We start from the raw sequence: 49,716 nt of genomic DNA, 5'->3' as shown, positions 1-49,716 counted from the left end.
GGCGGGGCGTCAACGTTGGCGCAGGAGTTGCCGAACGACGGGTTCAGCAGGGCGATCACGTTCACGGTGTTGCCGCAGACGTTGACCGGGATGTGGATCGGGACCTGGACGTTGTTGCCCGAGAGCACGCCCGGGGAGCCGGCCACGACGGCCTCGGCCTCGGAGCTGGCGAACGCGCCACCGGCGGAGCCGAGCACCAGGCCGGCCGCGGCGACGGAAAGGACAGCAGCCTTCTTGAAGCTACGCATGGGAAATCCTCCGTTTGAGCGGGCGAGCGGGAATGTCGCCCGAGAATTGGGGGGTGTACCGTGTGGTGTCGCAATAGCGGCCCAAGTCCTGTGCGTCGCCCGTGGCTTGGGCGGTTCCGCGCGGCCGCTTCGTTCACGCCGCCCCCGTCATCAGTTCTCGCACGGTCGAGAACCGGACGCAATCGCGGCGCGCCCAGGAGGGTTCGAATTGCCCCACCTGGAAGTCAGGAGAGCTGACTGGCCGTCAGTCTCAGGCGTTCAGGCAGGAGTTGCCGAAGGCCGGGTTGAGCAGGCCGACCACGTCCACGGTGTTGCCGCACAGGTTGACCGGGATGTGGATCGGGACCTGCACGTTGTTGCCGGAGAGCACACCGGGCGAGCCCGCCACGACGGACTCCGCCGAGGCGCCGCTGGTGTGGCCGTGACCGTGGCCGTGGGCGGCGGCGGCAGCGGCGCCGCTCAGCAGCAGGGCCGCGGTGGCGGCGGTGCCGAGGGTGCCGTAGGCGAGCTTGCGCATGGTGCGAGTCCCATTCCTTGCGGTGGTTCGATGCTTCGGTGTGGAGCCTGTTTCGCCAGGAAGAACGACGCAGCGTCCAGGGGGAAACGGGCGGATCCGAGCGGTGCGGGAGATCACCCGAATGCCGCCACTGCTGCAAGTGGGTGAATGTCGGGAGCAGCGCGCAACCCGTCCGGCCAGGGCTCGTTGGAGTCGACGCACGCCCGTGCGCTTCCATGCTCGTCCGCTGTTGGTACGGCACCTGGAAGAACTGATCTACGAGGAGACTCACATGAGCGTCAAGAAGGTCGCCACCGTCGGCGCCGCTGTTGTCGGCATCGTCGCGGCCGGTGCGGGCACCGCGCTGGCGAGCAGCTCCGCCGAGGGCGTCACCGCGGGTTCCCCCGGTGTCATCTCCGGCAACTCCGTCCAGGTCCCGGTTCACGTTCCGGTCAACCTCTGCGGCAACTCGGTCAACGTGATCGGCGCCCTGAACCCGGCGTTCGGCAACTCCTGCGCGAACGTCGGCTGAATTCAGCCGCGTAGCACCTGAGTTGTACCCGAACAGCGCCTGACGCCCCACGCGTCGGTCGCCTCTCGGTCGATTCCGCCGTACCCGAGCCGCCGTCCCCGCCTCCCCTCCTGAGGCGGTGGGCGGCGGCTCCGCGTCGTTCAACCGCCGTGTGCACGAGGCTTGTTGCGTTACCTGTCAGTACCTAGCATGTGAGCCGGGCTCACCTTTTCCGGGCCTGCACCACGCACCAACTCCGGTCCCCCACCTTCCAGGAGTCACGCGTGCTCAGCTCACCACGCCGTACCGCCCTGCTGGCCGCAGCGGGGCTGCTGGCCACCCTCGCGGCGGGCGTCCCCACCGCCACCGCCGCGCCCGCCGCCCCGGTCGGCGCCAAGCCGGCCGCCATCGTCGCCCTCGGCGACAGCGCCATCTCCGGCGAGGGCGCCGGGACGGACACCAACGACGCCTACACCCCCGGCACCGACACCCCCACCAACTACTGCCACCGGCACGGGAAGTCGGAGATCTTCGTCACCGACATCCCCGGCGTCACCCCGGTCAACCTGGCCTGCTCCGGCGCGCAGACCGGCGACCTGGTCAGCGACCCCGAGCTGGCCAGGATCACCGGCCCCGGCAGCGGGGACTTCGGCGAGGAGAAGCAGGACGTCCAACTCGCCCGCACCGCGGCCCAGTACGACGTCAAGATGGTGGTCGTCACGATCGGCGCCAACGACGACTTCGACTTCAGCGGGATCATGATGAGCTGCCTGGAGCAGTACTTCCCGATCCCCAAGGACAAGGGCTGCCGGGACACCATCGGCAGCGACGCGATCACCGCCCGGGCCGAGCGGGTCAAGCCCAAGGTGGTGGCCGCGCTCACCGGCGTGCGCAACACCATGCGGGCGGCCGGGTACGCCGACTCCGCCTACCAGTTGGTGTACCAGTCCTACTTCACCCCGATCACCCCGGACATCCGGCGCAACGACTACGTCGGCAAGGTGGCCGACGGCTGCCCGGCCTTCCCCGAGGACCTCGCCTGGGGGCACAACTGGGTGGTGCCCACGCTGAGCGACGCGCTGCGCGAGGCGGCCTCCCGGGTGCCGGGCGTGCGCTACCTGGACCAGCGCCGGGTCTCCTACGGTCACGAGGTCTGCGCGGGCTGGACCAGCTCGCCGTACGAGTACACCAACGGCGACGTGATCGACCTCTCCGAGCGGGAGCGCAACGGCTGCGACCACGAGATCGGCATCCCGGGCGTCTGCATGAACATGGTGCGGCAGTCCTACCACCTGCGGGTCGCGGGCTACCGCGGCGAGGGCGTCTGCCTCGGCCAGTTCTACCAACGGCCGGAGCTCACCGAGGCGTTCTGCACCCTCAACCCGCAGAACACCACCTCGATCGTCCCGCTGACACCTGGTCAGCCCTTCCCCGACCGGCCCGAGGCGGGCTCCTGGTACCAGCTCACCAACCTGGCCACCGGGCAGGTGCTGGACATCGCCGGGGGCGGCACCTACGGCGACTCCACCAACGGGCGGGCCGCGATCGGCTACCGGGCGACCGGCGGGCTGAACCAGTCCTTCGTGCTCAACTCCCGCCCCGCGGGCGGCTTCTCGCTGGCCTTCAGCGGCAACGAGTCCATGTGCCTGGACGCCACCGGCGGCTCCACCGCCCCCGGCACCCGGCTGGTCCAGTGGGGCTGCCACGGTGGCGACAACCAGCGCTGGCTGTTCCGCCCCGCCTCCGCCGGGGGCTACGAACTCGCCTCCCCCGCCGACCCGTCCAAGGTGATGGCGCTCTCCACCGCCAAGGACCCCCAGGGCAACCGGGTCGTCGAGCTGGCCACCGCCACCGGCGCCGCCGAGCAGCGCTGGCGGATCACCAAGCTGGGCATCGCGTACCTGCCCTGATGCCCGGTCGTCTCCTCGGTGGGGCCGGGGAGACGGCCCCGAGGTCGGGGCCCGGCCCGTGGGGGGTCGGGCCCCGGCCGTCACACCGCCTCGCCGACCACCCGGGGCAGCCAGTCCGTCAGCTCGGAGAAGTCGTGACCGAGTTCGCGGGCCCGGGAGTTGTCCATCCCGTAGTAGTGCCCGAAGGAGAACGGCGAGGTCTCGGGGAGCTCGGCGAAGCGGGCGGCGGGCAGGCCGTGCCGCTCCAGCAGGGCGCAGAGCTCGAAGACGTCCGCCTCGCCGCCGGAGCAGGCGTTCACCGGGCCGGTGAAGTCCTGCTCCGCCGCCCAGGCCAGGAAGCCGGCGATCTCGCCGTACTCGGCGAAGGTGGCCGGGGCGGCCGGGCGGTGCACGGCGATCTCCTCGCCCGCACGCATCCGCCGCGCGTAGTGCGCCAGCCGTCCGGTGAAGTCGGCCGCGCCGCCGCCCAGGACGTGCGCGGTGCGCACCGCCGCGTACGGCAGCCCGGTCTGCCGGGCCAGCACCGCCTCGGCCCGCCGCTTGCCCTCGGCGTAGCCGTCGCCGACGGGCTCCGCGCCCGGCCAGGCCGCCGCGTCGAACTCCCGCTCCGCCAGCGGCTTCCCGGGCACGCCGTGGACCTGGTCGTAGACCTCGCAGGTGGAGGTCATCAGGTACCGGCCGGCCCGGCCGCCGAACACCCGCAGCGCCGCCTCGGCCTGCTCGGGCCGGTAGAGCACCTGGTCCAGCACCACGTCGAAGGAGGCGCCGCCCAGCGCCGCGGCCAGCCCGGCCTCGTCGTCCCGGTCGGCCAGGACGTGCCGTACCCCCGGCGGGGCCCCGGCCGATCCCCGGTTCACCAGGGTCACCCGGGCGCCGCCGTCCCGGAGCAGCTCCACCACCCGCCGGCCGAAGTACCGGCTCCCGCCGATCACACAGATCTCTCGCATGGACACCTCCAACCCCGCCGGGCCCCGCGGTCTTCCGGGAAGCGCCGTCCGAAAAGCGGTTCACCTGGTGGACAACTCTGCGGGCCCGGTGGCGGATCGAGCAGGATCGGTCACCACCTCGCCCACCGGGAGCCAGTGATGACCAGCCCTGCCCACTCCGAGCGGACGGTCGTCGCCGCCGACCGGATCGCCGCCGTCGCCGAGGAGCACGGCACCCCGGTCTGGATCTACGACGCGGAGACCGTCCGGGGCCAGATCGCCAAGCTCCGGAGCTTCGACACCGTCCGGTACGCGCAGAAGGCCAACTCCAACACCCACCTGCTGCGGCTCATGCGGGAGCAGGGCGTGGCGGTCGACTCGGTCTCGCTGGGCGAACTGGAGCGCGCGCTGCGGGCGGGGTACGAGCCGCACGGCGAGGACGAGCCGGTGGTCTTCACCGCCGACCTGCTGGACCGGGCCACCCTGCGCCGGGTGGTCGAGCTGGGCGTGCCGGTCAACGCGGGCTCCCCGCAGATGCTCGACCAACTGGGCCAGGCCTCCCCGGGCCACCGCGTCTGGATACGGATCAACCCCGGCTTCGGGCACGGCCACAGCCGCAAGACCAACACCGGGGGAGAGCAGAGCAAGCACGGCATCTGGCACGAACACCTGGCCGAGGCGCTGGAGCTGGTGGACCGTCACGGGCTGGACCTGACCGGCTTCCACATGCACATCGGCTCCGGGGTGGACTACGGCCACCTGGAGGCGGTCTGCGAGACCATGGTCAAGCAGGTCCGGCTGGCCGGGCGGGACGTCCGGGCGATCTCGGCCGGCGGCGGGCTCTCGGTGCCGTACACCCCGGGCGAGCCCGAGGTGGACACCGAGCGGTACTTCCGGATCTGGGACGCGGCCCGGCAGGAGCTGGCCGCCGAACTCGGCCACCCCGTCCGGCTGGAGATCGAGCCCGGCCGCTTCCTGGTCGCGAACTCCGGAGTACTGGCGGCCGAGGTACGGGCCCACAAGCCGGTCGGCTCCAACCACTTCGTGCTGGTGGACGCGGGCTTCAACGACCTGATGCGGCCCGCGATGTACGGCAGCGCGCACCGGGTCAGCGTGATCCGGGACGGCGCCCCGCTGACCGCCCCGGCGGTCGACACCGTGCTGGCCGGCCCGCTCTGCGAGTCCGGCGACGTCTTCACCCAGGCACCGGGCGGGGACGTGCTCCCGGTGCCGATGCCCCCGGTGGAGGTCGGCGACCTGGCGGTCTTCCACGACGCCGGGGCGTACGGGGCGAGCATGTCCTCCAACTACAACAGCCGCCCGCTGATCCCCGAGGTGCTGGTGGACGGCGCGGAGACCCGGCTGATCCGCCGCCGCCAGACCGTCGAGGAACTGCTCGCCCTGGAGAGCTGATCCTCCTCCGGATCGGGCGGGGCCCGGGAAATTGGTCACCCCGGGGGCTCTGCGGGTCCGCCGCGCAGGGCCGGGCCGGCGAGAGTGGCTACACCGGGGGCGCGGGGAACTGCGCGGGTCGGAAGGCGGCCCACCGGCAACTGACCCACCGTCAGCCAGTTGCAGGTGCTGCCGTTCCCCTGCGCGCAGTTCCTCGCGCCCCCGGTGTAACCACCTACGCCGAGCGCTGGTTCGCCTGCCGGACCCGCGCAGTTCCTCGCGCCCCCGGTGTAACCACGTACGTCCCCATTTCTTACTCGTGCCGCAGCGCGCTGGGCCGGACCAGCCGGACCACGGAGGGCAGGCCGGCTGCCGTGACCAGCAGCACCGCGGCCGCCGCGCAGCCGGTCAGGGCCAGCATGGAGCCCCAGTCCATCAGGAACTCCACCCCGGCGGTGTACTGGAGCAGCGCGCCCATGCCCAGCCCGGCGAGGGCGGCCAGGGCGAGGCCGAGTGCCATCGGGATGGCGGTCTGCCAGAGCACCGAGGCGGCCAGCACCCGGCGCCGGGTGCCGAAGGCGTACAGCACCCCGAGGATCCGGCGCTGCTCGCGCAGCCGCTCCAACTGGCCGACCAGCAGGCTGACCGCGACCAGCAGCAGGGTCAGCCCGGCTCCGGCGGTGAGCACCCGCTTGACGGCCAGGTAGGTCGGGTCGCGCTCGGCCGCCAGCGGGTGGCCGGTCTCGGCCTGCGGGGAGATCACCATGGCGTCGGTGGTCAGCCGGGCCAGCGGGTCGGCCACCGAGGGGTCCATCGCGACCAGCACGGTCGCGGGCTGGCCGCGCAGGATGCCGGCCGGGGCCGCGCCGGGGGTGAGCAGCAGGGTGCCGCCCGGCTGGTACACGTCGTCCGGGTTGACGCCGACCCTGCTCGGTACGGTCGCGGTGATCGGCGGCACGGTCCACTCGGGGGCCTGTCCGTCCCCGTGGAAGGTCATCGCCCGGACCTTGGCGCCGGGCTCCAGTGCCGATCCGGCCTCCGGGCGGCCGACGCCGGTCGGGCCGGTCAGGAAGGCGTCGCCGTCCTGGCAGGAGGGCAGGGTGGCGAACTCGGCCAGCACCGCGCAGCCGGCCACCCGGACCTCGCCGCCGTCCCACTCGCGGCCGGGCGGGCCGTAGAGCGGGAACTCGGTGAAGCCCGCGGTCCTGGCCACCCCGGTCGAGCGGGCGAGCCGCTCGGCCAGTTCCTGGGAGCGGGCGGCCGCGCCGGGGAAGTCCACGGTGTGCTGGTAGACGAAGTCCCGGTTGGCCGGCTGGCGCGCCGTGAAGGCGCCGCTGACCCCGAAGAACAGGGTCTGCAGGGCGATCGCCCCCGCCACCGTGACCACCACGCCGCTGACCGCGGTGGCCGCCGGGCCGGCGCCCAGCTGGAGCCGGCGGACCGCCAACTGCCAGGAGAGCGGCCCTCCGTGGGCCCGGCGGATGAGCGCCTCGACCAGCCAGGGCAGCAGGGTGCAGACGGCCAGCAGCATCAGCAGCACGCCGAAGGAGACCAGCAACGAGCCGAAGGTGCTCTGCACGGGGTTGAGCAGGCCGTCGCGGTCGAAGTGGCCCGGGCCGGTCGGCCCGGGCAGCATCATCGCCCCGGCGGTCACCAGCAGGCCGAGGGCGGCCAGCGACAGCCGCCACCAGATCCGCCGCCGCTCCCGGCCGGTGCGCCGGACCACGCCCAGCGGGTCCACCGTGACGCGGCGCATCGCGCTGAGCGTCACCAGCACCGCGAGCGCGGGCACCGCCAGGGCGACCGCGAGGGCGATCGCCGGGTGCGGGGAGATGTCCCCGGCGTAGAAGCTGAAGCCCGCCACGGTGACCTCCTCCACCAGCTGACGGCAGCTCAGGAAGAGCAGCAGGCCGAGGGCCAGCCCCAGCACCGAGCCGACCAGTGACTCGCCGGCCGCGAACCAGGCGGTCATCCGCCGGTCCGCCCCGGCCAGCCGGAGCGCGGCCAGCCGGCGGTCCCGGCGCTCGCCGCCGAAGCGGGCGGCGGCGGCCAGGAAGACGCCGACCGGGGCCAGCATCACGATCAGGCCGACCACGTTGAGCAGCACCAGCCGGGAGTCCATCGGCTTGGCCGGGGCGGAGTACCCGTACCGCTCGACCCGCAGGGCGCCGCCGTCCACGGTCAGCGTGTCGGAGCCGAGCGCGAAGGCGTACTGGCCGGGGCCGAGCAGGCCGTCCGGGCCGATGGTGCCGGTCACCGGGTAGGGCAGCCGCTCCCGGAGCAGTTCGCTGCCGGGCTCGGCGAGCAGTCGGCCGAGCGCGGGCGAGACGGCCATCCGGCCCGGCTCCGGGAACGCGGCCAGGCCCGGGGGGAGGGCGGCGCGGGCGCCTTCGCGCTGCACCACCCGGCCCCGGACGGGGGCACCGTCGAAGGTGGTGTCGGCCTCGGCGAGGAGCACGCTGCGGTCGGTGGGGGCGGTGATCCCGTCGTCCCCGAAGGTGTCGTTCTGGACGTACAGCCGCTGGTTCCGGTGCTCGACGATGCCGGGAAAGGAGGCGGTGAAGAAGAGCAGCGCCACGCCGAGGGCGACCCCGGCGGCGGTCAGCAGCAGGCGGCCCCGGCCCTCCCGTCCGCTGCCCAGCGCGAGCCGGGCGCCGAGTGCCAGCTGCGCGCCGGCGCGCAGGCGGCCGGGCCGCTCCGGGGGAGTGGTGGTGCTGTTCACGCGGCGGTCTCCAGGTCGGTGGTGCGGCCGTCCCGGACCACGATCTCGCGGTCGGCGTAGGCGGCCACCCGGGGCTCGTGGGTGACCAGCACCACGGCGGCGCCGGTCTCCTTGGCGGCCGAGGCCAGCAGGGACATCACCCGCTCGCCGTTGAGCGAGTCCAGTGCGCCGGTCGGCTCGTCGGCGAAGACCACCGACGGACGGGTGATCAGCGCCCGTGCCACGCCGACCCGTTGGCCCTGCCCGCCGGAGACCTCGCCGGGCCGCTTGGCGGCCAGCTCGGCGACCTGGAGGCGCTCCAGCCACTCGGCGGCCTCCTGTTCGGCGGCCGCCCGGCGGACGCCGTTCAGCCGCAGCGGCAGGGCGACGTTCTCCAGGCAGCTCAACTCCGGTACCAGCTGGCCGAACTGGAACAGGAAGCCGAACTCGGTGCGGCGCAGCTCGCTCAGCTCGGCGTCGCTGCGGCCGGTCAGCTCGCGGCCCCGGTGGCTGACCGAGCCGGTGTCGGGGCGGGTGATCCCGGCCAGGCAGTGCAGCAGGGTGGACTTGCCGGAGCCCGAGGGGCCCATCACGGCGAGGATCTCGCCGGCCCCGACGGTGACCGAGGCGTCGCTGAGGGCGTGGGTGGGGCCGAAGGCCTTGGCCAGCCCGCGAGCGGAGAGAAGCGTGGCAGGGGAGGTCATGGGGCTGACTATACACACGATGTATACACCTGGTGCATACGGCCTCGCGGACCGGCTCGGAAGGCGTCCGTGCGATGCGTCCGTGCAGGTCAGGCCGGGTAGTGGCCCTCGGGAGGGGTGGCCAGCAACTCGCGGACGGCCTTGGCCTCGGGGGCGCCGAGCCGGTCGAAGAGGGCCAGGGCGGCGTACAGCCGGCCGCGGTCCCCGGTGGCCCGGCCGAGCACGGTCTGGGCCAGGGCCTGGCCGTAGGTGCGGCCGACCTCCTCGGTGATCTCCAGTGCGCGGGCGGCCAGCCCGACCGCCTCCGGGCGGCCCTGGTCGAGGCGGCACTCGGCCAGCCGGGCCAGGGTCAGGCCCTCCCAGTCGCCGGTGCCGTGCGAGCGGAACAGCTCCAGTGCCTCGGTCAGCCGCTCGGCCGCAGCCGCCGGTTCGCCGGCCTGCCGCAGTACGCAGCCGTACTGGTAGAGCACCCGGGCCAGCCCGGCGCCGTCGGCCACCTCCCGGGCGTCCCGGACGGCCCGGTCGGCGTCCGCCACCGCCCGTTCCGGGTCGCCCAGCGCCAGCCGGACCCGGGAGATCGCCGAGAGCACCCGGGCGGCGCTGCCGCGGTCCCCGGTCCGCTCGGCCAACTCCCGTGCCTTCAGCAGGAGTTCGAGGGCCTGCTCGGGCCGGCCGGTGGCCAGTCGGAGCACTCCGAGGGCGTTCGCCGCCAGGTGCCGGCCGACCGTGTCGCGGGCCCGTTCGGCCAGCTCCAGGCTCCGGACCAGCTGACGCTCCGCCACCCCGTAGGCGTCGGTGCCGTAGTGCAGCACCCCGGCCAGGTAGTGCGCCCGGCCCTCGGCGGCGGGCGTGTCCTGCTCCCAGGCCGCCCCGGCCGCCAGTTCGATCAGCCGCTGGAACTCCTGACGGTGGGCCGGCCCCTCGACCAGGCCGTACCAGACCAGCAGCAGGTCCACCGCGGCCCGGGCGCCCGAGGGGAGTTCGCGCAGCGCCCGCTCCACCGTCCCGGCCAGCAGGGCGTGCCGCTCGCGCAGCCAGCGCCGGGCCGCCGCCGCGTCGGCCAGCGGCAGCCCCGGGCCCTCGGTGGGGTGCAGGCCGTGGTGCAGCGCGTGGTCCGGCTCGATCAGCCGGCCGGCGTTCACGGTGGTGGCCAGCAGGTGGTCGAGCAGCCGGGCCAGCGCGGCCTGCCGGTCCTCGACCGGGTCCAGCTGCTCGGACAGCCGCCGGGCGTACTGCCGCAACAGGTCGTGGTAGCGGTAGCTGCCCGAGCCGTACGGCTCCAACAGCCCGGCTTCCACCAGGAGTTCGGCCAGGTCCTCGGTCTCCTCCGGGTCGTGCCCGAGCAGGGCGGCGAGCGCGTCCAGCGGCAGCTCGACCGCCTCGGCGACGGCCGCCAGCCGGAAGGCCCGGGCCGGTCCGGCCGCCAGCTCGGACAGGCCCAGCTCCAGCACCGCCTCCAGGGCGGGGCCGCCGCCGGTCCTCGGCTCGCCCGGCCAGCGGTGCGCCGCCCGCAGCCGCTCCGCCAGCTCGGCCACCGACGGCCCGGTGCCGTCCCGCTCCAGCCGGCCGGCCGCGATCCGCACCGCCAGCGGCAGGCGGCCGCAGAGCTCGGTCAGTTCGCGGGAGGCCCGCGGCTCGGCCGTCACCCGCTGCTGGCCGGCCACCGCCGCCAGCAGCTCCACCGCCTCCCCGGGCGGCAGCGCCGCCAGCTCGAACTGCCGTGCGCCGGGCGGCCGCAGCGACCGCGCCCGGCTGGTGACCAGCACCGCGCAGCCGGCCCCGGCCGGCAGCAGCGGACCGATCTGCCCGGCGCCCCGGGCGTCGTCCAGCACCACCAGCACCCGGCGTCCGGCCAGCAACGACCGGTAGAGCGCCGCCCGTTGGTCCACGTCCTCCGGGATCGAGGCGGGCGGGGTGCCCAGGGTCCGCAGGAAGCCCGCCAGCACCGCCCCGGCATCGGCCGGGGTGGTGCCGGAGCCGTGCAGGTCGGCGTGGAGCTGGCCGTCCGGGAAACGTTCCTGCACCCGGTGCGCCACGTGCACCGCCAGGGCGGTCTTGCCCACCCCGCCCGGACCGGTCACGGTGCAGACCGGCACCGCGCCGTCCGGATCGGGCCGCAGGTGGCCGTCGAGCTCCTCGACGGCTTCCCGGCGCCCCGTGAAGTCGGCCACGTCGGCGGTCAGTTCACGGGGCGTCGGCAGGCCGGGGGCGGCGGCCGGGCGCAGGGCCAGGGGGCGGCGGGGCGGCGCGGGGCGGCCGAGCGGGCCCCGCGGGGCGGGGACGGAGGGCGCGGGACGCGGAGCACCGCCCAGGTGCGCCGCGCCTCCCGGGGGGACCGGCGGGTCGGCCGGCCCGTTCGAGCACTCCGGGCCGGGGACGTCCAGGGTCGGGCGGTCCAGCGGCGGGCGGTCCAGCACCGGGCCGTCCAGGGTCGGGTCGGCCGTCAGGATGCGCCGCTGGAGATCGGCCAGCCGCACCCCCGGCTCCACCCCGAGCTCGGCCCGCAGCAGCCGCCGGGCGTCGGCGAACACCCCGAGCGCCTCGGCCTGCCGTCCGCTCCGGTACAGCGCCAGCATCAACTGCGCCCGGGGCCGCTCGCGCAGCGGGTGGGCCGCCGCCAGGGTCTGCAGCTCGGCCACCGCCTCGGCCGGGCGGCCCGCCGCGAGCAGGCAGTCCAGCACCTCCTCCTGGGCGCGCAGCCGCAGTTCGGTCAGCCGGGTGCGCTGCGCCTCGGCGTACGGGCCGGGCACCCCGGCCAGCGCCGTGCCACTCCACTCCGCCAGCGCCCGGCTCAGCGTCAGTTCGGGCCGCGGCCCGTCCGCGGCGGGGCGGCCACGGGGCGTCGTCGCGCGCCGGGCCCCGGCGGCCTCCGTCAGCAGGCGCTCGAAACGGTGCGCGTCCACCGTCTCCGGCGCCACGGCCAGGACGTGACCGTCGGGCACCGACCGCAGCACGGCACCCGGCGCACTGCCCGCCCGGGACGGCTCCAGGACGGCGCGCAGCCCCCGGACGTACCGGCGCAGCGCCTCCGCCGCGCGCTCGGGCGGGCACTGTCCCCAGAGCGCCTCGACCAGCTCCCCGGGGCCGACGGGCCGGCCCGCCCTCAGCAGCAGGACGGCCAGCACCGCCCGCTGCAGCGGGGGCCCGAGCTCCAGCTCGCGGCCGTCCAGGCGGCCGCGCACCGGGCCCAGCAGCTGGAAGCAGAAGCCCTCGTCCGGGTCCGGCCACTCCGGCCCGGCCGGGCCGTGCCCGGGCACGGCCGGTACCGGTGCCCCCTCGCGCTGCCCGGCCCGGGCGGTGCGCTCCGCCATGTGGTCCCCCCACTGTTCGCTCCGCCCACGTCCTATCCCCGATATCCGGAGCGGGCGGCCCCACGGTACACCGGAGTCCCGGCGTTGATCGTTTGATGATCGGCGGTCAGCGGAACGGCCCGGTCCGAAACCCCGACCGGGAGGGAACCCGCGTCACGGGCCGGCCCCGGCCCCCGCCCACCACGACGGAGTCCGGGGCCGGCCCGGCCCGCAGGACCGCGGACCACCGTCCAGGTCCGGCCGGTGGCCGCCCGCCGCACACCGATGCCCCCGAGGAGGAGAAGCGCCGACGGAGCCGATTCCGTCACACCTCCACCGACTGACGGATCGTCACCTCCCGTCCCGTGCGCCGGGGTCGGCGCGGAGTAGCTGACGGAGTCGCCGGCCGCCCCTGTCGGCGCGTGCTCCGGCGTCGGCAGGCTGGGCCGGACCACGCAGGAACCGACGGGGAGCCGGGACATGGTGCAGAAGAACGTACGACGAGGACTGGTGGGCTGTCTGGCGGCGGCCGCCCTGCTGGCGACCACGGCCGTGCTGCCGGCCGGGGCGGCGGGCGGAGCGGTGGGCGGCGCGAGCGAGGACCAGGCCGCGGCCACCGGCTACCTGAAGTTCCGGGACACCTTCCAGGGCGGCTTCAAGTCCGAGGGCCCGGACGCCAAGTGGAAGCTGTTCGCCACCGGCGACCTGCCGAACGGCGACGGCGTCCCCACCACCTCCGCCCAGGGCCTGACGGTCGCGCCGAGCGGCCGCAACCCGCTCACCGGCAAGCCCGCCTTCACCTACACCACCGGCCAGGAGCACACCGGCGGCGCCGGCACCGCCGACCACGTCAAGTGGTACGCCTACGCCAACAACACCGCCTCCACCGGCTACCCCGGCTTCGACGCGGTGCCGGGCCAGAAGCTCACCTGCGGCTCCCGGATGGCCGCCCGCACCTACGGCAACGAGCAGCACCCGTTCGGCGCGGCGGTCACCGACCCGCAGAGCGACCTGCGGCTGTCCGCCGGAGCGGTCTCGATGGTGGACTTCGAGTCGCTGATGGTCTTCGACTTCTTCGTCACCAACAGCAAGCTGTACGCCTTCTACGAGCGCCTCCCGCAGCCCGGCCGCAGCTACGCCGCGTTCTCCTACGCGGTGCCGGTGGCCGACCGGTGGCCGGGCCAGAAGCACGACCTGTCGATCTCCTACGACCGCGCCGCGGGCACCGTCTCCTACCGGGCCGACGGCCGCGAGGTGTACCGGGCCTCCGACCTCGGCCTCCGCCCGGCCGACCGGAGCAACCTGGTGCTCGACCTCGGCGGCACCGAGGAGAGGGTCACGCCGCGCCAGCTCTCCTGCGGCATCGCGATGTTCGCCATCCTGGACGGCGGCAGCGCCACCGGACCGGGCCTGGTCCGGCTGACCGACCGGCCGGACACCTACTACGCCCCGTCCGCCGGCGCGCCGACCCCGCAGACCTTCGTGGACGAGCAGAGCCTGCCGGGCAGCCGCCTCTGGGGCCAGGGCGCCCGCCTGGACGTCGAACGGGTCACCGTCACCTCGTTCTGAGACGGCCCGTCGCGGGCCCGCGACCGGTTCCGGCCACCGCCGGGGCCGGTCGCGTCCGTTCCGGGACCGCCGACGCTCCGTCAGGTCAGGCCAGGTCAGGTCAGGACGGCCCGGGTCGGGTCAGGGCCAGACGAGGCAGTACAGCTGGTGGCCGGCGTCGTGCAGGCGGTTCGCGAAGTCCTGCCACTCGTGCAGCATCGTGTAGATGACGAAGGCGTCCCGGGGGCCGCGGCGGTCGGGCACGGTGGACCAGATGAAGGCGGCGGCGCCGAGTTCGGTCTCGTCGGCCTTGCGCAGCGGCTCGACCACGGTGTGCGGGAGCTGGACCACGGCGTAGTCGGGGTGCAGGACGACCAGCTCCAGCGGCGGGACCTGGTGGAGCGGCACGCCCTGGATGCCGGTGAGGACCATCGCGGACATGGTCTCGGGCTTGATCTTGGTGGAGAGGTGCCCGTTGGGCGATCCACTGGTCTCCATCAGGTCGCCGAGGCGGCCGAGCGAGCCCAGCTCGCCGGCGTCCAGGCCGAGGCCACCGGGGCCGAGGGCGGTGGGGACTCTGGCGGCGGTGGCCCGGTCGGGTGCTCCGAAGTACTTGTAGGTGACTCCCACGCTGCCTTCACCCCGCTTTCCCCTGCCCGAACCCGTACCCCCACCAGCAGCACCGGCCCGCCAGGCACGCCGACGGGAGCCACCCGCGGCCTCCTCGTGGCCGTCCTGCGCCTCGGACACTCGGACCATCCTCACCGGAATTCGCCGGAATCGACAGACCCCCGCACGCTCGGTGTCCCTCCGAACGTGCCAACTACCCGCTCCACGCCGCCGTACACGGTTCGCCGGTCAGTTTCCGACGTGCGTGTGCAGCGGCGGACGGACCGTCAGGTGCGGGGCGGTACGGACAACCGTACCGACGACACTACAGACCGTACAGTCCGGTTCGGTCACACCCCGACACATCCCCGATCATCGTTCCAGATGATCGGGTCCGACATGCGGAGGTCCAGGACACGATTTGAGACCATGTCCGGGTGACCAACCCGAAGAGCTACCCCTACGAGGCCCCGCAGAGCCAGTCGCTGTTCGACCGCGCGTCGGTCGTGACCCCCGGCGGCGTCAACTCCCCGGTGCGCGCGTTCCGCGCCGTCGGCGGCACCCCGCGGTTCATGGTGTCCGGCACCGGCCCCTACCTGACCGACGCGGACGGCCGCGAGTACGTGGACCTGGTCTGCTCCTGGGGGCCGATGATCCTCGGCCACGCCCACCCGGCGGTGATCGAGGCGGTGCAGCGGGCGGTGGCCCTCGGCACCTCCTTCGGCACCCCGGGGCAGGGCGAGGTCGAGCTGGCCGAGGAGATCGTCGACCGGATCGCCCCGGTCGAGCAGGTCCGGCTGGTGTCCAGCGGCACCGAGGCGACCATGTCGGCGATCCGGCTGGCGCGCGGCTTCACGGGCCGGGCCAAGGTGGTGAAGTTCGCGGGCTGCTACCACGGTCACGTGGACGCGCTGCTGGCCGCGGCCGGTTCCGGCGTCGCCACCTTCGGCCTGCCCGACACCCCCGGGGTGACGGGGGCCCAGGCCGGCGACACCATCGTGCTGCCGTACAACGACCTGGCGGCGGTCCGGGCGGCCTTCGAGCAGCACCCGGGCCAGATCGCCTGCGTGATCACCGAGGCCTCCCCGGGCAACATGGGCGTGGTGCCCCCGCTGCCGGGCTTCAATAAGGGCCTCTCCGAGCTCTGCACGGCCAACGGCGCGCTCTTCATCTCCGACGAGGTGATGACCGGCTTCCGCACCTCCAAGGCCGGCTGGTACGGCGTCGAGGCGGCCCACGAGGGCTGGGCGCCGGACCTGCTGACCTTCGGCAAGGTGATGGGCGGCGGCTTCCCGGCCGCGGCCTTCGGCGGCCGCGCCGACGTGATGGCCCACCTGGCCCCGGCCGGCCCGGTCTACCAGGCGGGCACCCTCTCCGGGAACCCGATCGCCACCGCGGCCGGTCTGGCCCAGCTGCGGCACTGCACCGACGAGGTGTACGCCAAGGTCGACGCGGTCTCCGCGGAGATCTCCGGACTGGTCTCCGCGGCGCTGGCCAAGGAGGGCGTGGCGCACCGCCTGCAGACCGCGAGCAACATGTTCTCGGTCTTCTTCACCGACGAGACGGTCACCAACTACGACGAGGCGAAGCGTCAGGAGTCCTTCCGCTTCACCGCGTTCTTCCAGTCGATGCTGTCGCAGGGGGTCTACCTCCCGCCGTCGGCCTTCGAGTCCTGGTTCGTCTCGGCCGCGCACGACGAGCGCGCCGTGGAACTGATCGCCGCCGCCCTGCCCGCCGCCGCCCGCGCGGCGGCCGAGGCGCAGGCCTGACCCGGGGGAGCCCGAAGAAGTGAGCAGCAAGGACATCACCGTCGTCCACCTGATGCGCCACGGTGAGGTGCACAACCCGGAGGGCATCCTCTACGGACGCCTGCCGGACTACCACCTCTCCGAGCTCGGCCGGCAGATGGCCGACCGGGTGGCCGAGGACCTGGCGGGCCGTGACATCACGTACGTGGTGGCCTCCCCGCTGGAGCGCGCCCAGGAGACCGCCGAGCCGATCGCCAAGTCGCACGGGCTGACCGTCGCGACGGACGAGCAGCTGATCGAGGCGGACAACATCTTCCAGGGCAAGACCTTCGGGGTCGGTGACGGCTCGTTGAAGAACCCCTCGCACTGGAAGTACCTGACCAACCCGTTCCGCCCGTCCTGGGGCGAGCCGTACCTCGAGCAGGCGGTGCGCATGATGGGCGCCCTCGCCAAGGCCCGGGACGCGGCGCGCGGCCACGAGGCGGTCTGCGTCAGCCACCAGCTGCCGATCTGGATCGCCCGGTCCTTCGCCGAGCGCCGCCGGCTCTGGCACGACCCGCGCCGCCGGCAGTGCTCGCTGGCCTCGCTGACCAGCTTCACCTACGAGGGCGACAAGATCGTCTCGATCGGCTACCGGGAGCCGGCCCGCGACCTGCTGCCGGCCCACCTGATCGGCAAGGGCAAGAAGGGCGACGCCCCCGTCGGCAAGAGCTTCGGCGCCTGACGGGACGTCAACACCGCTTTGTCCGTTTTAAGCGGATCATAAGCACGATCGCCGCAGGTCAAGGGGGGTCCCACGGACAACGTAGGACCCCCCTAAAACGGACCCAAGTGCCATGCGAAACTTTTCACATGTCTGGGACGACCCGCCGCTTCCTCCGCCCCGCCGCCGCCCTCGCGGCCGCCGCCGCCCTGGCCCTCACCGGCTGCACGGCGGACTCCGCCAGCTCCGACGGCCAGACCGGCTTCGTCACCGGCAAGGGCGGTCTCGACACCGCCAAGGCCGGCTCGCGGCAGGCGGCCCCGGAGATCGGCGGCACCCTGCTGGACGGCGGCAGCGCCAAGCTCGCCGACTACAAGGGCAAGGTCGTGGTCCTCAACATCTGGGGCTCCTGGTGCGGTCCGTGCCGGGCCGAGGCCAAGGGTCTGCAGGAGGTCTGGGCGAAGTACCAGGACCAGGGCGTGCAGTTCCTCGGCATCAACACCAGGGACGCGGTGCCGGCCAACGCGGTTGCCTTCGAGAAGAACTTCGGGGTGACCTACCCGAGCATCTTCGACCCGGACGGCACCCAGATCCTCAAGTTCCCCAAGGGCAGCCTCAACCCGCAGTCCATCCCGACCACCATCGTGGTGGACCGCGAGGGCAAGCTGGCCGCCCGGGCGATGCGCGCGCTGTCCTCCGAGGACCTGGAGAGCCTGATCAAGCCCGTCGTGGACGAGGCGAAGTGAGCGCCGTCCTCCTGGCGGTCGGTCAGAACGAGACCGTGGCCAGCGGCGCGATCCTGCTGGCCCTGCCGATCGCCCTGGCGGCCGGCCTGGTCTCCTTCTTCTCCCCGTGCGTGCTGCCGCTGGTGCCCGGCTACCTGAGCTACGTCACCGGCTTCTCCGCCGCCGACCTGGCCGAGGCCAAGGGCGGCAAGCGCGGCCGGATGCTGCTCGGCTCGCTGCTCTTCATCCTCGGCTTCACCGCGGTCTTCGTCTCCGGCGGCGCGCTGTTCGGCTACTTCGGCTCGACCCTGCGCGAGCACCAGCGGACCATCAGCGTGGTGATGGGCCTGCTCACCATCGGGATGGGCCTGGCCTTCATGGGCCTGCTGCCCGGCTTCTCGATGCGCGAGCTGCGCACCCACCGCCGCCCGGTGGTCGGCCTGGCCGGGGCCCCGCTGCTCGGCCTGGTCTTCGGCATCGGCTGGACCCCGTGCATCGGCCCGACCATGGCCTCGATCAACTCGCTGGCCATGAACCAGGCTTCGGCCTGGCGCGGCGGACTGCTGATGCTCGTCTACTGCCTGGGCCTCGGCGTACCGTTCGTGCTGGCCGCCCTCGCCTTCCGCCGGGCGCTCGGCGCCTTCGGCTGGGTCAAGAAGCACTACCAGTGGGTGATGCGGATCGGCGGCGGCATGCTGGTCGCCGTCGGCCTGCTGCTGGTCACCGGTGTCTGGGACACCCTGGTCACCGAGCTCCAGTCGCTCACCGCCACCACCTCGATCGGAATCTGATGAGCACCCACACCGACGTCGAGAACGAGGCGGAACGGCTGACCTCCGCCCCCGAGGAGGGGGAGCAGGGCCCGGTCGGCATCGGCCTGCTCGGCTGGCTGCGCTGGACGTGGCGCCAGCTCACCTCGATGCGGGTCGCGTTGATCCTGCTGTTCCTGCTCTCGCTGGCCTCCATCCCCGGCTCGCTGATCCCGCAGAACGGCAAGAACGCCTTCAAGGTCGCCACCTGGAAGGCCCAGCACCCGACCGTCACCCCGGTCTACGAGAAGCTCCAGCTGTTCGACGTCTACAGCTCGGCCTGGTTCTCGGCGATCTACATCCTGCTGTTCGTCTCGCTGGCGGGCTGCATCGTCCCGCGCACCTGGCAGTTCGTCGGCGTGCTGCGCTCCAACCCGCCGGCCGCCCCGCGCAACCTGACCCGGATGCCGGTGCACGCCGCCTGGCACACCGGCGCCGACGCCAAGGCCGTCAACTCCGCCGCGTACGCGCTGCTGAAGAAGCGCGGCTTCCGCACCCACCTGGCCGACGGCTCGGTGGCCGCCGAGAAGGGCTTCCTGCGCGAGGCGGGCAACCTGCTCTTCCACCTGTCGCTCTTCGCCCTGCTGGCCGGCTTCGCCTGGGCCAGCCTGGCCAGCGGCACCGGCGGCAAGCTGGTGATCGAGGGCCAGGGCTACTCCAACACCGCGACCCAGCTGGACGACTTCACCGGCTCCGCCTTCTACGGGGTCGAGGACCTGGACGCCTTCGGCTTCAAGCTGGACAACTTCACCTCGAAGTTCGCCACCTCCGGCCCGCAGGCCGGCTCGGCCCGCCAGTTCACCGCGCACGTGCGGTACTGGAGCGGCAGCGACCAGTCCAAGCTGACCAAGGGCGACATCGAGGTCAACCACCCGCTGGAGATCGGCGGTTCCAAGGTCTTCCTGATCGGCCACGGCTACGCCCCGGTCGTCACCGTCAAGAACGCGGCCGGCGAGAAGGTCTACTCGGGCCCGACCGCCTTCCTCCCGCAGGACGGCAACCTCACCTCCACCGGCGTCATCAAGGTCAGCGACTACGGCCAGAAGGACGGCGAGCGGACCCAGCTCGGCTTCAACGGCTACTTCCTGCCGACCGCGCCGGAGAGCTTCGAGAAGACCGGCCCGGTCTCGCTCTTCCCGGCCGCCGCCGACCCGCTGCTGGTGCTCACCGCCTACGCCGGCGACCTGGGCACCGACTCCGGCCTGCCGCAGAACGTCTACCAGCTCGACACCAGGAAGCTCACCCAGCTCAAGCAGGACGGCGACCTGGCCCGCGCCAAGCTGAAGCCCGGTCAGGCCTGGACCCTGCCCGACGGCTACGGCACCCTCACCTTCGAGGGCTACCAGCAGTGGGCCAGCTTCGAGGTCTCGCACCGCCCCGGCAACGCCGTCGCCCTGGTCGGCGCCGTCGCCGCCATCCTCGGCCTGATCGGCTCGCTGCTGATCCAGCGCCGCCGGATCTGGGTCCGTGCGGTGGCCACCCCCGACGGCCGCACCCTGGTCGAGCTGGCCGGCCTGGCCCGCAGTGAGTCCGCCAAGATCGCCGAGGAGCTGGCCGAGCTGGCCGTGGAGCTCCAGGACGACGCCCCCGCCGTCGAGGACGAGGACGCCTCCGACGAAGCGTCAGAAACCCCCGCCCGCACCGCACAGGACTCCAAGGAGTAGACGGTGAACCTCGCCGCATCGGTCGACCCCGGTCTGGCCGACCTCTCGAACAAGCTGATCTACTCGGCCATGGCCGTGTACGTCATCGCCATGTTCGCCCACATCTTCGAGTGGACCTTCGGCAGCAAGGGAGCGGTCGCCGTCCGCTCCACCGAGCAGGCCGGCGTGGCCGCCGCGGTGGCCGCCGCCGAGCGGCAGGGCAAGGCCAAGAAGGTCACCGTCACGGTCGCCTCGGCCGGCGGCGGCACCACCACGCTGACCCGCACCGCCCTGGCCGACGCCGGGGCCACCGTGGTCACCAGCGGCCGCGGCGAGCAGGACGAGGACGGCCCCGGCGCCGCCGGCGGCAACGAGAAGGGCGACCTGGCCGGCCGCATCGCGATCTCGCTCGCCGCCCTCGGCGTCCTGCTGCACGCCGGCGGCGTCATCACCCGCGGCCTCTCGGTGATGCGCTGGCCGTGGGGCAACATGTACGAGTTCTCCTGCGCCTTCGCCCTCGCCATGGTGGTCGCCTACCTCGGCCTGCTGGTCGCCAAGAAGCCGGTCCGCTGGCTCGGCCTCCCCGTGATGGTCGCCGTCGTCCTCACCCTCGGCCTCGCCGTCACCGTGCTCTACACCGAGTCCGAGCAGCTCGTCCCCGCGCTCCACTCGTACTGGCTGGCCATCCACGTCTCCACCGCCATCTTCTGCGGCGGCGCCTTCTACGCGGCCTTCATCGCCACCGCCCTCTACCTCGGCAAGGACTCCTTCGACCGCCGGATGGCCGACGGCAAGGCCACCGGCCCGCTCGGCACCTCCGCCTCGATCTGGCGCCGCCTGCCGGCCGCCGCCACCTTCGACAAGCTCTCCTACCGGATCAACGCGATCGTCTTCCCGCTCTGGACCTTCACCATCGTGGCCGGGGCGATCTGGGCCGAGGCGGCCTGGGGCAAGTACTGGGAGTGGGACCCCAAGGAGACCTGGTCCTTCATCACCTGGGTCTTCTACGCCTGCTACCTCCACGCCCGCGCCACGGCCGGCTGGAAGGGCCGCAAGGCGGCGTACCTGGCGTTGTTGGCCTTCGCCTGCTGGCTCTTCAACTACTACGGCGTCAACATCTTCGTGACGGGGAAGCACTCCTACGCCGGCGTCTGACGCCCGGTCACATCCATCCATCTGTACGAAGAGCGCGAGGAGGGCCGCACCCATGCCGGAGTGCGACGAGGTCATGCTGACCGTCCGAATCACCGCTGCGGAGAGAGCGCTGCTCCGGCGGCTGGCCCAGGGCCACCGGAGCGACGTCTCCGAGGTCGTGGCGGACGGTCTGCTCGACGTCCTGCCGACGCTGCACCGGCCCGCGGACGCGTTCAAGCTGCTGGCCGCGCTCGCGCCGCCGGCGCCGTGCGCCCAGACCGTCTGGCTGCCGGCCCCCCTGGCCGACCTCCTGGTCCTCGCCGCCGCCCGGGTCGCCCAGCTCACCGGCGTCCGCCTCGGCTCCGCGAGCGCCATCCTGGGCGCCACCGTCCGCCTCTGGCTCTCCCAGGACCCCCAGCACCTGGCCGCCAACCTCAGCGTCATGCACGCCGGCCGGGGGGCTTTGGCGGTCGTTGCGTAGGAAATCGGCCACCCCGGGGGCGCGGGGAACTGCGCGCGGGGGAACGGCAGCACCGGCAACTGGCTGACGGCGGTTCAGTTGCCGGTGGGCCGCCTCCCGACCCGCGCAGTTCCTCGCGCCCCCGGGGTGACCAATTGCCCTTGCGCCCCCCCGGGAGGTCAGATGGTCAACGTCGGGGGAATCCAGGGGTCGGTGCGGGGCTTCGTCGAGGTGATGCCGTAGTCGGCCTTGAGGTCCTCGGGGATGGCGTACTGCATGACGCGGCCGCGGGTGAGGGAGCTGAGCTCGAAGCGGGTGGTCAGCTCGCCGAGGTGGTCGAGGGCCCAGGCGGCCAGCGGGGAGGCGTCCTCCAGGCGCTCCAGGGCGCCGAGGGCGGCCGGGGCGAGGGTGACCAGGCGGTCCCAGGGGGAGCGGGGGACCTGGAGCCAGTCGGCGCTGGTGTCGCCGATCAGGAAGCGGATCAGGGCGGCCACCACCGGGTCGAAGAAGGTCCCCGGCACGACCTCCTCGTAGAGGTCGATCAGCTGCCTGGTGAGCAGCACCCCCTCCTCCGACGGGCCCATGTGGCGGGCCATGTAGCGGTCGGAGAACTCCCGGGCCCGGTCCAGGTCCGCCGGCATCGCGTCGAGTTCGATCCCGAGGATCGCCCCGACCACCTTCCAGGCGTAGAAGTAGGCCTCGGCGCCTTCGTCGGACATGTGGATGCCCATCCGGTGCAGTGCGTCGAGCACCTGCACGGAGAACATCATCTGCCCCCCGATCATGTCCTCCTGACAGATCGGCACCCCGAGGGCGGCCTCGTCCCACCGCCCCTCCCGTCGCAGGTGGTGCCGGATGGAGGCGTGCAGCAGCCGGACCTTCTGGGCGGCGGGCAGGAAGCGCCCGCCGGCCTCGAAGGCGTCGGGTCGCATCAGGTAGAGGGTGAACTGCCCGGTCTCGGCCATCCGCTTCGACGGGTAGGCCAGCGAGTGCGTCGCGCTGAGCAGCCTGGCGATGTGCGGGACGACGTAGCAGGCGGGCATCGAGGCGAAGGAGAGCGCGGTGGAGATGTGCACGTTGTTGTCGATGAAGAAGAGCCGGGCCTTCTCCATCTGCTCCCAGTCGACCCAGGAGGGCGGCACCGCCGTGGCCTCCAGGTAGGCCCGCGCCTCCTCGGGGACGTCGTCCGGCAGCGGCTGGCCGCTCTGCGCGAACCAGCGCATCAGGGTGTTGAACGTGCCGACCTCGCCGCGTTCGAAGAGCGCGGCGACCACGGAGTCGGCGAGCGGGTCGCCGAGCAGCCGCAGGGCGTCCATCCGTTCGGGGGTGTACGTCATCGGGTCCTCGAATCGATTCGACGGAGGGTCAGGAAGTCCGCGCGGTGGCGGTGTCGACCAGCTCGCGCAGGGCAGCGGCGGCAGGCCCGGGGAGGGCGGTCGCGGCCAGGGCGGAGCGCGCGGCGGCGGTGCGCTCCTCGATCAGCTCCTCGACCCGGGCCCTGGCGCCGGAGCGGACCAGCAGGCCGCGCAGCTCGTCCAGCTGCTCGTGGCCGGGGCGGTCGAGCAACCGCCGCAGCCGGGCCCGGTCGGCGGGGCCGGAGCGCTCCAGGGCGAGGGCCAGCAAGGCGGTGGGCTTGGCCCCGGCGAGGTCGTCGAGGTTGGACTTGCCGGTGTGCGCGGGGTCGCCGAAGACGCCGAGCAGGTCGTCGCGGAGCTGGAAGGCCTCGCCGAGCGGCAGCCCGTACGCGGTGAAGGCGTCGAGCAGGGGCGGGGGCGCACCGGCCAGCAGGGCACCGAGGTGGAGCGGGTGCTCGACGGTGTACTTGGCGGTCTTGTAGCGGACGATCTCCAGCGAGCTCGCCTCCGAGGCGGCGGCGCCCCGGGTGCGCAGCACCTCCAGGCACTCGCCGGCCACCAACTCCCGGGCCAGGGTGGCCCAGAGCGGACGGGCCCGGGCCAGGTAGCCCGACGGCAGGCCGCAGGAGGCGAAGAGCTGGCCGGCCCAGGCCGTCAGCAGGTCGCCGACCAGCAGGGCCAGCGCCCGTCCGGCGGCCTCCCGGCCGGGCCCCTCGGGGACGGCCCGGCGCAGCGCCAGGTGGGCGGTGGGGGCACCTCTGCGGACGGGGCTGTCGTCGATCAGGTCGTCGTGCACCACGGCCGCCGCGTGCACCAGCTCCATGGCGGTGGCGGCCCGCACCATGGCCTCGCTGTCGGGCTGCCCGGCCGCCCGCCAGCCCCAGTAGGCGAAGGCGGCCCGCAGCCGCTTGCCGTCGGCCACGGCAGCGGTCAACTGCTCGGCGACCGGCTTGAGTTCGGGGTCGATGGCGGTGAGCAGGGCGGTCTCCCCGGCGACGAACGCGTGCAGCTCGCCGTCCACCCGGGCCTTCAGTCCGCCGTCCCAGGCCGCAGCCGGCTCACCCACCGCCCGCGGCCTTCCGGTACGCGGCCGAACGGCGGGCCACCGCCTCCATGTGCGGCTCGGAGCCGGTGGCGAGCCGGCCGAGCAGCAGCTCGCCGCGGGCCCGCAGGTCCTCCTGGCCGTCCGTCAGGAGCTCGTTCAGGTCGGAGCGGCCCATGGTGCCGCGCAGCCGCCGCAGCAGCCCCTCGGCCTGCTCCAGCCCCAGGTCGACCACCCCGGCGAGGAGTCGGACCGCCTCCGCGCCCCGGTCCGCCGGCTTCCCGTTCCCGCTCGCTGCCACCACGCCGATCCCTCCACCCCGGTGCGTCCACGAATGGACCGAGCCTGGCAGGCGGAGCGGCCCGCTCCGAGTGGACTTCACCGGTCCGGGTGGCAGCGTGCCGAAGCCCCGGCGCCCACCAGCACTGGCGTGCTAGTACGGTGCCGGGGCCTCGTGAGGGTGCGTCAGGCCGCCTGCTGCCAGCTGACGGGGGAGAAGTACGCCGGGCGGCGCTCGATGCGCGACCAGGTGGCGATCGGCTCGACCGCCGGGGCGGCCGCGGCGGCGGTCTGGGCGGCGGCCGCACGGGCCATCAGGACGGCGGTGAGGGCGGCCAGTTCCTCGTCGGAGAGCGAGCCGCGGACGATGCGGACAAGCGGTTCGGTGCTCATGGGTTCTTTTCTCCCCCGGCTTGGCGTCTGGTGGGTTCCGAGCGGCGAAACGCCGTGTTACATCGGCGGGTTGCCGTGCTTGCGGCTGGGAAGGTCGGCGTGCTTGGTGCGGAGCATGGCCAGCGCCGAGGCGAGCACGGCCCGGGTCTCGGAGGGGTCGATGACGTCGTCCACGAGGCCGCGCTCGGCCGCGTAGTACGGGTGCATCAGCTCGCTCTTGTACTCCTTGATCTTGTGCGCGCGCATCGCCTCCGGGTCCTCGGCCCCGTTGATGTCGCGGCGGAAGATCACGTTGGCCGCGCCCTCGGCGCCCATCACGGCGATCTCGTTGGTCGGCCAGGCGTAGGACAGGTCCGCGCCGATGGAGCGGGAGTCCATCACGATGTAGGCGCCGCCGTAGGCCTTGCGCAGGATCAGCTGGATGCGCGGCACGGTGGCGTTGCAGTACGCGTACAGCAGCTTGGCGCCGTGCCGGATGATGCCGTCGTGCTCCTGGTCCACGCCGGGCAGGAAGCCGGGCACGTCCAGCATGGTCACCAGCGGGATGTTGAAGGCGTCGCACATCTGGACGAAGCGCGCGGCCTTCTCGCTGGCGTTGATGTCGAGCACGCCGGCCAGCGACTGCGGCTGGTTGGCGATGATGCCGGTGACGTGGCCGTCGATCCGGGCCAGCACGCAGAGCACGTTGGTCGCCCAGCGCTCGTGGACCTCCAGGAACTCGCCGTGGTCGACGATCTCCTCGATCACCTTGCGCATGTCGTACGGGCGGTTGCCGTCGGCCGGGACGAGGTCCAGCAGCGACTCGTTGCGGCGCTCCACCGGGTCGTCGTTGGGCGCGACCGGCGGCATCTCGCGGTTGTTCTGCGGCAGCAGCGAGAGCAGGAAGCGCACCTCCTCGATGCAGCTCTGCTCGTCGTCGTAGGCGAAGTGCGAGACGCCGGAGACCGAGGAGTGCACGTCGGCGCCGCCCAGGCCGTTCTGGCTGATCTTCTCGCCGGTGACGGCCTGGACCACGTCCGGACCGGTGATGAACATCTGCGAGGTCTCGCGGACCATGAAGACGAAGTCGGTCAGCGCGGGGGAGTACGCGGCACCGCCGGCGCACGGGCCGAGCATCACCGAGATCTGCGGGATCACGCCGGAGGCCCGGGTGTTCCGCTGGAAGATGCCGCCGTACCCGGCCAGGGCGGTGACGCCCTCCTGGATGCGGGCGCCGGCGCCGTCGTTGAGCGAGACCAGCGGGGCACCGGCCGCGATGGCCATGTCCATGATCTTGTGGATCTTCTGCGCGTGGGCCTCGCCGAGCGCGCCGCCGAAGATCCGGAAGTCGTGGGCGTAGGTGAAGACGGTGCGGCCGTGCACGGTGCCCCAGCCGACGATCACGCCGTCGGTGTGCGGCTTCTTGTGCTCCAGGCCGAAGCCGGTGGCGCGGTGGCGCCGGAGCGGCTCGACCTCGTGGAAGGAGCCCTCGTCCAGCAGGAGTTCGATCCGCTCACGGGCCGTCAGCTTGCCCTTGGCGTGCTGGGCCTCGGTGGCCTTCTCGCTCGGGCCGTTCAGGACCTGGCCGCGCAGTGCGTGCAGCTCCGCCACCCGGCCCCGGGCGTCCGCCGGGGTCTCGATGGCCTGGCCACCGGCAGGAGCCTCGGGCACAACCGTCATCTCGAACCACTCCAAGTCTGGGGGAACTGTCCGGCTACGGGGCCGCTGTGGGCGGGCCGATCACTGCGAACACTTCTTCACCTACGACACTACGAGGGATCACGGGTCCGTCTCGGCGTCGATTCCGTACAAGGTCGAGCGCCAGAAGCTGTCAGGGCTGCACAGAAAACGGCCCGACCAAGTATGTGGTCGGGCCGTTCGAGGTTCTCCGGAGTCCGGCTGGAGCGGGGGTGAAAGAGCAGGTCAGGGCCGGTTCGAAGACGTGTTGCGGGAAGGTTGCCGGAGGGTGTCGCAGGGCCCCGTGGCTCGTAGGGATGCGCCAAAGCGGTCCGTCAGCCCTGGTCGGGGCGGTCCGGTTCGTCCTTCTGGTCCCGCAGCTCCTGCTCGCGGCGGCGCAGGTCGGCCTCCCACTGCTTGAGGTGCTCGGCGTCCCGGTCGGCCTGCTGCTTCTTCAGCGAGGCGAGGAAGTCGGGGTTGTCGTCGGGGGCCACCGGCGCGGCGGAGGCCCGGACCGGGCGGGGGACGCCGCGCTGCTTGCCGACCACCAGCCAGGCGATCGAGCCGACCAGCGGGAAGAGCAGCACGATGATGACCCAGATCACCTTGGGCAGGTACCTGACCTCCTCCTCCGGAGTGGTCAGGCAGTCGATGAACGCCCAGATCCACAGGGCGAGTACGAGCAGGGGCGGCAGGATCCTCAACACGGTGCGTCTCTCCCCGGAAGTGGCGGACGGGGCCCTCTTGGCGTGGCCAGACTAGCCAGTATCGGATACTGGCCCACATGGCATACGACGATCTCCGTTCGTTTCTCCGGGCCCTCGAGCGTGAGGGCGACCTCAAGCGGATCAAGACCGAGGTCGATCCGTACCTGGAGGTCGGTGAGATCGTCGACCGGGTGCAGAAGGCCAAGGGCCCCGCGCTGCTCTTCGAGAACGTCAAGGGCGCCTCGATGCCGCTGGCGATGAACGTCTTCGGCACCGAGCGGCGGCTCTCCAAGGCGCTCGGCCTCAAGGGCCCCGAGGAGATCGCCGACAAGATCGCCGGGCTGCTCAAGCCCGAGCTGCCGCAGGGCTTCACCGGCTTCCGGGACGCCTTCGGCAAGCTGGCCTCGATGGCCCACGTGCCGCCGAAGAACGTGAAGTCCGCCGACGCCCCGGTGCAGGAGGTGGTGCTGACGGGCGATCAGGTCGACCTCGACCAGCTGCCCGCGCTCTTCACCTGGCCGCTGGACGGCGGCTCCTTCTTCAACCTCGGCCTGACCCACACCAAGGACCCGGAGACCGGCGTCCGCAACCTCGGCCTCTACCGGCTGCAGCGCCACGACAAGCGCACCATCGGCATGCACTGGCAGATCCACAAGGACAGCCGCAACCACTACGCGAAGGCCGCCAAGCGCGGCGAGCGGCTGCCGGTCGCGATCGCCTTCGGCTGCCCGCCGGCCGTCACCTACGCCTCCACCGCGCCGCTGCCCGGCGACATCGACGAGTACCTGTTCGCCGGCTTCGTCTCCGGCAAGCGGATCGAGATGGTGGACTGCAAGACCGTCCCGCTCCAGGTGCCGGCCAACGCCGAGGTGGTGCTGGAGGGTTGGCTGGAGCCCGGGGAGATGCTGCCCGAGGGCCCGTTCGGCGACCACACCGGCTTCTACACCCCGCAGGAGCCCTTCCCGGCGCTCACCATCGACTGCGTGACGATGCGCCGGCGCCCGCTGCTGCAGTCCATCGTGGTCGGCCGGCCGCCGACCGAGGACGGGCCGCTGGGCAAGTTCACCGAGCGGTTCTTCCTGCCGCTGCTCAAGATCATCATCCCGGACATCGTGGACTACAACCTCCCCGAGGCCGGCGGCTTCCACAACTGCGCGATCGTCTCGATCGACAAGAAGTACCCCAAGCACGCCCAGAAGGTGATGCACGCCATCTGGGGCGCCCACATGATGTCGCTGACCAAGCTGATCATCGTGGTGGACGCCGACTGCGACGTGCACGACTACCAGGAGGTCGCCTGGCGGGCCCTGGGCAACGTCGACTACAGCCGCGACCTGAGCGTGGTCGAGGGCCCGGTGGACCACCTGGACCACGCCTCCTACCAGCAGTTCTGGGGCGGCAAGGCGGGCATCGACGCCACCCGCAAGCTCCCCGAGGAGGGCTACACCCGGGACGGCGGCTGGCCCGAGATGGTCAGCTCCGACCCGGCCACCGCCGCGCTGGTCGACCGCCGCTGGAAGGAGTACGGCCTGTGACCTCCGTCGCCGCCGTCCCCCCGAACAAGGTCCGGGCCTTCCTCAACCTCGTCCTGATCGAGCACTCGGTCTTCGCCCTGCCGTTCGCCTACATCGCCGCCTTCACCGCGATGTACCTCCACGACGGCCGGATGCACTGGGGCACCCTGGCGCTGGTCACCGTCTGCATGGTCGGCCTGCGCACCTTCGCGATGGCCGCCAACCGGATCATCGACCGCGAGATCGACGCCCGGAACCCGCGCACCGCCAACCGCGAACTGGTCACCGGCGCCGTCTCCATGCGCACCGCGTACGTCGGCTCCGCCGTCGCCCTGCTGGTCTTCCTCGGCTCGGCGGCCCTGCTCAACCCGCTCTGCCTGGCCCTGGCCCCGGTCGCCGTCGTCCCGATGGTGGTCTACCCCTACGGCAAGCGCTTCACCGACTTCCCGCACGCCATCCTCGGCCTGGCCCAGGCCATGGGCCCGGTCGGCGCCTGGCTCGCCGTCACCGGCAGCTGGTCCTGGGACGCCGTCGTCCTCGGCCTCGCCGTCGGCATCTGGATCGGCGGCTTCGACCTGATCTTCGCCACCCAGGACGTGACGGCCGACCGCGCCGAGGGCGTCCGCTCCTTCCCCGCCCGCTTCGGTGTCCCGGCCGCCCTGTACGGCGCCCGGATCTGCCACACCGTCACCCTGGGCCTGCTCGTCTGGTACGCCCTCCTCACCGACGCGGGCCCGGCCTTCTGGGTCGGCCTGGCGGTGGTGGCCGGCGCCTTCGTCTACGAGCACACCATCGTCAAGCCGCACGACCTCTCGAAGCTGAACCGCGCCTTCTTCACCACCAACGGCTTCGTCGGCATCTCGCTCTTCGTCTTCGCCCTGCTGGACCTGGTCCTGCGCGGGCTCACGCTCTGACACTTGGTCTGACACCGGGCGGGCCCGAGGACGGAGTCCGCCCGGTGTCAGGTGTTGTTCAGTCGAGAATGCCGTCCGCGCTCGACTGGGGGGCCTGAAGGATTCGACGGACCCGGCTCGCCATTCCGCGGACTGGCAGGTAGATCCGGGTGCCACTGGTACGTGCCGGGGTGACGAGCCCTGCGGCAACGAGCCGTTGGACCGCCTCCGGGACGAGCTCACGGTGCTTGGCATCCAGCCCGCGGAAGAGCGCGGACTCCTTCCGACCGGAACCCCGTTGCGCGTAAACCTTCTTCAGGATCGTAAGCAGGACCTTGTTCATCGGCGTGGTCTGCAGGGCGAGAATGCCCTTGGAAGTGGACATTTGCGCGTCGAACTGAGCGACTTCGCAGTCGATAAAGTTCCCTTCCTGGAGCGCTGACCAGCCGGCCACCCCGGTCATCTGCCCGATGAGGCAGTCCTGGAAATGCGGTAGGGGGTACCCGTCGTGATCGGTGAGGTCCAATTCCTGGATGACGCAGTCGTGGAAGCTCAGCCAGTCGTAGCTCGTCGCCTCGGCAGTCAGTGAGAAGCCATGGAGCTCGATCTCGTGAAGCGAGATCGGGGTCCTGGACGACTCGCCCGGCCAGAGCCGCTCGGCCACACGGACGATGTCCGCGATGACCGCATCCGAGATGCCGCGGCGTTGGAGCGCGGTGGCTGACGAATACGCGCGACCGGGGCTCGCGGTACCGTCCTGCTCCAGTCGAATCGCAGCCACGTCGACACCGACCTCGTCCAGGCAGGCGACGCTCCCCGACATGTCCTGCAGAGGATTTGCGGTGTTGGGAGCCAGGAGACATTCGACCAGGTCGCCGGCTCTGGCAGCGTCGGCGAGCGAGACGTCGACGAAGCGTCGGGAGCCGTCGACGCTGTCCATCGCGCCCAGTCCAGGAAGGCGTTGCAGGAGTTGGTATGAGCCTTCGTCCGGGGAGTAGCCGCACACCGACTGGAAGACGGAGGTCAGCTCGTCCTGTGAGATGGGTCCGAGTCCGTCCGTGGAGCGCCGGGCGTGGGTCGCGAGCCGTTCCAGCACCTTGCGAATGGTGAACCCGTCCACCCCCACCTCCATGCTGGCCTCGCGCTCGGCGATCCGGTCCAGCATCATGTGCCAGCCTTCTCCAGCCGAGCGGCCGAACGTGCCCTCCATCGACCCCTGGAGGGCACTCGACGAGCCGAGGTAGCTCAGCAGAAGTGGACGTGAGGGCAGCCACTCCGGCAGAGCGTCGTTCCAGCCGTACGCATCGAGGATCTTCTTCGCCTGCTCCTCGGTCGGCTCACCTGCCATTAGGAAGAGCGAGTTCTCCCTGGCGCCGAGTGCCGTGCGCATCTCACGCTCGCTGTCGAAGAAGTGCGCGCGCCCGGCCAGTACGACAGCGGTCGTGGCGCGGGATTCATGACAGAAGCGTCGGACGAGTTCCACGGAGCGGCGGCGGATGTCCCGCATCGCCGATGTCTTGCCGATCCAGCCAGGGGTGGCAATCTCGTCGAAGCCGTCGAGGATGAGTGTGACGTCTCCCGCCCGCCAAGCGCGCACCAGCTGTGAAGGAGACGGAAACCCGATGGAGCGCGCGTGGCGCTCCAGCGCCTCGACGGGATACACCTGCCCTTGGTGGTCCCGCAGGTTCAGGAGGACTGGGAAGGGACGGAACGGATTCGCGCGGTGGGTCTTGGCCAGGCGTCGGTGAAGTTCACGCAAGAACATGCTCTTGCCAGCACCGTAATCCCCGTAGAGGAGAACGGACTTGCCGTCCTTCACCTCCTGGGCCACCCGGACGACCGGGAACGGGTCGCCACTGCTGTTCTCCACCGGGTCGACGGATACGTACGGTTTGAGGTCGCCGTGGTCACCACTGCTGGGCTCGCGCGCGCTGCCGAAAGGATATGACTCGCGCAGCTCGAGATACCTCAAGGAGTCGACCAGTTGGCTCCGCAGTTGACTGAAGCTGCAAGCGATCAGTGGCGGGCCTAGTGACTTGATGGCCGAGCGCTGGTCGGCGGTGGGTTCGTCGCGTGTCACGAAGAAGCCCTTGACCGACTTGAACGGGTACTGGCGTGCTTTGACCAGGCAGGCTTCGGACAGCTTGCGGCCATCCTTCTCGGCCTTGTCCTTGCGCCGCGAGACGGTGCACTCGACGATCGTGACCGAGTCCGGCCCGATGAAGACACCGTCGCGCTCTGCGGTCCCGATGTAGGTGGACCCCTGGAACTCGTTCTCCGGCGCGAACAGTGCGCGGGAGACCCGCAGAACCTCGGCCTCGAACTCCGACTCCTCTTCCTGCTGTTCCGACGGCACCGGCCAAACCCCCAAGATCTGTGTTTTTGGTCACACTATCCTACTTGTGATGCCCTGGGTGGATCCTAGGTAGCGCTCCGTCACCCGATGCTTGATGGATGTGGAGAGGGAGTTTCGGTGGGCGCCTTGCCGGGGCGCTCCGTGTCGGGCGCGGCTGGTGTCGGGGGCGGCGGGATGCTGGAGGCCTACGACTCAGGGTCAGGAGCGGATGATGATCGGCAAGCTGCAGTGCGTGGTGCTGGACTGTCACTACCCGGCCGGGCTGGGCCACTTCTACGCCGAGCTGCTCGGCGGCGAGCTCGACCGGCCGGACCCGCGCTGGTCGTTGGACGAGGAGTGGTCCACCGTGCACCTGCCGGGCGGGATGGTGCTGGGCTTCCAGCGGGTGGAGGACTACCGCCCGCCGATGTGGCCGGACCCGGCCCACCCCCAGCAGCTGCACCTGGACGTGGAGGTGGAGGACCTGGACTCGGCCGAGGTGAAGGCGCTCGCCCTGGGGGCGGTGCGCAAGGACGTGGAGACCGGCTGGCGGGTCTACGTGGATCCCGCGGGCCACCCCTTCTGTCTGGTGCAGGCGCACTGATCGTTCGGGTGTTCCCCGCGCACGGCCCGGTGTACGGCGCGTTCCGAGCGGCGCGCGCTGGTCGAATTCCTGCGGGCGCCTCCTGCTGCGAGCGCTGTGGCCAGTGAGACTGCTGGGGCTCTGATCGACTCATGGGGCGTGCCCCGCCCCGCCCGTACCGGCGGAGCGAGGCGTGCCGGTGCTGTGGACGTGTGGTGGTGAAGGTGTGGCGGCCCGCCGGTATCCGGAGTTCGATGGACGCGCCCCGCGCGGGCCGCCTACAACGGATGGCGTCCAGCGGAGGTCGCGTCAACTGTCCGACGGGCCACCGCCGTTGACGCCACAGCTGACGACCAGGCGTCCGAGCAGAGAGACCATCCATGCCCATATCCGCTGTACTGCGCCGTCCGGCCGCAGCCCTCACGGCGCTGCTGCTGACCGCCCCGCTCGCCGCGGCCGCCACCCTGGCCGCCCCGGGCGCCGCGCACGCGGCCGCGGCCGCCGGCACCGGCCACCTGTACGTGGCCAACTCCGGCACCGACGACGTCTCCGTGGTGGACACCGCCACCGGCACGGTGACCGCCACCGTCCCGGTCGGCGACGCCCCGCGCGGGGTGGCCGCCGCTCCGGACGGCAGCCGGGTCTACGTCGCGGACAGCGGCTCGGACGCGATCTCGGTGATCTCCACCGCGAGCAACACGGTGACGGCCACCGTCCCGGTCGGCGACGGGCCGACCGGACTGGCCGTCAGCCCGGACGGCTCCCGGGTCTACGTGGCCGACTTCAACGCCAACACCGTCTCGGTGATCTCCACCGCGGGCAACACGGTGACCGCCACCGTCCCGGTCGGCTCCCAGCCCTACGGCCTCGCGGTCACCCCGGACGGCTCCCGGGTCTACGTGGCCGACTCCGACTCCAACACCGTCTCGGTGATCTCCACGGCGAGCAACACGGTGACCGCCACCATCGCCGTGGCCCAGTTCCCCGAGGCCGTCGCGGTCAGCCCCGACGGCGCCACGGTCTACGTCGGCGGCTACAGCAGCGCCACCCTCAACACCATCGACACCGCCACCAACACCGTGGTCGCGGCCCTGCCGGTCGGCGCGGGCACCAACGCGGCGGTGGTCTCCCCGGACGGTGCCAGCCTCTACCTCGGCAGCTTCAACGCGGCCGCCAACCTCACCGTGGTGGACACCACCACCCAGACCGTCAGCGGGAGCCTGGCGGCCGGCAAGGTGCGCGGCGTCGCGCTGGACCCGAGCGGGGCCACCCTCTACGCCACCGACTACCCGGGCGACCGGATCTCCGTGGTGGACACCGCCACCCGCACCCTGACCGCCGTGGTCCCGGTCGGCACCGACCCGTACGGCCTGGCCTTCGTCCGGGCGCAGGCCCCGGTGCCCGCCCCCGTGGTCTCGGGCATCAGCCCGGCGAGCGGCCCGGCCGCCGGCGGGACCGTGGTGACCGTCGACGGCAGCGGCCTGGCGGGCGCGAGCTCGGTCAGGTTCGGCGCCGCGGAGGCCACCTCGTTCAGCGTCGCCTCCGACGGGCGCCTGACCGCGGTCGCCCCGGCGGGCAGCGGCACCGTCGACGTCACCGTCACCACCCCGGGCGGCACCAGCGCCACCGGTGCGGCCGACCGCTTCACGTACACCGTGGTCACCGACCCGGGCACCCCGCACTCCACCGCGCTGAGCGCCGCACCCACCCTGTTCTCGGTCGGCGCGGGCGGGCTCACCGTCGGGCTGACGCTCTCCGCCACCCTGACCGACACCACCGCGCACACCCCGGCGGCCGGACAGACCGTCAGGTTCTCCGTCGGCGGCGGCACCGTCTGCACCGCCGTCACCAACGCCCACGGCACCGCCACCTGCAGCGGCCTGGTGCCGCTGCTCACCGTACTGCTCTCCGGCGGCTACCAGGCCTCCTTTGCGGGCACCCCCGCACTGAAGCCCGCCACCGCCCGGGCCGGCCTGATCCGGATCGGCTGACCCTCCCGGCGCCGCAAGCCGCAAGCCGCGCGCCGCCCACCGCACGCCGCACGGGGGCCGACGGGGAAACTCCGTTGGCCCCCGTGCCGTCGCGCACTAGTGTCATTTCACATGGCACAGCCGCGCGGCCCGCTGCCGCTCTTCCTGGCCGTCGGCCTGCTCGCGGCCGCCGCCCGCTACCTGCTCACCCTCGCCCTGGCGGTCTGGGTCCAGCAGGCCACCGGCTCCTCCGGCGCGGCCGGACTCACCACGCTGTTCGTGACCGCGGGCGGCCTGACCTCGCCGCTCACCGGGGCCCTGGTGGACCGGCTGCCCGCCCGGACGGCGCTGATGCTGCCGCTGCTGACCGGTGCCGCCGTGCTGACCGTCCTCCAGCCCGCCGACGGCGGACGCCCCGTGCTGCCGCTGCTCTACGCGGTCGCCCTCCTCTACGGCGGGCTGGGCGCGATGGCGGACACCGCGCAGTCGGTCGCCGTCGCCGGGCTGTTCGGCGGGGACGAGCTGCTCCGGGTCAACGCGCTGCAGCAGACGGTCAACCGCGGCCTGCGGGTGGCCATGCCGCTGGCCGGGGTCGGGATGTACGCAGCCGCCGGGATCGGGCTCACCGCGGCCGCGGTCTGCCTGCTCCACCTGGCCGCCGCCGCCCTGGTCCTGACGCTCCCCCGGACGGGCCGGGCGGCCGCGCCGGAGCCCTTCTCGCTCCGCGCGCTGGGCCGCGACGTCCGGCGCGGGCAGGCGGTGATCCACGGCGACGGGCCGCTCGGGGCCGTGGTGTACGCGGTGGCCGGCTCGCTCTTCTTCCTCGGCTTCTTCGAGTCGGTGGGCCTGGCCATGGTCACCGAAGGGCTCGGCCGCCCGGCCACCGACCTGGCTTGGCTGATCACCCTCCAAGGGGTGGCCACCGTCCTCTCCGGCGCGCTGCTGGCGCGGTACGGCCAGGGCGTCGGGCTCGGCCGACTGATGCTGGCCGGGCTGCTCTGCTTCGCCCTCTCGGCGCTGCTCCAGGGCACCGGGGCGCTGCCCCTGGTGGTGACGGCGATGGTGGTGGCTGGGGCCGGGCTGCCGATGTGCGTGGTGGCCATGGTGACAGCCGTTCAGACCCGGTCGCCGCGCGAGCAGTTGGGGCGGGTGCACGGGGCGGTGCAGTTCGTGACCGGGGTGCCGCAGGGCCTCGGGGTGGCGGTCGGGGCCTGGCTGGTCTCGGCCGCCGACTACCGGATCGCCTGCGGCGTGATCTGCGCCGGGCTGCTGGCCACCGCGCTGGCCCTGGCCGCGGCCCGCTGCCGTCCGCTGACCGCCGTCGCCTGGGCCGGGGCCCGTGAGGCTCCGGGTGTGGCCGGGCCGGTCAGTCCTGCAGGGTGAGCCGGTCGCCGACCCGCAGGCGGCCCGGCTGTGCCACGGTGGCCAGTGCGTCCAGCCGCCCGTCGTGCACCTGGGTGATGGTCTTCAGGATCTCGGGGGCGTGCGGCAGGCCGGGCTGCGCGCTGCCGGACATGACGCACCGTTCGCTGGAGCGGACGAAGTCCAGCACCAGCCCGGTGGGGGCGGCCACGCTGCGGCCGAACCAGGCGTCCTCGGCGAACGGGGCGGTGCCCGGCGGGGTGCGCAGCAGCACGTTCGGCCGGAAGCGGCGCTCGTCCACCGCGGTCAGCGGGAGCCGGCCGCGCAGCCAGTCCAGGGTGGCGGTGGTCAGCACGCTGACCGGCAGCTGGTCGAAGTGCGAGACGGTGTCCTCCCGGGCCAGTTCCACGTCCTCGCGCTGGAGGTAGGCGCGGAGGAAGGCGTCCGGGTCGGCGACCGGTTTGCCCAGCGGGTCCAGCAGTTCGGGGGCGGTCAGCCGGGTGCCGAGCCGCGAGCCCAGCCGGAGCAGTCCGTCCATCCGGCGGAACCTCCGGGTGGACTTCCCGGAGCCGAGCTTCCCGGCCCCGTCCCGGACGGCGTACAGCCGGTCGCCCGCCAGCCCGCGCTCGTCCACCTCCACGGAGTCGAGCCGCTCGCCCCCGGTCGACTTGACCGGGTAGCGCCACAGCCGCTCGATCACGCCGATGATCTCTGCCATGACGAGAGCGTAGCGGCGGCACCGGAAGTTGGTCTAGACCATGACAGGGCGGGGGTGGGGCGGGCGGCCCGGGCGGCGTCGGGGCCGGCGGCTCAGCCCAGGCGGGCGACCGCCCGGACGGGGGCGCCGTCGGCGGCGGTGAGGCGGATCGGGAAGAAGGAGACCGCCACCGGGAGGCCGGCCTCGCGGGCCTCCAGCAGAGGGGTGAGGTCGGTCAGGTTCTCGCAGACCACCGCTCCGCCCGGGGCTCCGAGCAGGGCCCGGTGGGCGGCCAGCGAACCGGTCTCCGGGGCCGGGTCGTGCTCGTCGGCGAGGGCGTCCAGCAGGGCCGCCACCGCGGGGTCGGCCGGGGCCGGGTCCGGGGTGAGGTCGATGCTCAGCGCGTCCACCCCGATCGAGCGGATGCCGGCCGCGACCACCGCCTCGGCGGCCTCCGGGGTGAGGTACGGGTGCGCCAGGTAGTGGTCGGTGCCCCAGTGCCGGGCCCAGCCGGTCACCAGCAGCAGCACCGAGCCCTCCGCCGCCCCGGCCAGCGCCGGCGCCAGCTGATCCGCCGTCACCCCGCTGCGCGGCTCCAGCCCGCGCAGGTCCGCCAGCACCGCCGGTCCGGTGAACAGTGCCAGCGGCAGCCCGTCCAGCGTCGGCCAGGTGACGTCCACGTGGTACGGCGCGTCCACGTGCGTGCCGGACTGCGAACCGAGGTGCAGCGCCAGCACGTTGACCCCGTCGGAGGCGGTCGTCAGCGCGGGCCGCACCACCACCTCCGGGTCCCCGGGGTAGACCGGCATCCCGGTGGTGACCGGATGGGTGAGGTCGATCAGCGTCGCTGTCATGCCCACCATCCTGGCCCATCGGAGCCGCCCGGCGCGGTGGCCCGGCCGCCCGGCGGCGGCGCCCCGTCCCTTGCCCGGCGATCAGGCGGTCGGTAGGTTACCGGGCAAGCCGGACGGGGGTGCGAGCCCCGGACGGATCGTCAACACCCTTGCGGTGCACGGTGGTTCGAGTACGCCGGAGCCCCGCGAGACCCGGACCCTCCCGGCCGTCCGCCCGGTACGCGGCACTCCAGTCGAGTCACGGGGCGGTTCCTCCTGCCGCCCGGAGGGACGTCCGGTGAAGACCGAAGCCGAAGCCGAAGCCGCCACCCTGTGGGTCAGCTGCACCGGGGCCCGCAGCGGCGAGGGCCCCGTCACCTGGGGCCAGTACGCGATCTGGCACGCGCTCCGGGCGCTCCGCCCCGGTGACCACGCCTACAACGTCCCGGTGGACGGCCCGGTCTCCCCGCCGCTCCCGCTGGAGACGGTCCGCCAGGCCCTCGGCGGGCTGCTGTACGTCCACGACGCCCTCCGCACCCGGGTGGTGGAGGCCCCCGACGGCGAACTGCGCCAGCAACTGGACGGCGAGGGCGGCGCCCCGCTCCACCTGCGCCCCGGCACCGCCGACACCGCCGCCGGGATCGGCGCCGAGCTGCGGCAGGAGCTCTGGGGGCGGGCCTTCGACTACGCGGGGGAGTGGCAGGCCCGGTTCGGCGTGGTGGTGGAGGACGGGCTGGTGCACCACCTGGCCGCCGTCTTCTCGCACACCGCCGCCGACGCCTGGGGCCTGCCCCGGCTGATGGAGGACCTCATCGCGCTCTCCACCGGCGCGAGCCGCGAGCAGGTCCGGGAGGACTCCGCCGCCGAACTCCAGCCGCTGGAGCAGGCCGCCGAACAGCGCTCCGCCCGCGGGCAGCGGCTGGACGCGGCCGCCCGCCGGCACTGGCGCTCCGCCGCCGCCGGGGCCCGCGCCCCCGAGACCCGGCCCCGGCCGGCCCCCGCCCCCGAGGACCCGCCCTACCGCCGGGCCCACCTGCTCTCCCCGGCCCTGCCGCAGGCCCTGGCCCGGCTCTGCCCGGCCGTCCGGGCCACCCCGCCCACCGTGCTGCTCGCCGCCACCGCGCTCACCCTGGCCGAGTGGGCCGGCACCGGCCGCTGCGGGCTCCAGTTGATGGTCAACAACCGCTTCCACAGCGGCCTGGCCCGGGCCACCGGCCCGCTCGCCATGGAGGGCTACCTCGCCATCGACACCGAGGGCGCCGACTTCGCCGAACTCCTCGGCCGCACCAAGCGCGCCTCGCTGGCCGCCTACCGCAGCGCCTACTACGACAAGAGCGCCCTGGAGGCCGAACTCGCCCCGTACGCCGGGGAGCCGGGCGTGCTCTTCGAGCGCTCCTGCTGGTACAACGACCAGCGCGTCGCCCCCCTCCCGGCCCCGGACCCCGCCTGGACCGCGGCCGCCTCCCCCGCCGCCACCCTCAGCTGGCAGCCCGCCACCGACCACGGCGGCCGGGTCAGCTACGTCCTCCACATGGCCGACCAGCCCGGCGGCCTGGAGATCGCCATGACCGCCGACTCCCGCCTCTTCACCCCGGCCGAGACGGAGCGCCTGCTGCGCGCCATCGAGCGGACCGTGATCGACAAGGCCACCGCGGCGCCGCTCTCCTGACGTACCCTCACCTTCACACGAACGAATGTGCGGTGGGGGAGACGTGGGGATGACGGCTGAGCCGGTACGACGGGGAAGAGCCGCGCGGGGCCTCTTCGCGCTGGCGGTGCTGCTGCTGGTGGCCGGTGCGCTGGGGCTGCTGGCCGGGGGAGTGGACGGCCTGCCGGGGGTGCTGCGGACGCTGAACCAGCCCCTGGCGGCCCTCCTGGCCAGTGCGGCGGCCTTCGCGGCGGCGCTCGTGCTGTCCGGCGCGAAGGCGGGGCGATGGGTGCGGGGGCGGAAGTGACGGGGCGTCGGACGAAGGTGCGGGCCCTGCTGGCGCTGGCCGGGCTGGTCCTGGTGGCCCAGGTGATCGGCAGCATCGCCACCCACCGGGGCGGGCTGGTGCTGATCCAGGAGCTGGACCGGCCGGTGCACTGGGGAGCGGCGCTCGTCCTCCTGCTGACGGCCGCCGTGGTGGTCGGCAGCCGGGACGACTCGGTCAGGTCCACGGTCCTGATCGCGGTCGTCGTGCTCGGGTTCCTCGCGATTCCGGCCGTCCAGTTCACCAAGCACGACTGGAAGCTGGCCGAGCGGCACCGGGCACCCGCCCGGGCCGACCGCGAGCTGGTGGTGGAGACGGGCCGCGACATGATCGACCCGCTCTGGATGGTCTACCTGGAGCAGGGCAGCGGGCTGACCGAACGGCGCTGGCACCTCGGCCGGTTCAACGGCGACGCCGAGGACGGTGCCCTGGTCGAGGCGGCCTGGGACGGCCCGGACCGGATCCGGATCAGGACCGGCGACGGCCGCGTCCAGCTGATCGAGCTCGCCCCGGACGGCACCCCCCGGAGCCGGGCCGAGTAACCCGAACGCCGGACGGGCCGGGCCCCGGGCTGATGGGATGGCGGGCATGTCCACTCATGGCACCGACTCCTACGCGGACCGGACCGAGCTGCCGCCGCTGGTCCGCCGGGCGCTGGCCGTCGCGCGGGCGCACGGCTTCGCCCACTCCTGCCGCCCCGAGCAGGGGCGGCTGCTGCACGCACTGGCCGCCGGGGCGGCCGGGCGGATCACCGAGACCGGGACGGGGTGCGGGGTCGGGCTGGCCTGGATGGCGAGCGCGGCCCGGCCCGGGGTGGAGCTGCTGAGCGTGGAGCGGGACGCCGGGCGGGCGGCGCTGGCGGCGGAGGTGTTCGCGCAGGTGCCGCACGTCCGGGTGGTGCACGGGGACTGGACCGAGATCTACCGCCACGCCCCGTCCGACCTGCTGGTGCTGGACGGCGGCGGGAACGGCAAGCAGACCGAACCGGCCGACCCGGAGCGGCTGCTGACGGCCGGTGGGGTCCTGGTGGTGGACGACTTCACGCCGAGCGACGGGTGGCCGCCCCGCCACCTGGGCGAACCGGACCACGCCCGGCTGCACTGGCTGGGCCACCCGGCCCTGCGCGCGGTGGACCTCCGGCTGGCCCCGGACCTGAGCACCGTGGTGGCGACCCGGGTCCCGCCCGGGTGAGGACCGCCGCGGGCACCCCCTAATGTGCCCGGTATGAGCACAGACCAGCAGAACGTCCGCCGGCCCTGGGTGGTCGGGGTGTCCGGAGCGTCCGGGACGCCGTACGCCGCCTCCGTGATCCGGGCGCTGCTGGCGGCCGGGGAGGCCGTGGACCTGGTGGTGAGCCGGGCGGCCCGGCTCACCATCCTGGACGAGACCGGCATCTCCTTCCGGGACGCGCACTGGCGGGAGGACCTGGCCGCGTGGCTGGGGAGCGAGGACCTCGACGACGTCCGCTACTGGCCGGCCGGCGACTTCGCGGCCGGCCCGTCCAGCGGCTCGTACCCGGCCAAGGGGATGCTGGTGGTGCCGGCCACCACCGGCGCGGTGGCCGGGATCGCGCTGGGCCTGAGCAAGGACCTGCTCCAGCGGGCCGCCTCCGTCACCCTCAAGGAGCGCCGGCCGCTGGTGCTCTGCCTGCGCGAGACCCCGCTCAGCGGGGTGACGCTCAAGCACCTGGTGGAGCTGGACGCCCAGGGCGCCGTGGTGCTGCCGGCCTCGCCGGGCTTCTACGCCGGCGGCTCGACCGCCCGCGAACTGGTCGATTTCGTCGCCGGGAGGGCGCTGGACGCGGTCGGTGTGCCGCACACGCTCTACCGGCGTTGGGAGGGAGAGTTGGGCGACGGCGGGAAGGTCGGGTAAGCGGACGCTCGTTGGGAAGGTATGTTCTCTGAGATATCCGGGTCGATCTGAGCATGTCGCCTTCGAAACCGGATAATGATCTGTGGGTCTGGAGAGGTTCGGAAGGACGCGGGCGGATACATGGACACGGTGGACAGACAGCTCATCCAGGCCCTGCGGGAGAACGGCCGGGCCTCGTACGCCGAACTCGGCCGCCTGGTCGGCCTGTCCGGGCCCAGCGTCACGGACCGGATCAACCGGCTGGAGCAGGCCGGGGTGATCACCGGGTACCGGGCCACCGTCAACCCGGCCTCGCTGGGCTTCGGAGTCACCGCGCTGATCGGTCTGCAGCTGACCGACGCGGCCGACCACGAGGACGTGGCGCACCGGCTGAAGGACCTCGGCGAGGTCGAGGACTGCTGGTTCATCGCGGGTGACGACTCGTACATGCTGAAGGTCCGGGTCTCCGACGTGGAGGGCCTGGAGTCGGTGGTCAAGCGGCTCTCCGGCACCAAGGGGGTGGCCCGCACCAGGACCACCGTGGTGCTCTCCACCAAGTGGGAGAACCGGGTGAGCGAACTGCCGTTGGATTCGGGGGAGTAGAGCGATGGCACTGGTCGGCCTGGAGGAGCTGCGCGCCGCGCAGCAGCGCATCGAGGGAGTGGCGGTGCGCACGCCGCTGCTGCCCGCCCCGTGGGCGGAGGACGGCACGCGCCGGCTCTGGCTCAAGCCGGAGAGCCTCCAGCCGACCGGCGCGTTCAAGCTGCGCGGGGCGTACAACCGCCTCTCCGCGCTGAGCGAGGCCGAGCGGGCCCGCGGCGTGGTCGCCCAGTCCAGCGGCAACCACGCCCAGGCGGTGGCCTACGCCGCCCAGCTGCTCGGCATCAAGGCCGTGATCGTGATGCCGGACGTCTCGCCCGCCGTCAAGGTCGAGAACACCCGCTCCTTCGGCGCCGAGGTGATCCTGGTCGCCCCCGGCGAGCGGGACACCCTGCCGCAGGAGCTGGCGGAGCGTCACGGGTACGTCTGGGTGCCGCCGTACGACGACCCGTACATCATCGCGGGCCAGGGCACCGTCGGCCTGGAGATCGCCGAGGACGCTCCCGACGAGCTGGACACCGTCCTGGTGCCGGTCAGCGGCGGCGGCCTGATCAGCGGCACCGCCGCCGCGCTCAAGCTGGCCTGCCCGGGCGTGCGGGTGATCGGCGTGGAGCCCGAGCTGGCCGCCGACGCGCAGGCCAGCTTCCGGGCCGGCGAGCGGCTCAGCTGGTCCACCGACCTCACCTACCGCACCATCGCCGACGGGCTGCGCACGCCGAGCGTCGGGGTGCTGCCCTTCGACCACATCCAGGCCTACGTGGACGACATCGTGACGGTCTCCGAGGAGGAGATCCGCTCCACCGTCGCCCGGCTGGCCCGCCGCGGCCGCCTGGTCGCCGAGCCCTCCGGAGCGGTCGCCCCGGCCGCCTACTTCCACCGCGCGGCCGAGCTCGACGGCCGGGTCTTCGCCGCCGTGGTCAGCGGCGGGAACGTCGACCCGGGGCTGCTGGCCGAGCTGCTGGCCGCATAGGCGTAGGCTCGTTCCGGTCGATATCCGAGGCACGAGGAGGCGGGGCACCGCATGGACGCAGGGCTCAAGCGCGAGCTGGAGGCGAAGGTCTACGCGGGTGAGCGGCTGACCCGCGAGGACGGCATCGCCCTCTACGAGAGCGACGACCTGGCCTGGCTCGGCGGTCTGGCGCACCACGTGCGGACGCAGAAGAACGGCGACGTCGTCCACTTCAACGTCAACCGCCACCTCAACATGACCAACGTCTGCTCCGCCTCCTGCGCGTACTGCTCGTTCCAGCGCAAGCCGGGCGAGAAGGACGCGTACACCATGCGGATCGAGGAGGCGGTGCGGCTCGCGAAGGCGATGGAGGTCGAGTCGCTGACCGAGCTGCACATCGTCAACGGCCTGCACCCGACGCTGCCCTGGCGCTACTACCCGCGGAGCCTGCGCGAGCTCAAGGCCGCGCTGCCGAACGTCTCGCTGAAGGCCTTCACCGCCACCGAGATCCACTGGTTCGAGCGGATCAGCGGCCTGACGGCCAGTGAGATCCTGGACGAGCTGATCGACGCCGGCCTGGAGTCGCTCACCGGCGGCGGCGCGGAGATCTTCGACTGGGAGGTCCGCCAGCACATCGTCGACCACGAGACCCACTGGGAGGACTGGTCGCGGATCCACCGCCTGGCGCACGAGAAGGGCCTCAAGACCCCGAGCACCATGCTCTACGGTCACATCGAGGAGCCCCGGCACCGGGTCGACCACGTGCTGCGGCTGCGTGAGCTCCAGGACGAGACCGGCGGCTTCCAGGTCTTCATCCCGCTGCGGTACCAGCACGACTTCCACGACTCCAAGGACGGCGTGGTCCGCAACAAGCTGATGGCCCGTACGGAGATGGCCACCGGCGCCGAGGCGCTGAAGACCTTCGCGGTCTCCCGGCTGCTCTTCGACAACGTCCCGCACGTCAAGGTCTTCTGGGTGATGCACGGCGTCACCACCGCGCAGCTGGCGCTCAGCCACGGCGCCGACGACATGGACGGCTCGGTGGTCGAGTACAAGATCACCCACGACGCGGACAACTTCGGCACCCCGAACAAGCTGGGCCGCGACGACCTGCTCGACCTGATCCGCGACGCCGGCTTCCGCCCGGTGGAGCGCAACACCCGCTACGAGATCATCCGCGAGTACGAGGGCCCCGACCTGAACCGCCGGGAGACCCCGCAGGCGATGCGCCTCTGAGCCGTGCGTCACACCGTCCCCCGGGAGGCAACCCCGCCCGGGGGACGGTGCGTATCCGAGGCGCGTATGCTCACAGGCTCACCACACGCCAAGGGTTCCGTTCCGGCCCGAGGCTTTGGAAGGATCGCTCCATGTCCGGTTCCCATCGCGCCAAACCTCGAGGCGGGGCAGCAGCGGCCCCCGTGACCCTGGAGGAGGGGGCGCGTCCGAGAGGGCACCGGCGCAAGCCCAAGAAGAAGAGCCACGGCGGCAAGGCCGCGCTCGGCTCCACCGCCTTCCTGCTGGCCGCCGTCTCCGGCTGGTTCACCGTCGGGCCGGGCAACGCCGAGCCGCGGGTGACCGCCGCCGGGGTGCCGGACCGCCCGCTCCCTGACGGCCCGTCGGGGGCCACCCCGTCCGCCGACCCGGTGCAGGCCAAGGCCGACCAGCGGACCGAGCAGCCCGCCGCCGACCGCTCCGACCGGGGCGACGGCACCTTCGCCGCGATCCCCGGCATCGGCCCGAAGTTCGCCGCCCAGATCCCGGCCGACACCCGGCAGCTGCTGGTCGCCACCGGCAAGGCGGCCGACGCCTCCGAGACCGCCGTGGTGCTCTGGACCCGGACCGCGGACAACCGCTGGAAGCCCGGCGCCACCTGGCAGGGCCACAACGCCTACAAGGGCTGGACCGCCGCCGGCGACAAGAAGCAGGGCGACCTGCGCAGCCCGATCGGCGTCTACGCCCTGACCGACGCCGGCGGCCGCAAGGCCGACCCGGGCTCGAAGCTCCCGTACGACCAGGACAAGGCCTTCGTCATCGGCGGCACCGGCTTCAACGGCGAGCAGCTGGCCGGCTCCTTCGACTACGTGGTGGCGATCAACTACAACCGGGTGCCCGGCACCTCCCCGCTCTCCACCAAGTACCCGATGGGCGTGGGCCGGGGCGGCGGCATCTGGCTGCACGTGGACCACGGCGGCCCGACCCACGGCTGCGTCTCGCTGCCCGAGGCGCAGATGGTCGAGCTCATCAAGGCGCTCGACCCGGCCGCCAAGCCGGCCATCGTGATGGGCGACGCGGCCTCGCTCGCGTCCTGAGAGGGGCTTGACGACGGGGGAGTTGTCCAGCCCCTACAGCTTCCGACCTCGTACGTTGTACCGGTGCGCGACCGGGCGACCGGCCGGTAACGCTGTTGAGTGGGTGGTATGACCGCCTCCCGCATCGTGGCGCTCGGCCACTACCAGCCGCCCAAGGTCCTCTCCAACGACGACTTGGCGACGCTGGTCGACACCGACGACGAGTGGATCCGTTCCCGGGTCGGCATCCGCACCCGCCACATCGCGGAGGACGAGACCCTGGTCGACCTCGCCACCGGGGCTGCCCAGAAGGCGCTGGCCAACAGCGGTCTGATGCCCGACCAGATCGACCTGGTGGTGGTCGCCACCTGCACCGCCACCGAGCGCAGCCCGTACACCGCCGCCGCGGTGGCCGCCCGGCTGGGCGTGAAGAGCCCGGCCGCGTACGACATCAACACGGTCTGCTCCGGCTTCTCCTACGCACTGGCCACCGCCGACCACGCGATCCGGGCCGGCTCCGCCACCCGCGCGCTGGTGATCGGCGCCGAGCGGATGTCCGACACCATCGACTGGTCCGACCGCACCACCTGCGTGATCTTCGCGGACGGGGCCGGGGCCGCGGTGCTGGAGGCCGTCCCGGACGAGCGCGCGGGCATCGGCCCGGTGCTCTGGGGCACCGAGCCGGACAAGGGCGACGCGGTGGTCATCACCGGCTGGGACCCGACGATCAGTCAGCAGGGCCAGACCGTCTTCCGCTGGGCCACCACCCAGCTCGCCCCGCTGGCCCGCCAGGCCTGCGCCAAGGCCGGGCTGGAGCCCTCCGAGCTGCGCGGCTTCGTGGCGCACCAGGCCAACCTGCGGATCATCGACGCCATCGCGGCCAAGCTCGGCCTGGCCGAGGACGCGGTGGTGGCCCGGGACGTGGTCGAGTCCGGCAACACCTCGGCCGCCTCGATCCCGCTGGCGCTCTCCAAGCTGGTCGAGCGCGGCGAGCTGCGCAGCGGCGACCCGGTGCTGCTGTTCGGCTTCGGCGGCGGGCTGGCCTACGCCGGCCAGGTGGTCCGCTGCCCCTGACGCCCCCTCGGCGTCGGCCACCCCTCGGCGTCACCGCCCCTCGGACACCCGGGACGCACCCCCGGGACGGCGAAGGACCCCGGGCCCTCACGGGCCCGGGGTCCTTCGCATCGGTCGGGCGTGCTGCGCGGTGTGGCGGTCGGCCAACCTCCCCCGAGGACACGGCCGGCGTCCGGCACGTCCCGGACAGGAAACCGGGACGGAGCACGCGTGGACGGGTGGTTTACTTCGGCGGCTTCTTCCCCGTGACGCCCAGGTAGATCTGGAGCGCCAGCGTGGGCTTGAGGTCCTTGGCCTTCACCCCCCAGGAGGTGAAGGCCTTGGCGTGCTCGGCCGCCGAGGCGAGCAGCGAGACCAGGGCCCCGGAGAGTCCGGAGGCGTCGACCGTCTTGTCGGTCTTCCCCTGGTTCGCCGAGATGGCCTCGGCGAGGGGCCCGGCCACCGAGTTGAGGACCTTCATGCGGATCTTGAAGAACCGCTTGTCCCCTTCGGCCGCACCGAGAGTGACGACTCGGAGAATGGCATCGTGCTTGCGCCAGAAGGCGAGAAAACCCTCGACCAGGTCTTCCGACGTGGTGAGACCGGTCTTTCCCGCCCAGGACTTTCCATCGACGAGCTCCTTGAGCTCGGCGCTGTCCTCGGCCATTTCCTCGGCGATTTCGAGGACTGCGCCCTCGACGTCCGGGAAGTACTGGTAGAAGGTCGCGGGGGAGGTGCCTGCCATCCGGGCGACGTCGATGACCTTGACGTCCCGGTAAGGCGACGTGCTGAGCATCTCGCGGAGGCAGTCGAGCAGCTTCTGCCGCGTCTCCTGTCCGCGTCGCCCGGCGACGCGACCGTCGACGGTGCGAACTTGTCCTGTCATGCCGTCAGCTTACCGTGGCAAGATCTTGGCGCGATTCGGTGATGCGACTATTAGGCCGCCCGTGTTGATGGATATTCAGATCCGGAAGGCGGGGTCGTTCCCCCCCGTGATCTGACGGGACCCCAGCGTGACGGGTCGTCGGCTGAGGCTCCGTCGGGTGGCGCAGAGTGACCGTACCGGAGCCTCCTGTTCCGGATGGCCGCCGGCCGGCCACCCGTCGGCCGTCGGTCCGTCAGATCCCTGACAGGACGGCCGGAACCCGCCCCGGCCGGGGCTGCGGCGGGGGAGATTGGATCAGGCGGGGCGGGCATTGGAGAATCGGGGGCGTCGCGCCCCCGACCGGGTGGCGGCAGGACGGGGAGGTGACTGCGGAGTGGACCAGCTTTCGGCGCACGATCCGAGGCGGATCGGGCCCTTCGAGGTGCTCGGGCGGCTCGGCGCGGGCGGGATGGGACTGGTCTACCTGGCACGCTCCGCCTCCGGCCGCCGGGTGGCGATCAAGACGGTGCGGGCCGAACTGGCCGAGGACGACCTGTTCCGGGTCCGGTTCGCCCGGGAGATCGCGGCGGCCAAGACGGTCGGCGGCTTCTACACCGCCGCCGTGGTGGACGCCGACGCGGACGCCAGGGTGCCCTGGCTGGCCACCGCGTACGTCCCGGCGCCGTCCCTGGAGGACCTGGTCGCCCACTGCGGACCGCTCCCGGTGGACGCCGTCCGCTGGCTGATCGCGGGCATCGCCGAGGCGCTGCAGTCCATCCACGCGGCCGGGCTGGTCCACCGCGACCTCAAGCCCTCCAACGTGCTGGTGGTCGAGGACGGCCCCCGGGTGATCGACTTCGGCATCGCCGCCGGCGTCTCCAGCTCCCGCCTCACCATGACCAACGTCGCGGTCGGCACCCCCGCCTACATGTCGCCCGAGCAGGCCAAGGACAGCCGCAGCGTGACGGGCGCCAGCGACGTCTACTCGCTCGGCTCGCTGCTGGTCTTCTGCGCCACCGGCCACGCCCCCTACCGGGGCGCCAACCCGGTCGAGACCGTCTTCCAACTGCTGCGCGACCAGGCCGACCTGACCGGCCTTCCGGCCGAGCTGCACGACCTGGTCCGGGCCTGCATGCGGCAGGAGGCCGACCAGCGCCCGACCCCGGCCCAGATCCAGGCCGAGCTGGCCCCGCACCTGTTCTCCCGGGACGACGCGGCCGGGGAGGCGGGGGACTGGCTGCCCGTCAGCGCGATCGACCTGATCGAGCAGAAGCGCAACCGCCGGCCCACCCCGCCGCCCGCGCCGGTCCCCGCCCCGCAGCCGCAGCCCCATCCGCAGGGGCACCCGGCCCCGCCGGTGGGGCCGCCGGTGGGCCGGCCCGGCCACCCGGGGCACCCCGGGCAGCCGCAGCACGAGCGGGCCACCGAGAAGCTCTCCGGGCGCCCGCCGCAGGGCGTCCCCGGCCAGGGTGCCCCGGGCCACGGCGCGCCCGCCCAGGGGGCCGTCCGGCTGGCCGGGGCGGCGGTGCCGATAGGGCCCGGCCCCCGGGCCGAGGCGGCGCCCGGCGGGATGGCCGGGCCCGGCACCGACTGGGTGCGCCGCGCGACGCCCTCGGGGGCCGTACCGCCCGCCGAGGCCGAGCCGCCCGCCCCGCGCTGGCGCCCCTGGCGGTTCCGGATGTCCAACGACGTCTGGGGCACCCCGGTGGTCGCCGAGGGCACCCTGTTCGTCTCCAGCTTCGAGGTGCACGCCCTCGACATCGGCTCCGGCCAGCGCCGCTACAAGACCCGGGACGTGGCCTGGGCGCTCGCGGTGGACTCCGGCCGGGTGCACGCCGCCGACGGCCCGCACCTGTACACCGTCGACGTCCGGGACGGCACCGAGCGCTGGCGCAACTCGCTGGACGGCTGGATCTACTCCCTGGACGCCGCCGACGGCGTGCTCTGCTGCGGCGTCAGGGGCGGTGGCGTGCAGCTCCGTTCGGCCGCCAGCGGGGCCGAGCTCTGGCGCGCCGACGACGCCCAGCAGGACTACGAGAACCCGCAGTCCGGCCCGGCCCTGGTGGCCGGCGCGATGTACTACCACGGGGGCGGACGGCTGCGCTGCGTCGACCCGCGCGGCGGCGGCATCCGCTGGGCCATCCCGGTCGGCGAGGGCGTCCCGTCCCGCCCGGTCGAGCACGCCGGCACCCTCTACCTGACCTCCGGCACCCGGGTGTTCGCCCTGGACGCGGCCACCGGCGCCGAGCGCTGGCGGTTCGAGGCGGCCGTGGTGCTCTTCACCCCGCCCGCGGTCGACAACGGCGCGGTCTACGTCGCCGACTACCTCGGCACCGTCTACTCGCTGGACGCCGCCACCGGCCGGGACCGCTGGCGCGGCCGCACCGGCAGCCGTCAGGGCGCCGAGCCCGTGGTGGTCGCGGGCGGCACCGCCCTGGTCGGCGCGGGGGACACCCTGCACGCCTTCGACACCGCCTCCGGCCACGAGCGCTGGCGCTACCGGGCCCGGGGCGACCTGGTCGGCACCCCCGCCGTCGCCGACGGCCTGGTCCACCTCGGCAGCCGGGACCACTCCCTGCACACCCTGGACCTGACCACCGGTCAGCTCCGCTGGGAGCTCGGCACCAAGGGCGAGCTCACCGGCTCCCCGGTGGCCGTCGGGGGGAGGGTCTTCGTCGGCTCCAAGGACCGGTGCGTCTACGCTCTGGACGCCTTCTACGGCACGGCCGTGCCGAGCTGACGGGCGCGACGGGGGGATGACGGAGATGAAGACGGTGTCGGGGGTCCTGGAGAGGCCGGAGCTCCCGGATCTCGCCGAGCAGTTGGAACAGGCGGAGCGCCGGGGGGGGGGGCGGGGGCCCCCGCCGGGGGGGGGGGGGGGGGGGGGGGGGGGGGGGGGGGGGGCCGGGGGGGGGGCCGGGGTCGGTTCGGCGGGGCGGGTGTTACCGCCGCCCCGGTTGC

General features: G+C 73.0%; 44 protein-coding genes. 27 read left to right on the top strand and 17 right to left on the bottom strand.

What is annotated here, in order from left to right; translation table 11 throughout:
• Both ACIA8O_RS28935 and ACIA8O_RS28930 read right to left on the bottom strand, forming a co-directional pair.
• Positions 1 to 248: chaplin (locus ACIA8O_RS28935; protein WP_396296906.1), on the bottom strand; the 248-nt coding region annotated here is incomplete at its 3' end.
• Positions 249 to 498: 250 nt separating this feature from the next.
• Positions 499 to 765 (bottom strand): chaplin, encoded by a 267-nt coding sequence (locus tag ACIA8O_RS28930; RefSeq protein ID WP_396296905.1) that lies wholly within the window; start codon positions 763 to 765, stop codon positions 499 to 501.
• Positions 766 to 1,036: 271 nt separating this feature from the next.
• On the opposite strand from ACIA8O_RS28930, the gene ACIA8O_RS28925 reads away from it, so the two are divergent.
• Together ACIA8O_RS28925 and ACIA8O_RS28920 are read left to right on the top strand one after the other, a co-directional pair.
• Positions 1,037 to 1,276 carry a chaplin gene (locus ACIA8O_RS28925; protein WP_396296904.1) on the top strand — a complete coding sequence of 80 codons (240 nt, stop codon included), beginning with the start codon at positions 1,037 to 1,039 and terminating at the stop codon, positions 1,274 to 1,276.
• Positions 1,277 to 1,539: 263 nt separating this feature from the next.
• A complete protein-coding gene (locus ACIA8O_RS28920; protein WP_396296903.1) occupies positions 1,540 to 3,165 on the top strand; it encodes an RICIN domain-containing protein in 1,626 nt (541 codons plus the stop codon).
• 80 nt (positions 3,166 to 3,245) lie between these two features.
• Here ACIA8O_RS28920 and ACIA8O_RS28915 read toward each other — a convergent pair whose 3' ends face one another.
• Entirely contained in the window at positions 3,246 to 4,112 is an 867-nt protein-coding gene (locus ACIA8O_RS28915; protein ID WP_396296902.1) for a reductase, read from the bottom strand.
• Between the two features lie 138 nt (positions 4,113 to 4,250).
• Here ACIA8O_RS28915 and lysA point away from each other — a divergent pair, with 138 nt between their 5' ends.
• Entirely contained in the window at positions 4,251 to 5,504 is a 1,254-nt protein-coding gene (lysA, locus tag ACIA8O_RS28910) for a diaminopimelate decarboxylase (protein ID WP_396296901.1), read from the top strand.
• Between the two features lie 292 nt (positions 5,505 to 5,796).
• Here lysA and ACIA8O_RS28905 read toward each other — a convergent pair whose 3' ends face one another.
• The 3 genes from ACIA8O_RS28905 to ACIA8O_RS28895 form a co-directional block, all read right to left on the bottom strand.
• Entirely contained in the window at positions 5,797 to 8,205 is a 2,409-nt protein-coding gene (locus ACIA8O_RS28905; RefSeq protein WP_396296900.1) for an FtsX-like permease family protein, read from the bottom strand.
• Positions 8,202 to 8,888, bottom strand: coding sequence for an ABC transporter ATP-binding protein (locus ACIA8O_RS28900; RefSeq protein ID WP_396296899.1), 687 nt, complete (start codon positions 8,886 to 8,888; stop codon positions 8,202 to 8,204). Before ACIA8O_RS28900 ends, ACIA8O_RS28905 begins: the two co-directional genes overlap by 4 nt.
• Before the next feature lie 89 nt (positions 8,889 to 8,977).
• Entirely contained in the window at positions 8,978 to 12,199 is a 3,222-nt protein-coding gene (locus ACIA8O_RS28895) for an AfsR/SARP family transcriptional regulator (RefSeq protein ID WP_396296898.1), read from the bottom strand.
• A gap of 459 nt (positions 12,200 to 12,658) precedes the next feature.
• Here ACIA8O_RS28895 and ACIA8O_RS28890 point away from each other — a divergent pair, with 459 nt between their 5' ends.
• Positions 12,659 to 13,747 (top strand): DUF6081 family protein, encoded by a 1,089-nt coding sequence (locus ACIA8O_RS28890; RefSeq protein WP_396296897.1) that lies wholly within the window; start codon positions 12,659 to 12,661, stop codon positions 13,745 to 13,747.
• Positions 13,748 to 13,867: 120 nt separating this feature from the next.
• On the opposite strand, the gene ACIA8O_RS28885 is transcribed toward ACIA8O_RS28890, so the two are convergent.
• Positions 13,868 to 14,356, bottom strand: coding sequence for a hypothetical protein (locus tag ACIA8O_RS28885; protein ID WP_057231582.1), 489 nt, complete (start codon positions 14,354 to 14,356; stop codon positions 13,868 to 13,870).
• 416 nt (positions 14,357 to 14,772) lie between these two features.
• Here ACIA8O_RS28885 and hemL point away from each other — a divergent pair, with 416 nt between their 5' ends.
• The 7 genes from hemL (at position 14,773) to ACIA8O_RS28850 (ending at position 21,578) form a co-directional block, all read left to right on the top strand.
• On the top strand, positions 14,773 to 16,104 hold the full coding sequence (gene hemL, locus ACIA8O_RS28880; RefSeq protein WP_396296896.1) for a glutamate-1-semialdehyde 2,1-aminomutase: 1,332 nt from the start codon (positions 14,773 to 14,775) through the stop codon (positions 16,102 to 16,104).
• A gap of 52 nt (positions 16,105 to 16,156) precedes the next feature.
• The gene (locus tag ACIA8O_RS28875) at positions 16,157 to 16,807 is read left to right on the top strand and encodes a histidine phosphatase family protein (protein WP_396296921.1); all 651 of its coding nucleotides are present in this window, start codon (positions 16,157 to 16,159) and stop codon (positions 16,805 to 16,807) included.
• A 128-nt stretch (positions 16,808 to 16,935) separates the two neighbouring features.
• Positions 16,936 to 17,532, top strand: coding sequence for a TlpA family protein disulfide reductase (locus tag ACIA8O_RS28870; protein WP_396296895.1), 597 nt, complete (start codon positions 16,936 to 16,938; stop codon positions 17,530 to 17,532).
• Positions 17,529 to 18,302, top strand: a complete 774-nt coding sequence (locus ACIA8O_RS28865; RefSeq protein ID WP_396296894.1) for a cytochrome c biogenesis CcdA family protein — start codon at positions 17,529 to 17,531, stop codon at positions 18,300 to 18,302. Before ACIA8O_RS28870 ends, ACIA8O_RS28865 begins: the two co-directional genes overlap by 4 nt.
• Positions 18,302 to 19,984, top strand: coding sequence for a cytochrome c biogenesis protein ResB (locus ACIA8O_RS28860; protein ID WP_396296893.1), 1,683 nt, complete (start codon positions 18,302 to 18,304; stop codon positions 19,982 to 19,984). The genes ACIA8O_RS28865 and ACIA8O_RS28860 overlap by 1 nt, the downstream gene beginning before the upstream one ends.
• A 3-nt stretch (positions 19,985 to 19,987) precedes the next feature.
• On the top strand, positions 19,988 to 21,118 hold the full coding sequence (gene ccsB / locus ACIA8O_RS28855) for a c-type cytochrome biogenesis protein CcsB (RefSeq protein WP_396296892.1): 1,131 nt from the start codon (positions 19,988 to 19,990) through the stop codon (positions 21,116 to 21,118).
• Between the two features lie 52 nt (positions 21,119 to 21,170).
• The gene (locus ACIA8O_RS28850) at positions 21,171 to 21,578 is read left to right on the top strand and encodes a hypothetical protein (protein ID WP_396296891.1); all 408 of its coding nucleotides are present in this window, start codon (positions 21,171 to 21,173) and stop codon (positions 21,576 to 21,578) included.
• A gap of 158 nt (positions 21,579 to 21,736) precedes the next feature.
• On the opposite strand, the gene ACIA8O_RS28845 is transcribed toward ACIA8O_RS28850, so the two are convergent.
• The 6 genes from ACIA8O_RS28845 to ACIA8O_RS28820 form a co-directional block, all read right to left on the bottom strand.
• Positions 21,737 to 22,894, bottom strand: a complete 1,158-nt coding sequence (locus ACIA8O_RS28845; protein ID WP_396296890.1) for an oxygenase MpaB family protein — start codon at positions 22,892 to 22,894, stop codon at positions 21,737 to 21,739.
• Between the two features lie 28 nt (positions 22,895 to 22,922).
• A complete protein-coding gene (locus tag ACIA8O_RS28840; protein WP_396296889.1) occupies positions 22,923 to 23,978 on the bottom strand; it encodes a polyprenyl synthetase family protein in 1,056 nt (351 codons plus the stop codon).
• Entirely contained in the window at positions 23,971 to 24,258 is a 288-nt protein-coding gene (locus tag ACIA8O_RS28835; RefSeq protein WP_396296888.1) for a polyprenyl synthetase, read from the bottom strand. Before ACIA8O_RS28835 ends, ACIA8O_RS28840 begins: the two co-directional genes overlap by 8 nt.
• Before the next feature lie 161 nt (positions 24,259 to 24,419).
• Entirely contained in the window at positions 24,420 to 24,626 is a 207-nt protein-coding gene (locus ACIA8O_RS28830; RefSeq protein WP_396296887.1) for an acyl-CoA carboxylase subunit epsilon, read from the bottom strand.
• Positions 24,627 to 24,683: 57 nt separating this feature from the next.
• Positions 24,684 to 26,285 (bottom strand): acyl-CoA carboxylase subunit beta, encoded by a 1,602-nt coding sequence (locus ACIA8O_RS28825; protein WP_396296886.1) that lies wholly within the window; start codon positions 26,283 to 26,285, stop codon positions 24,684 to 24,686.
• Positions 26,286 to 26,617: 332 nt separating this feature from the next.
• The gene (locus ACIA8O_RS28820) at positions 26,618 to 26,989 is read right to left on the bottom strand and encodes a PLD nuclease N-terminal domain-containing protein (RefSeq protein ID WP_396296885.1); all 372 of its coding nucleotides are present in this window, start codon (positions 26,987 to 26,989) and stop codon (positions 26,618 to 26,620) included.
• A 77-nt stretch (positions 26,990 to 27,066) separates the two neighbouring features.
• Between ACIA8O_RS28820 and ACIA8O_RS28815 the strand changes: the two genes are divergently transcribed.
• Positions 27,067 to 28,524, top strand: a complete 1,458-nt coding sequence (locus tag ACIA8O_RS28815) for a menaquinone biosynthesis decarboxylase (protein ID WP_396296884.1) — start codon at positions 27,067 to 27,069, stop codon at positions 28,522 to 28,524.
• Entirely contained in the window at positions 28,521 to 29,417 is an 897-nt protein-coding gene (gene mqnP / locus ACIA8O_RS28810; protein ID WP_396296883.1) for a menaquinone biosynthesis prenyltransferase MqnP, read from the top strand. The genes ACIA8O_RS28815 and mqnP overlap by 4 nt, the downstream gene beginning before the upstream one ends.
• Positions 29,418 to 29,475: 58 nt before the next feature.
• On the opposite strand, the gene ACIA8O_RS28805 is transcribed toward mqnP, so the two are convergent.
• A complete protein-coding gene (locus ACIA8O_RS28805; RefSeq protein ID WP_396296882.1) occupies positions 29,476 to 31,752 on the bottom strand; it encodes an NACHT domain-containing protein in 2,277 nt (758 codons plus the stop codon).
• Between the two features lie 211 nt (positions 31,753 to 31,963).
• Here ACIA8O_RS28805 and ACIA8O_RS28800 point away from each other — a divergent pair, with 211 nt between their 5' ends.
• The 3 genes from ACIA8O_RS28800 (at position 31,964) to ACIA8O_RS28790 (ending at position 35,667) form a co-directional block, all read left to right on the top strand.
• Positions 31,964 to 32,335 carry a VOC family protein gene (locus tag ACIA8O_RS28800; RefSeq protein WP_396296881.1) on the top strand — a complete coding sequence of 124 codons (372 nt, stop codon included), beginning with the start codon at positions 31,964 to 31,966 and terminating at the stop codon, positions 32,333 to 32,335.
• A gap of 359 nt (positions 32,336 to 32,694) precedes the next feature.
• Complete coding sequence (locus ACIA8O_RS28795) at positions 32,695 to 34,305, top strand: IPT/TIG domain-containing protein (protein ID WP_396296880.1); 1,611 nt, start codon at positions 32,695 to 32,697, stop codon at positions 34,303 to 34,305.
• 111 nt (positions 34,306 to 34,416) lie between these two features.
• Positions 34,417 to 35,667 carry an MFS transporter gene (locus ACIA8O_RS28790; RefSeq protein ID WP_396296879.1) on the top strand — a complete coding sequence of 417 codons (1,251 nt, stop codon included), beginning with the start codon at positions 34,417 to 34,419 and terminating at the stop codon, positions 35,665 to 35,667.
• On the opposite strand, the gene ACIA8O_RS28785 is transcribed toward ACIA8O_RS28790, so the two are convergent.
• Positions 35,651 to 36,364, bottom strand: coding sequence for an MOSC domain-containing protein (locus ACIA8O_RS28785; protein WP_396296878.1), 714 nt, complete (start codon positions 36,362 to 36,364; stop codon positions 35,651 to 35,653). The two genes, ACIA8O_RS28790 and ACIA8O_RS28785, sit on opposite strands and share 17 nt — an antisense overlap.
• Positions 36,365 to 36,456: 92 nt before the next feature.
• On the bottom strand, positions 36,457 to 37,197 hold the full coding sequence (locus ACIA8O_RS28780; RefSeq protein ID WP_396296877.1) for a cyclase family protein: 741 nt from the start codon (positions 37,195 to 37,197) through the stop codon (positions 36,457 to 36,459).
• Positions 37,198 to 37,474: 277 nt separating this feature from the next.
• Here ACIA8O_RS28780 and ACIA8O_RS28775 point away from each other — a divergent pair, with 277 nt between their 5' ends.
• The 10 genes from ACIA8O_RS28775 (at position 37,475) to ACIA8O_RS28730 (ending at position 45,911) form a co-directional block, all read left to right on the top strand.
• The gene (locus ACIA8O_RS28775) at positions 37,475 to 38,845 is read left to right on the top strand and encodes a condensation domain-containing protein (RefSeq protein WP_396296876.1); all 1,371 of its coding nucleotides are present in this window, start codon (positions 37,475 to 37,477) and stop codon (positions 38,843 to 38,845) included.
• Between the two features lie 49 nt (positions 38,846 to 38,894).
• Positions 38,895 to 39,131, top strand: coding sequence for a hypothetical protein (locus ACIA8O_RS28770; protein WP_396296875.1), 237 nt, complete (start codon positions 38,895 to 38,897; stop codon positions 39,129 to 39,131).
• A complete protein-coding gene (locus tag ACIA8O_RS28765) occupies positions 39,128 to 39,691 on the top strand; it encodes a hypothetical protein (protein WP_396296874.1) in 564 nt (187 codons plus the stop codon). Before ACIA8O_RS28770 ends, ACIA8O_RS28765 begins: the two co-directional genes overlap by 4 nt.
• Before the next feature lie 46 nt (positions 39,692 to 39,737).
• Positions 39,738 to 40,340, top strand: coding sequence for an O-methyltransferase (locus tag ACIA8O_RS28760; RefSeq protein WP_396296873.1), 603 nt, complete (start codon positions 39,738 to 39,740; stop codon positions 40,338 to 40,340).
• 33 nt (positions 40,341 to 40,373) lie between these two features.
• Positions 40,374 to 41,021: a UbiX family flavin prenyltransferase gene (locus tag ACIA8O_RS28755; protein ID WP_396296872.1), complete on the top strand. Its 648-nt coding sequence runs from the start codon at positions 40,374 to 40,376 to the stop codon at positions 41,019 to 41,021.
• Positions 41,022 to 41,141: 120 nt separating this feature from the next.
• Positions 41,142 to 41,603 (top strand): Lrp/AsnC family transcriptional regulator, encoded by a 462-nt coding sequence (locus ACIA8O_RS28750; RefSeq protein WP_396296871.1) that lies wholly within the window; start codon positions 41,142 to 41,144, stop codon positions 41,601 to 41,603.
• Positions 41,604 to 41,607: 4 nt separating this feature from the next.
• Positions 41,608 to 42,570: a threonine/serine dehydratase gene (locus ACIA8O_RS28745; RefSeq protein ID WP_396296870.1), complete on the top strand. Its 963-nt coding sequence runs from the start codon at positions 41,608 to 41,610 to the stop codon at positions 42,568 to 42,570.
• A 51-nt stretch (positions 42,571 to 42,621) separates the two neighbouring features.
• Positions 42,622 to 43,785, top strand: coding sequence for an aminofutalosine synthase MqnE (gene mqnE, locus ACIA8O_RS28740; protein WP_396296869.1), 1,164 nt, complete (start codon positions 42,622 to 42,624; stop codon positions 43,783 to 43,785).
• A 182-nt stretch (positions 43,786 to 43,967) separates the two neighbouring features.
• Positions 43,968 to 44,858, top strand: coding sequence for a L,D-transpeptidase family protein (locus ACIA8O_RS28735; protein WP_396296868.1), 891 nt, complete (start codon positions 43,968 to 43,970; stop codon positions 44,856 to 44,858).
• A 108-nt stretch (positions 44,859 to 44,966) separates the two neighbouring features.
• Positions 44,967 to 45,911, top strand: a complete 945-nt coding sequence (locus tag ACIA8O_RS28730; RefSeq protein WP_396296867.1) for a beta-ketoacyl-ACP synthase III — start codon at positions 44,967 to 44,969, stop codon at positions 45,909 to 45,911.
• Between the two features lie 223 nt (positions 45,912 to 46,134).
• Here the strand turns inward: ACIA8O_RS28730 and ACIA8O_RS28725 are convergent, their stop codons facing one another.
• A complete protein-coding gene (locus ACIA8O_RS28725) occupies positions 46,135 to 46,776 on the bottom strand; it encodes a TetR family transcriptional regulator (RefSeq protein WP_396296866.1) in 642 nt (213 codons plus the stop codon).
• A 373-nt stretch (positions 46,777 to 47,149) separates the two neighbouring features.
• Between ACIA8O_RS28725 and ACIA8O_RS28720 the strand changes: the two genes are divergently transcribed.
• On the top strand, positions 47,150 to 49,495 hold the full coding sequence (locus tag ACIA8O_RS28720; protein ID WP_396296865.1) for a PQQ-binding-like beta-propeller repeat protein: 2,346 nt from the start codon (positions 47,150 to 47,152) through the stop codon (positions 49,493 to 49,495).
• The last annotated feature ends 221 nt before the right edge of the window (positions 49,496 to 49,716 follow it).

It is taken from the genome of Kitasatospora sp. NPDC051853, assembly GCF_044452665.1.
Lineage (GTDB): Bacteria > Actinomycetota > Actinomycetes > Streptomycetales > Streptomycetaceae > Kitasatospora.
The sequence above is the reverse complement of the archived record's forward strand: the minus strand, read 5'-3'. Positions and strand labels throughout refer to the sequence as shown.

Excerpts from the sequence above, each read along its gene's own strand:
- ACIA8O_RS28930 (WP_396296905.1), bottom strand. The coding sequence starts at position 765 with ATGCGCAAGCTCGCCTACGGCACCCTCGGCACCGCCGCCACCGCGGCC.
- ACIA8O_RS28925 (WP_396296904.1), top strand. The coding sequence starts at position 1,037 with ATGAGCGTCAAGAAGGTCGCCACCGTCGGCGCCGCTGTTGTCGGCATC.
- ACIA8O_RS28915 (WP_396296902.1), bottom strand. The coding sequence starts at position 4,112 with ATGCGAGAGATCTGTGTGATCGGCGGGAGCCGGTACTTCGGCCGGCGG.
- lysA (WP_396296901.1), top strand. The coding sequence starts at position 4,251 with ATGACCAGCCCTGCCCACTCCGAGCGGACGGTCGTCGCCGCCGACCGG.
- ACIA8O_RS28900 (WP_396296899.1), bottom strand. The coding sequence starts at position 8,888 with ATGACCTCCCCTGCCACGCTTCTCTCCGCTCGCGGGCTGGCCAAGGCC.
- ACIA8O_RS28895 (WP_396296898.1), bottom strand. The coding sequence starts at position 12,199 with ATGGCGGAGCGCACCGCCCGGGCCGGGCAGCGCGAGGGGGCACCGGTA.
- ACIA8O_RS28890 (WP_396296897.1), top strand. The coding sequence starts at position 12,659 with ATGGTGCAGAAGAACGTACGACGAGGACTGGTGGGCTGTCTGGCGGCG.
- ACIA8O_RS28875 (WP_396296921.1), top strand. The coding sequence starts at position 16,157 with ATGCGCCACGGTGAGGTGCACAACCCGGAGGGCATCCTCTACGGACGC.
- ACIA8O_RS28870 (WP_396296895.1), top strand. The coding sequence starts at position 16,936 with ATGTCTGGGACGACCCGCCGCTTCCTCCGCCCCGCCGCCGCCCTCGCG.
- ACIA8O_RS28860 (WP_396296893.1), top strand. The coding sequence starts at position 18,302 with ATGAGCACCCACACCGACGTCGAGAACGAGGCGGAACGGCTGACCTCC.
- ACIA8O_RS28850 (WP_396296891.1), top strand. The coding sequence starts at position 21,171 with ATGCCGGAGTGCGACGAGGTCATGCTGACCGTCCGAATCACCGCTGCG.
- ACIA8O_RS28845 (WP_396296890.1), bottom strand. The coding sequence starts at position 22,894 with ATGACGTACACCCCCGAACGGATGGACGCCCTGCGGCTGCTCGGCGAC.
- ACIA8O_RS28830 (WP_396296887.1), bottom strand. The coding sequence starts at position 24,626 with ATGAGCACCGAACCGCTTGTCCGCATCGTCCGCGGCTCGCTCTCCGAC.
- ACIA8O_RS28825 (WP_396296886.1), bottom strand. The coding sequence starts at position 26,285 with ATGACGGTTGTGCCCGAGGCTCCTGCCGGTGGCCAGGCCATCGAGACC.
- ACIA8O_RS28815 (WP_396296884.1), top strand. The coding sequence starts at position 27,067 with ATGGCATACGACGATCTCCGTTCGTTTCTCCGGGCCCTCGAGCGTGAG.
- ACIA8O_RS28800 (WP_396296881.1), top strand. The coding sequence starts at position 31,964 with ATGATCGGCAAGCTGCAGTGCGTGGTGCTGGACTGTCACTACCCGGCC.
- ACIA8O_RS28795 (WP_396296880.1), top strand. The coding sequence starts at position 32,695 with ATGCCCATATCCGCTGTACTGCGCCGTCCGGCCGCAGCCCTCACGGCG.
- ACIA8O_RS28790 (WP_396296879.1), top strand. The coding sequence starts at position 34,417 with ATGGCACAGCCGCGCGGCCCGCTGCCGCTCTTCCTGGCCGTCGGCCTG.
- ACIA8O_RS28785 (WP_396296878.1), bottom strand. The coding sequence starts at position 36,364 with ATGGCAGAGATCATCGGCGTGATCGAGCGGCTGTGGCGCTACCCGGTC.
- ACIA8O_RS28780 (WP_396296877.1), bottom strand. The coding sequence starts at position 37,197 with ATGACAGCGACGCTGATCGACCTCACCCATCCGGTCACCACCGGGATG.
- ACIA8O_RS28770 (WP_396296875.1), top strand. The coding sequence starts at position 38,895 with ATGACGGCTGAGCCGGTACGACGGGGAAGAGCCGCGCGGGGCCTCTTC.
- ACIA8O_RS28760 (WP_396296873.1), top strand. The coding sequence starts at position 39,738 with ATGTCCACTCATGGCACCGACTCCTACGCGGACCGGACCGAGCTGCCG.
- ACIA8O_RS28755 (WP_396296872.1), top strand. The coding sequence starts at position 40,374 with ATGAGCACAGACCAGCAGAACGTCCGCCGGCCCTGGGTGGTCGGGGTG.
- ACIA8O_RS28750 (WP_396296871.1), top strand. The coding sequence starts at position 41,142 with ATGGACACGGTGGACAGACAGCTCATCCAGGCCCTGCGGGAGAACGGC.
- ACIA8O_RS28745 (WP_396296870.1), top strand. The coding sequence starts at position 41,608 with ATGGCACTGGTCGGCCTGGAGGAGCTGCGCGCCGCGCAGCAGCGCATC.
- mqnE (WP_396296869.1), top strand. The coding sequence starts at position 42,622 with ATGGACGCAGGGCTCAAGCGCGAGCTGGAGGCGAAGGTCTACGCGGGT.
- ACIA8O_RS28730 (WP_396296867.1), top strand. The coding sequence starts at position 44,967 with ATGACCGCCTCCCGCATCGTGGCGCTCGGCCACTACCAGCCGCCCAAG.
- ACIA8O_RS28725 (WP_396296866.1), bottom strand. The coding sequence starts at position 46,776 with ATGACAGGACAAGTTCGCACCGTCGACGGTCGCGTCGCCGGGCGACGC.